The following is a 50,895-nucleotide window of genomic DNA, read 5'->3' as shown; positions in this document are numbered from 1 at the left end:
AGATACATAAATCGAATGTTAACCCTACAGTTTTCTTGAAGTCCTCTTAGTGAAATATATCCTTCACTCATAAAACCGAATAGTACGGTCTTCAACATTTTGACTGGATTATATCTGATTCTGCCAAGCTTATGCTCTGGCACATTTTTCAGATACTTCTCAAGATTCATACCTCCCACGAGTTCGTCAAAAGTAAAAACCGGATCACAGATATCCAAACAATCTGAAATAAAAAATGGTAAAACGCCCTGATTTATAGTATTATAAGAATTGGTTTGATTGTTCATGGTAATATTTTACCATGAAAAAAGAGAAGTAATTGGCTGTTTCCAGCTATTACTTCTCTTTTTTTCATGGACTGATTATTTCACAGCCCCTATTTGTCAATAATCCATTTTTATCATCATTTCAGGATCAACAAGTGCATAGATTTCCCTTAAATTGGCATATTTCTCATATGTTATCGCATAACCGTTGAATGAATATTCTGCTCTGTCAGTACCAAAGTCATCTTCGTTTTCCCAATAGTCTGCATTTAAACTCATAGTAGAATTTACTATATTACCTGAGCCATCATATTCCGTGATGTCCAGATATTGTCTTCCCATATGTGAAAAATCCGAATGTCCTACAAAAGCAGTTCCAGATGCCTTATCCCTGTATATTGAACACACTGAAGCTGTCCCGTCCCCTTCATCAAGCAAGTAAATCTCATCTCCCCGACAATCAATTATTGTAAATCCGTAACTTATAGTATCAATTAATAACTCCATCTCATGATCATTATCTACATCATACAAGTATGCTGCAGGCTTACCAAAATCTTCTATTATCCATTCAAAATATTCAGAAAACAAACTATCAGACCAGTTTTCTTCTGAAGGTCCATATTTTTCAATCTCATATTGCGTTGGCTTCCTAATATACACTCTTGCTTCATCATTTAAAAACCTCTTGAAGGCATCCATTACTACTGCATCCCTTTTCGGTTCCACAAAATCATACTTTATTGACTGTACGCTTAATCCATCAAAGATGCTCTCGTCATTTCGTATCACTATAAAATATGCCTTTCCTATAAGTGGCTCTTCACTTCTGGTTGCATCATAATATGTACGTTCATATCCAAAGAAATTCCCCTCTTCACTGTCTACAAGCTCATATTCCAGCCGCCATTTATCTGTTCCTATATTTTCAGCACTAATGAAATTGCCAAGTCCTGGACCCATATAACCGGCATCCGGTCCATAAATAACGCAATAATCCTCAAATCTAAATGAAGAATATTCTCCTTGAATATCTACAAATTCATCATATGATTCATCATTTGAAAACCTATCATCACCAATTGCTGATTCTACGTATTTTAAATAGCCATTCTTATCCATCCAAAAAAAACCAGAAGGATATTGTTTAATGTAAATGTATTCATCTCCAAGGCTGTTTAGAAACCGTTTTTCTGTTTCAGTATCTATTTTTAATGCCACTTCTGAAAAAAGATAATCTTCAATTCCTCCTGTCCAACCGAATATATCTTTTAGATTTTGAAGCGTAAGTGAACACTCCAAATCATCTTCATTATTAGTAAAAGTTACAATTTGATCAAGAAAACTCTCAAGCTTTTCACACTTTGAAAAGTCTATATTTCTGCTCTCTACTTCTGTTTCCTCCTGTGTTTCCTGCTCAGCAGTATTCTCTTTTACCTCCTGTTTCTGTTCAGCAGTATCCTCTTTCACTTCCTGTTTTTGTTCAGCCTTCTCTATAAGATTCTCAACCGCCTGACTGTTTCCATACTTATCATCACCCTGCACCACTTCACTGGTGCGGGAGTTCTTTATCATGATGACAGCGAAGATTACTGCTGCAACCGCCACAGCTGCCGCAATGATAGCCACTACTGATAACAAGGTAGCAGATGTTTTTTTAGGTCTTATAGCTTTTTTTGATGCGCTTTTTTGTCTTGGCTGAATTTTATTTCCGCATTTCGGACAAAACTTAGCGTCACTACTTATTTCTTTTCCACAGTGGTTGCAAATCATCACTTTTCCTCATTGGGTATCTGCTTGCTATCATGGGTTCTCATACTGACTTGAACGACCCTCCAAATTTGGAGGGTCATATTTGATTAACTAAAGACATGTTATTTCTCCCCTGAGTTCGAATACCTTGCTAAACTTGCTTTAAAGTTTTCATTTTTACCAGGTATTATTATTTGTTCAATTATTCCTTCGTTTATCTCACTATCCTCATCTAATTCGTCATAATGTGCTATATTATAAAAATCTCCTATTTCAATATCGTTAAGAGTATAACCATTTTTATGTATAACACTTATTATCATATCATAAGTATCATCACTAATTAAATCTGGGTCTATTCCTTCTGAAATTAAATTTTTCTTTAATAAGTCAATTTCTTCATTATCAGTTTGATTTTGAGTATTATATATGGATTTTAGTTTTGTAAGCATATACTCTTTGGATACAAGAGGGGCAGCATCAAATAAATCTTTGGGATTACCATAGCCTTCATACTTCTTCATTTCTTCATAGCAATCATCCCGGCTCATATATGTCTTATGTCCATCAACTTCAATGTACCAGTTTAATTTGCTATCAATTTCATCCTCACTTATATTCTCGAATTCCGGATCATCATAGTCAATTCTGCAAACCGTCTGAAATTCATTATCCACCAATCTGGATACCCATTCACATACACCAAATAATCTAAATCCATGCGTTGCCTCACTAATAATTCCTTGCTTCTCATAATAAGAAGCTCCCATAAGTGTTCCACCACTTTGGGCTCCTTCATATATACAGACCGGGCTTCCATGGTCAATCCGATATATCGAATAAAAAGGATAAAGACCTTGATCACTTTTCACAATAAGGTTTGGATATCCTGAATCATCTAAGTAAATTAGTCCGCATTCATCACATTCAAATTCTTCATCGCTAATAATATCTATATAACACTTTGATATTTTCACAAACTCTGTGTCTTGGTTGTGTTCCTCTATAATAGAATCAAGACTTGAATTAATAGACTCTGTCACCTGCTCATTCTCTTTCGGATCAGTATCTGATGCTTCACTTTCTATATCATCAGGTTCCTCAACAGAGATATCAGCAATTGCATTTTCTGGGTTTTCAACAGCATGCTCATCTGCAATGCCAAAAGAAGGCTCTTCTCTCTCGGCAACACTTCCAGTACCATCGGGTGCAACAACTGACACATCACTTTTTTCAGAAGTACATCCACATATAACTCCCATAGCAACAGCAATTACAATAACCGTAGAAAACAATCCTCTCATTATTTAATCCACCATAATTCCAAAAATCCCAGACAAGTAACATTATTACCACTTTGCTCCAGTATCCGTGTTAATACTGCACTCAAAATTGCCTTCCTCACTGATTCCGGATTCATCATTATGCATTCCTAATGTAACGATGAGCTCATTACCATTTAAATGAAAATATAACGGCCAGTAATACTCATCCATAAAGTCATACATCCAGACAATAGATCCATCCTTTGAAAACTTGTAGAGATAATTATCATAATATCCCATCGCGTATAAATTCATGTTATCATCTGCAGCCATTATGGCTCCGCTTATACCGCCTTCTTCCGTAAAAAGATTCTTAGCCTCTGTCTCTCCTGTCTGCTTATTCAGCCTAATATATGTATTCTCATCAATGATATATACATGTTCTCCATTTACACAGACAGACGCACTATTCAGTTCTGCACCGGGGTATTCTTCAGTGATATATTGCCAGGCTGCCTTACCATCCATGCGCACGCCTCTTACTATTGAGTATTGATTTATCTGATCATCGGATTTGTTTTCAACTGATACATACTTCACATAATTTGCAGCATTACCTGAAGATGTGTTATTAGCTGATATCGTCTCAACCTGAGATGATGCAACCCATCCTATTTGCAATAACGAATCTATACACTGATACCAGGTTTTACCGTTAACTTCAGTCAAATCGATAACGTCAAGGATGGTTCCATTATTGTACGGAGTAATAATATAATAATCTGTTCCCGCGCCATCTCTGAAATTTACATACCCATCAGGTGCTGCTACACGCACAGAAAAAAGAATTGCAGGCAGATTTTCCATATATCCGGGAATCGTGTTCTCCTCATCTACAGTGGTATCATGTTCATCCACTTCCAAATTTTCTATTCCATTATCGTTCTTTTCCTTCCCATTACCCTGGGACTCAGCTTCGTTTACTTCAGTTATATCTGATGTACTAACGCCTGCTGTATCTTCTGTATCTTCATCAATATCAGCTTCTTCCTGCCCTAATTCGTCAGATTCATTTTCAATATCTCCAAGATCCTGCTCTTTTTCCCCCACTACAATAGTGGTATCTTCCTGCACGGGTTCAGCATTCCCGGAATTTCTTTTACCCCCACTTACTATCAAAACTGCAATGAGAACGATTACCAGGACCACACCTATTCCTATGGCTATTATCATTTTTGAAGGAATCTGATTCTGAACCTTTTGAGACCCCAACGCAGAATTTAAGTCCGGCATAGGATTTGTTCCCATCCCGGCAGAGTATTGTCCCATTTGAGTGTTAGCCGTTTTTTCATCAGCTGCACCTGGCCATACCCTTGTTTTAGGCTTTAGCTCTTTTCCACACTTGGGACAAAATTTTGAATTGTCACTTATTTCTTTTCCGCAGTAAATACATTGCATATTATTCTATCCTTTCTGAGGATATACCTACTATTTCTGTATCATCTGCACATTCACATCCACCCGTCCTGATACACCGTCAATTTTGGCTTCGCTTGAATATTGCCAGAAATTGAAATTATAGGGTGTCTGCGGAAGTTCTTCATAGTCTGCATACCAGACAGGAATATCTCCTGATTTAGAAAACTCAGCCTGTATCTCTGAAAGATTCAGGTTATGTGCCTCCCAAAGCATATTTGAATAGATTCCGGGAGTATAGTCATAGACTGACTCTTTGATCTTTTTGAAAAAACTGATTGTATTTGCAGTAAACTGAGAACGATTTTCAAAAATTTCATAGGTTCTGGCATCCTTGTCAGGCTCAGCAGTTCCTTTTATGAGAATACTTTCAGGGTCATAGACGACAGGCAGATCCAGCTCCCTGCCATTTAAGATATTAAGGACGAAATCAGCCTCTTCCTCTGCTTCCGCTTCATTGATTGCCTGAGAGAAAATATATACACCTACATCCAGACCTGCGATTTTTGCCTGCTTGTAGTTATCCTCGAATTTGGAGTCCTTATTAAGTTTTCCCTCCTGGCCATAGCCGCGATAAGCAATCCTTATAAATGCAAAATCGATTCCGGCAGCCTTAACCTTATTCCAGTCAATGTCACCGTTGTGATAGGACACATCTATGCCCATTCTTGAAGAATATTTATCATCTGAATACTTCAGATAATCCCCACTATGCTCAAAATAGTCCGGATCATATTCTGTCAACGGAACACCACTGTCAACCTTCGAGGTATATTTATTACCATAAACATCAATAAATTCGAATGTATCTCCGACGGATAATCCTTTAGCAGTAGTTCTTTTTTCATTATCGTAAGCTAGTGTTTCTTCATCGGATGATGGTTCACTATCAGATAAATCACTGGAGTCTGAAGACTTAATTCTTCCGGAAAACTTTACCTTTAGAATCCTCAGTACCGACTCGTCAATCCTCTTCTCTGTGATTCTTCCATCCATAACCGCGTTAAGGACAGCATCGTAAGACGACTTCAGATCTCCTGCCATCAGAAGCATGTCGCAGCCTGCCTCCAAAGCAAGAACAGACGACTCCTCAGCTGTGTAATGCTCACTTATAGCTCCCATTCCTAATGCGTCAGTGATTATGATACCCTCATATCCCATCTTATTTCTGAGAAGATCTGTCACGATTTCAGAACTGAGAGTGGACGGCGTATCGCCACCCAATATTTCAGGAAGAGATATATGCGCAACCATCACAAAATCGGCATAACCGTTTATACCATCAGAGAAAGGAACCAGCTCACACTCTTCAAGTTCCTGCATGGTCTTGTAGGAATAAGCATACCCTTTATGGGAATCCTCCTTGGTATCACCATGTCCCGGAAAATGCTTGTAACATGAAAATATTCCTTCACTGTGCAAACCTTCGGCATAGGTTTTCGCCATAACCGATACCTCTTTCGGGTCTGAACTGAAAGCCCTGTCACCTATTACGGTATTATCCTTATTGGTAAGAATATCCGCATCCGGAGCAAAATCAGTGTTAAATCCCAGATCAGCAAGGTAATTGCCGATGTATGAAGCCGCGTCCTTCACACCATCTACGCCACCGGCAGCAGCAATCTCATACATAGGATCGATTTTTTTTACTCCGAAGGCCGGATTACTTCCGATGCGCAAAACTCTTCCGCCTTCTTCATCGAGCCCTAAGAAAATCGGAATCCCCGTGCTTTCAGTCACATAGTCCTGAGTTCTTTTAAGCATTTCTTTGGTCTGCCCGGGATCCTTAAGACTACTTGCCATATATATAAGTCCGCCAACAGGAATGTCATCGTATTTTCTCTTAGAAGCCTCTCCGAATGCGGTAACCTCCTGATAGCCGGTCAGCCCCTCCGGGGTCACGAAAAAGAGCTGCGCAACCTTCTGTTTTAAGGACATAGATGCCAGCACTTCTTCCGGATCTTTGTTATATGATGTCTCAGATTCGTCAACGCTTTCATCCATTATTTCTATGGATTCATCCTCTTCAAGATTCTCGTAAGACTCGCTAACCTCTTCCTGACCATCATTTTCTTTAATTTCTTCAACAGCAGCACTATCAGTTTCAGGTGATAATACATCTGTATCTATAGCATCATCTGTTTCCACTCCGGTATCAGCATCGTCCACGGTCTCACCAAGTTCACTTCCGACAGGTTCAAACAATGAATCTACACCTGAATCTTCATTATCCGATGCCTTGGCACAGCCGAATAAAAAAAGTGCAGAGATACAAATCATGCAGACACATGTTTGCATGATTCGCAATTTTCTATTTTTCTTTGTGGTATTATTGATTAGCCTCAAGGAATTCCTCCCAAGTCTGTGTGGCTTTTGTCGAACCGGAAAAGCCACAGGTTCTATACTCATTTTCAACGACATATGAATATGTCAGCTTATCGAAATCATCCACCCAGCTACGCTTAACAGAAAGCATTCTATATACATAATCCGCATCTACTTTAATGAGATCATATACAATGGAGGTTCCGGCTGCATCAGCATTGCCTGTTACAACTATCTTGCCCTTATCGGCATCTGTCTTATATAGAATGTCCTGAGATTCATAAAACATATTCGCTTCATTTGAATGGACTATATCCGAAAACTCTTCTACCGATCTTCCATCCGTTCTCCTATACATGGCAAAGCTGAGTTCTCCCCCATTGCTTCCTGAAAACGCAATTGTCTTAATATTTTCGCCGTAAGTACTGTTATAACTATATTCATCGACATAAACAGCATTAAACAGATTAGCCGGATACCAGAAGTAAAACTCTCCCATTCCCGAGTCATATCTTAGGTATTTCTTTGGATCCAGATTTGCCGAGTAATCCTCAACAGTATTTCTGTCTATCTTAAACTCTTCATACAGAGCCTCTTCATAATCTGTTTCCTCAGTCTGAATCTCTGTATCGGCTTCTTCTGCGGTCTCTTCAGTTGCAGCCTCACTTTCTTCAGGCACCGGTTCTTCTGCTTCTGCCGTTTCTTCTACTTCTGCAGAGTTTTCTGTTTCCGCTACATCTTCAGTAACATCAGCGGTGTTATCGGAATTATCTTCATCTGTTGTATTATCCGCATCACTCTGTATATCAACATCCTGTGCGATCACATCCGTGTTACGTTCTGCTACATCTTCGATCTTATTATCCATCACACCACCGGATCCATTTTGTTTTCCCAGTACAAAGCCCACTATAGCTATAACCAATGCACCGACAATTCCCAGTGCAATTACAATGTACTTTTTATTTTCAGATGAACCGCTCTTTTTCTTATTCCCGCTTGCATCTCCAATCGAATTATTGATATTGGAAGAGACATTGTTTAAAGCTACAGTCTCTGTCTGTCCGTTATACAGTTTAGCCTCAAGTTCCCCCATGGTCTTAATACGATTCTCCGCAAAGACCGCAAGTCCCGCCATAATTGCTTCTTCCGCCACGGATTCTATCTGTATTCCATAGGAAGACGGCCGTTTTATGGTATCCTGCCTCATCCTCTCCATGGATTCCGGTGGTTTTTCTCCTGTTATACAGCGGTAAATTGTGGCGCATAGAGCATAGACATCTGTCCAGGGTCCCTGATTTCCCTTTGAGCGGTACTGTTCTTCAGGTGCAAACCCCGGTTTAAGCAGCACAGACAGGCTCTTTTCATCCGTACCGCCAAAATCCCTGGCAGCACCGAAATCAATGAGCTTGATCAGTCCATTCTCCTGAATCATGATATTGTCGGGACTGATATCCCTATGTATTATCTGAGCCTCGTGAACCTTTGCAAGTGATTGGATAACAGGAAGCATCATGGAAAATGTCTCCTGCACACCAATCCTTCCACCATGCTCTTTAAGGTATTCCTTTAAAGTAATACCTTTAACATACTCCATAACAATATACGCAGTATTGTTTTCCTGGAAAAAGTCCCTTACATGAACAATCCCCGGAAGGTCCGAGAATCTCGCAAGGCTTCTGGCCTCCCTGACAAAGCTCTCTTTCCACTTGTCATACTGGGTTTTATCTATATTGGTATAGACCGTGACATTGGAAGTCGTCTCGGATTCCCTGCTGACATAACCGCCGGGATAAAACTCCTTAATGGCAATCTTTATCTCAAGGTTCAGATCAAAGCCTATATAAGTAATTCCAAAACCGCCCTCACCGATAGACTTTCCCACAAGATATTTTCCCTGCAGGATGGTATATGGTTTTAAGGCATGCGACGAAGCAGGCACGGTATCTCCTTTTTTAAACCCGCAATTTGTGCAAAAGTCATCCTCCTGTGGTATCTCATTCATGCAGTTGGGACATATTCTATTAATATCAATCATGCTGTTTGAATGCTCCTTTTTTGAAGAATTGACATTTGTTCATCGCCTCTTAATCATCATATTCACAGATGTATCCAATCCTTCCTGAGTATGAAGGTACGATTTCCAGTACGTCAGAGGGAATGTCATTCAGAAAATAATTGAAGGTATCGTTTTCCTTGTTTTTAATACGAATCAGGTCTATATACTGCTCGATATAAACATTGCCATCGTTGTCTGTTGAGCCAAAGCCGGGTTCACCACTCAGCCACATATTTCGATAGATGGGATTTCCATTATCTCCGTTCAGGATATCCCTGCCCATATTGTTATCCTGTTTTACCCAGTGGTATTCGAGGGCATTCTGACCGTCACTCTCATTGGGATCACGCTTAGCCCCGATATAGTAGAGGAGCTCATCCCGGTTTTCCCGCTTTATCTGATCGATGATATAGTTGTACTCTTCTATGGAATTGATATTAACCAGATAGCCGCCCTTGCTGACGCATTCATAATATGCCTCAATCCATGACATATCCTGACAGACTATCTCATATCTGTGGATTGCAAGCTCCCTTTCTTCTTCCTTTCTCTTTTCCTCTTCTTCCCTCTGCCTTTGCTCTTCCTCTGCTTTTTTCGCTTCTTCCTCTTTCTGCTTCTCAAGCTCTTCCTGAGCGGCAGATTCATCGGTTACACTATCAGCTTCTTCTGTCGAAGCATCTACCTCCCCGGTAGTTCCGTCTTCCGCAACAATATCTCCTTCACCACCCGGACCTGCTCCTTCAAGCTGTCCCGATACACCTCCGGAGCCTTCAGTTCCCATATAGGCCATTTCTTCAGTCTCAGCCGGAGTCCTCGAACCTGACATATTCACCACAAGGATTACCCCAAGAATCACAATAGCTGCAGCCAAAGCACCGATAATTGCTATATAAAGCAGTTTCTTATTTTTGCTATTATCCGTAGCCTGTATAGGAGGCGCTAAATAAGCAGTAGAAGGACCGGCAGTCATCTCAGGAACATATGGTGTAGATTCAGTTACACCGGTATGCGCTGTGTTTAAATTGTATAGTTTAGCCTCAAGCTCACCCATAGTCTTGATGCGCTTTTCAGCAAATACCTCAAGTCCCTGCATAAGGGCAGCTTCTTGCGATGGACTTATCTGTATACCATAAGAGGATGGCTTTTTGATGTCATCCTGCCTCATTCTCTCCATTGATTCCGGTGGTTTTTCACCGGTAATACAGCGATAGATGGTTGCGCATAGCGCATAGACATCTGTCCAAGGTCCCTGATTTCCCTTTGATCTGTACTGCTCCTCCGGGGCAAATCCTGGTTTTAGAAGGACTGACATACTCCGCTCATCACCTGCGCTAAAGTCCCTTGCGGCTCCGAAATCAATAAGTTTAACCGCGCCATCATCCTGAATCATAATATTATCCGGGCTGATATCTCTATGGACTATCTGAGCCTCATGAACACGTGCAAGTGACTGGATTACAGGCAGCATCATAGAGAGGGTCTCCTGCACCTGAATTCTACCACCTCTGTTCTTAAGGTAGTTTTTCAGTGTCTCACCCTCAACATATTCCATTACAATATATGCTGTATTATTTTCCTGGAAAAAGTCCCTGACATGGACTATGCCAGGGAGATTTGAAAACTTTGCAAGGCTTCTGGCCTCTTTTACAAAACTATCCTTCCACTTCTCAAACTGAGCGCTGTCTTTGGATGCGTAATTGGTGACAACACTGGTGACAGCGGATTCTCTGGTAACAAATCCGTTCGGATAGAATTCTTTGATAGCAATACGTATCTCAAGATTCAGATCAAGTCCTATATAAGTTATTCCAAAGCCGCCTTCGCCTATTACATTTCCTACAAGATATTTTCCCTGTAAAATAGTAAAAGGCTTTAGAGCATGTGTGGATTCTTTTTCACCGGATTCACGATTATGGCCGCAATTGCTGCAGAAGGTGTCATCCTTCCCCATTTCGCGCATACAGTTCGGACAGATATTGCTGATATCCATAAAATAACCTACTTTCTCTTATTCTCTACTTCCTTGATCATATCTCTGTTAGCTTTCTCATAATCATTGAAAATGTATTCCTGCATCGCGTCAAATTCTTCAGGTGTGTACTCAGGTCTGTACCAGGATTTTGAATAGAAATATTCCTGCAGATCTTCGCTTGTAAACATCCTGCCATGTCTGGCATAGATCTCATTCCTTGCAAGACGCAGCTCCTCATCCGTCATGGACTCAAATAAAGACCTGGGATAAATCCTCGAATCTGAATCATACAGAATGTACTCATCCTCGATGGAACTGACTTCTTCTGCTGCTTCATCGCTTGCATCATTGAGCTCATCGGATACTTCTTCTGTTTCAGTAGCAGGTTCTACGGTTACTTCCGGCTCCTGCTGCGCTACTTCTTCAGATACAGGATTATCTTCCTGCATCTCATCAGACGTTTCAGTCTTTTCTGCAATAGTATCTTCTGTAGTCTGCTCTTTAACCGGCTCCGTCTGCATATCGGAATAAGCGGGGGCATTATCACGGGTAGCATAATTCATCTCGTCGCTTCCTGTCCCCGAACCGTTTTTCATATTACTGAAAACAATGAATCCGATAAGTGCAGCTATGGCTACGCCAAGTACAGCTATAACGCCTACCAGGACACCCTTACTGCCTTTTGATCCATTCACCGGTTTTGCGGAAGAATCATAGTTCTGCATATTATTACCGGACAAGGGACGCGTAACCGAATCATCACCATACTGCATATATGCAGCACCGCCCCGGGTATCCGGCATGGTTACTGATGCATTGCCTGAGGTTGAATAAGACGTCCTGCCATACAACCTGGCTTCCAGCTCTCCCATGGTCTGTATGCGCTTCTCCGCATAGACTTCAAGTCCAGACATAAGAGCAGCTTCCTGTGAAGCGCTTATCTGAATTCCATAGGAAGAGGGCTTTCTGATCGTATCCGCGCGCATCCTCTCCATGGATTCCGGAGGTTTCTCTCCCGTAATACATCTGTAGATTGTTGCACAGAGAGCATATACATCAGTCCAGGGTCCTTGATTACCCTTGGATCTGTACTGTTCCTCAGGGGCAAATCCAGGTTTTAACAGAACGGACAGACTCTTTTCATCCGCTCCACCAAAGTCTCTTGCAGCTCCGAAATCTATAAGCCTGATATTACCGTGGTCATCAACCATAATATTATCAGGGCTGATATCCCTGTGGATTATATGCGCCTCATGCACTCTGGCAAGCGATTGTATCACCGGCAGCATCATAGACATCGTCTCATCCACAGACATCCTTCCGCCACATTTTTTCAGATGTTCTTTCAGAGTCTCTCCGGAGATGAAATCCATGACGATATATGCAGTATTATTTTCCTGAAAATAATCCCTGACATGTACTATTCCGGGGAGATCAGAAAACTTGGCAAGGCTTCTGGCTTCACGAACAAAGCTGTCTTTCCATTTTTCGTACTGGCTGTGATCAGCTGTAGTATAATTGCTAACGGTGCTCCTGATATCAGCCTCTCTGGAAACAAATCCGTTCGGATAGAATTCTTTAATGGCTATCCTGATCTCAAGGTTTAAGTCAAAACCGATATAACTTATACCAAAACCACCCTCACCCAGTACATTCCCGACAAGGTATTTACCCTGAAGGATAGTAAAAGGCTTTAGAACATGCGGTGATCTTGCTGCTTCAGAGCCTTTCTGATAGCCGCAGAACTGGCAGAATTTATCCCCGGGTTTTAATTCTCTCATGCAGTTGGGACACAGATTTTGTATATCCATATAGCCCCTTATCCGACAAGCATTCCGCTCTCCACTAAACAGGGAAAGCTTACTGTTTATCATTTTAAATAATCAGACTGACTTATTACCAGGTTACTCTATACTCATAGGATCCCAGGATCAGCGTATCTCCACTCTCAAGTGCAAATTCACCCGTGATCGGCACGCCATTTACAAATGTTCCATTTGTCGTTCCTTCATCCTTTATGTATACACGGTTATTCTTCACGAACATTGTGCAATGCAGTCCTGAAAGAGCTGAATCATTTGTGATTGCAAGCTTTGATTTTGAAGCACTTCGTCCTATCGTGTACTTATCGCTCATATCGAATTTCAGGATGCCGTTATCACCAACTTCCTTACCCATTCTGGTAAGAGTGATATGATAGACCTTGCCTGCAGGCTTAGTATCAAAACCTACAGTGGGAGTAGCATGAGACTCCTCAAACGGCATGGTTACACCATTCAAATCCGAAACGTCTCCCGTAACTCCTATATCATCTACTCCGCCCATTGTATTTCCGAGATCATCGACGCCTCCATCGTAGTCGCTCTGATATCCGGTCTCGTTATCCCTCGTCTTAAGATAAATTATTACTCCAATTAAAATGAGCAGAAGAATTATGGCAGCCAGAACAATATAGAAGAGCATGGGCTTCATACCGAATATGAGTTTCTCCTGAGGCTCCTCCACAATCTGTTCAACAGGCTCTGTCACCTGCTCCTCAACTACCTCCGGTTCAGGTTCGGGCTCAGGCTCAGGTTCGGGCTCAGGTTCCAACTCTTCCTGAATCTCCTTGATTCTCTTGACATCACTCTCCGCAACATCAATTACATCTTCTGCATTTCCCTCTGATGTCTTTACGGTAATCTTTAATTCGTGAGCCTTTTCCGTTGTATCAAGCTCTCTTATATCCTCTGTGAAAATAAGTGAATTATCTACTTTATTGACAATCTGATCTCCGATTAACGCAAGATCAGATCCCTCGAAATCCGGGGTATAATAGTGAACTCCGCCTGAAGAAATCCTCGCGAAGCTACCCAGGATCTTAGCCATCTCCTGGTCACTTTTCTTGTCTTTATTTTTAGGCATTGCGACCGTAAATACAGGTATGTGGCTATCGGTAACTGCCTTTGTAGCTTCTTCTCTGGTTATGCCAGTTGCCTGATCATCGGCACCATCTGAGAAAATTACAAGACATCTTTTTGTTCCGACCTCGTCTATTGTTTTGAGTTCCTTAATCTCTTCCACTATGGCGTAGTAAAGATTGGTATCCTCCCTGGTGACACTGATTCCGGATACCTTTTCGGAAATCTCAAGAGCATCTGTCAGATAATCTGACCTTATGATATCGTTGCCCATGGCAGTAATAGTTATATTATCCTCAGGTCTTTTGGCTGATGCGATATGCTTTATGATTTCTTTAGCAGTATCAATTCTGTCCTGGCTCATAGATCCCGAAACATCTATGAGACATTTATATGTGACCTTCACAGGACTGTCAGAAAACTTCTGGATATTGGGCGTGCTGAGTTCCTTGGAACCAAACATCACCTTGGTATTGTCACCGGATACCCAGGAAGAATCGCTCTGGTTCTGATTGACATATATTTTTATCTCCTCATCGCTCACAGTGTATCTGTCGATATGAATTTCAGGTACCGCCTCATTTTCAGCGGCATACGCCTCTGTCCTGGAAAAACCCATAAGCATACACAATACACTCAGCCAGATAATGCTTTTTCTCAAAGTTTTCTTCATCTTACACTCACCACCTTTATTATTTTTGGGTAAAAATCAGGCACTATATATAACAGCAACAGCTGAATTGTTGTCACATCCTTCTTTTGCATTTTGCTCATGTATCAGCAGCATACGTTTAATCCAGTCCTCTGCCGACTCCGCGGCCTTCAAGGTCTTTTGCATATCTTCTTCCAGCACATATTCCCAGAATCCGTCACTGCATAACAGAAATGCATGTTCAGCTCCCGCAAGCTCCACTATTGGTGAGACATCAATACTTATTGTCTCCTCCCTCCCAAGAGCCTTCAGTAGTCTGTTCCTGTCGACATGTCCCCTAATCTCTTCCTGAGTTATTTCTCCGCGAAGAACAGCCATCTGGGATACGCTGTGGTCAAAAGTGCAAAATTCCAATTTCCCGTCTACAAAGTGATACAACCTGGAATCCCCTATATGCGCCCACATAGCTGTCTCATTATCCATGACCATAGCGACGAGAGTAGTTTTCATCTCACATTCCCTCATCTGCATGTCGAGAACTTTCTGATTAGCCTTCTGGAACCAGATATTAAATTCCTCCGGTTCCTTGATGCTGTACCTTTTGAAATCATCACGGATTGAATCAATGGCTGCCTGTGAAGCTGCTTTTCCGCCTCCGTGACCTCCAAGTCCATCTGCCACAGCTACCAGAATGCTACTGGCCCCGTCATCGAAAATACCTGCCGTATCCTCGTTCTCATCTCTTCCGCCTTTACTGGTATAGCCAAAGACAGTCAGCTTTTTCTTTCTTTTCTTTTCAAACATCTGATCCCTCATCTGTCCTCAAACCGGAAACTGTTATCCTGTCCGAAACTGAAAATGCTTCCGTTTTCAAGTCTTTCCGGCACACCTGCCGTAAGTCTCACTCCGTTTAAAAAAGTCCCATACGTTGATCCGCAGTCCAACAGCATGCAATCTGCGCCACCATTCGTGACCATTATCTGGCAGTGTATCCTGCTCACTCCCGCAGAACTCTTGGGGAAAAGAAGGTTGCAGCTCGGATCACGCCCAAATACCAAATCCGAATCTATATTGATTATCTGCCCCGCATAAATCCCCGATGCACAAACAATCCTTTTGGCTCCGTTCTTAAATGATATGGATCTTCCTAAAAATCTGTCTGCAAATCCCGAGAAAAAATTTGCCGGAGAAGTAAAGCCAACCTCATCCGCTGATTCCAGCGCGTTTCTGAATTCATACATCGAAGCGAATCTCTGATACTCAGACAGAGACATAGCCTTCATAATTGCTCTGTTCACATTCATAGGTGCATCAGAGCCCATGTTCTCCGGTGGTATCAGTGTATCGTTTCTTACGCGGTCCAAAGATTCGGGAGGCATTACTCCGGTAAGACATTTGTAAATTGTCGCTCCCATTGCATAGACGTCCGTCCACGGTCCCTGGCCTGATTTAGAGGAATACTGCTCGGGAGGAGCGTATCCCTTTTTGATTATTACCGTGAGTTCACTGCTTCCTGAAAAGAACCTGGCTGTTCCGAAATCTATTAGCCTTGGACTGCCATCAGCACACACGTATATATTGTCAGGGCTGATATCTCTGTGAACAACACCGTCCTGATGGATGACAGCAAGCGCATCCATGACCGGTAAAACTATATTTTTGAGTTCCTGCCAGGAAAGCCTTCCTCCATGCTGCGAAAGCACATGCTTCAGATCACATCCCGTCAGATATTCCATCACATAATATGCGGTATAGTTTTCCTCGAACAGGCTGAAAATGGTCAGTATATAGGGATTCCTGTAATGATAAATAATCCTTGCTTCCTGAAGGAATTTATCAATACCGTTTTTATAGGAATCATGCGAACCCCGCACATCTACAGCAACCGTTCCCGGTACTCTGGTAACAACCCCGTTGGGATAATACTCCTTTATGGCAACACTTCTGTTTTCCTTTAAGTCCATTCCCCTGTAGGTTATGCCAAAACCGCCGAAACCTATAACATTCTGTACAAGATATCTTCCGTGAATTATAGTCTCATAAGGCAGAGCAAAAGGAGGTTCCTGGATTCTGGTTTCGTCCATATATCAAGTTATCTCCATTAAGATACAGGTATAATTATCCTGATTTTGTTTATTCTCTGCACGGATCATTTCATTTATCATTTGTCCACTCTCTTTAAGCGGGACATCCATGGCATGGCAGATATTCTCATCTCCGAGTGTTCCATATACTCCGTCACTCATAAGAAGTATTCTGTCATGCTGCTTAAGTAAAATGGGATTTGAATTCTGATCGACCAGTTCTAAATCTCCCATACCTATATAGCTTGTAAGTGCCGCACGCTTGGGATTGGTCATGGCTTCTTCTATAGACATCTCACCATTTCTGACCATCTCATCAAGCTCAGCCGCATAATTGTGATCGCGATTGAGCTGCTTAAGAGTTCCTGATCTGTATAAATAGATGTGGCTGTCTCCAACCGATATGAAGTAGAGTTTATCTTTTTTTACAAGAACAGATACAAGCGTACTTCCGCACTGCCCCTGTCTCTCTGAACCCAGTTCACGATTAACTGCATCATTGGCACTGTCAAGAAGAGACAAAAGAAGATCTGCCGGATTCTCATCTCCTGTTGCCTGATCAAATCCCTGCAACATCTTGACAACGACGAGCTGACTCACCCTGTCACCGTCCTCAAGGCCTCCCATTCCATCGGCCACAATTGCAAGGATTCCCTTCTTTGTGATGTTCTCCGGATTCTCTACGTCGGATATTCCAAAGGAATCCTGCTGCGCCGGACGGCTTCCGACTCCATGTACGGTAGTTATGATTGCGGGTGAACTCCTTGGTACCTTATTTATTTTCACAGATGCTCTGTCAGGATAATTTTCTGGATATCCTGTTTTTTCGTAAGAGGGGTCCACTTCACCATTACCTGTCTTTCTCTTATTGATCACAACCAGAATTATTCCAAGAAACAGCAGAATCAGCGCTATGATTGCACCAACAATAGGGAACAGATTCCTGTTCCCGAAATTTGTTGTCTCAGATGATTCTGTTTCCGCAGTGGTTTCAGTCTGAAGTTCCTGTCCATCTTCAGGCTTTCCGGTCTGTTCCCTATCCTGCATGATATTCATTAATGTATCGACCGCATTCTGGGCTTCAGAATTAAGCTCCTCTGAAACATCGCTGCTATCTGTTTTCTTACCGGATACATCCTCACCGTTCGATTCACTCTCTTCTGAGTTTTCTTTATTTTCGCTATTTTCTGTCTCTTCCGAAGAATCACTTTTCTTTCTTTCAAGTCCACCGTTTTCTTCACGGTTTGTCTTGTGGGACAACTGTATCATACTGTAGTTATGCGTCTTCACCATACGAAATCCTTTGAGCAGAATGGCATAAATCTGACTGCAGTTTTTCCGATTATGAGCTCATCATAAGGTGCGAGCTCAACTGTCTGGAAAACTGCTTTTCCGTTTACTCTTACTATCGCTCTGCCATCTCCGGGTGAGAAAAAGAATTTGTTCTCCACTGTGTCATAACTGAGGATAGCATGATTTTCTCTCGATATGGTCTCATCTCCGCGGATGCAGATGTCCATTCTGTCGCTTCTGCCTATAAAGTTGTTATCAGCATGAACACGGTAGTCTCTGCCCTTTTCCTTACCCTCAGTGCATACAAGCCATCCAACAACGGGATCAATGCCCTTCTCTTCTTTAATCAGGGCAACTGTTCTTCCATCATCGGAATCAGAGTTATTCATCGCCTGCTGCAGAGCCATAGTTTTGTCCGAACCACCGGAAGGGACTGCACCTGTGAGCGGCATAGTCTCTGAACCACCGTCTCCGCCGCCAAAGCTATCGAGAGGTAATGTTGCTCCGGAATTATTTGCTCCTGAGCAATAAGGGCATGATGCATGTATAGACGCGTCGTAATAATGTCCGTTGGGACACTTTTTCATTTCCATAATCAGTCTCCTTTTTTAGTTATTATCCGGTACCCGTATTCTATTAATGCTCCAATGTAAAGAGTCTGTAACCGTTAACATCCGATATTTTCATGGAATCAGATTTCTTGTAATATTCATATTTCCAGACATAGCCTGCCTGATATGCGTTCTGTACGCTCTCCGCGGAAGACATTCCACCACCTATCATCGAAAACAGTGATGCACTTACATCTGCAGTAATCGTTGTATCTTCAAGAGGAGCTGTATATTTCACACTCACCATATGTTCCCCAACAGCACTGTACGTAAAAGCACCATTAATCTCAAACTCTCCCTGATTGGTGATGATAAGATCTCCATTCTCCGCAAAAGACATTCGAACGCCCGGATACTCTGCCACCTTCCAGGTAGTTCCGACAAGTGTCGGATATGCGTCTTTGTTGCTAATAACCACAGCAGCGATAATACCTATGACAAGAACTGCAGCAACAGCAGCTATAATAGCAATGAGAGTCTTATTCGTTCCCTTCTTCGCAGTATTTCCCGCAGGTGCTGAGCCTGCCACTGCTCCACCACCTACAATAGAGAATGAATTACTCTGATTACCCAGATAGAATGTATCACCTTCCCTAACAGGGGTCGGTACATTAGGCATCAGTTTTCTACCATTTACAAAGGTACCGTATGATGATCCCAGATCCGTTACCATACACCCCTGCGGTGTCTGGTCAACCTTACAATGTACTCTGCTGATTCCCTTCGTGTTGTCTGGATAGACAATCGTACACGACTGCTGATTTCTGCCGATTACCACAGACCCATTGACAGGAATTCTCCTACCCTGATGAATACCAGATAATCCTTGTAACTCCATACTCTTATCTCCTTTATTTTTATTGGGGTAAATGCAAAAAATATCTATACTATATACGTTATTCCATTCATTATTAAATTACAAATTAAAATTTCATAAAACTGAACGCACACTTTCACACAACACTTATATATGAAAACTTCCCACACATGTAGTAGGCGCCGGAGCCGTATACAGGCGTGGGAAGTTTTGGTTATCTCATTAGCGTCTTTCATTTTCATTTTCAAACCGTTCGCAGAACCTTGCAGAGAAAGCCGGTGGTTCGTTTCCCATGGTAAGATGGGTAATAACTCCTATCTTGAGTGTCCTGAAAATAGCGATTCCTTTCTCACGTTCCTCAGTAACAATCTCTGTAAGAGATGTGGCGCCATAGCCAGAAACTGCATGGTGACAAGGGGAGATACTCCCCAAAGGTGTGACAGCAGAACTGAGGTGATTCCAAAATGGTAGAAGAAAGCCAGGACCTTTTCATTATTCTCGCGCACCTTGTAGATGCTACCGCTTCGCTCATATCCATATTTTGAGAGGAGCTTGTCGAATTCTGATACCACATGATCATGGGCTTCAATCATATCGGTGTGTTTCACAAACTCCGAATCGCGCCAGGCATTTACATCGAACAGCTCCGGGTGCCTGCCATAATATGAAGGCATCACATCCCACACAATACGCTTGTGATATTTTCCTGTCTCCGAATCAATTCTAAGCTCATTGGGGAAAGCCCTTCTCGTCTCATCATCAGCCTCATTGGCATCAAACAGTGCCGGAAACTCCCTCAGCCAGTCACAGGTAACAGCCTCTTTTTGCAGCTCTTTGATTGAATACTCCGATGTCGCCTTCGCCCTTCCAAGCGGTGACACATAAATATCATCGATATTCATAGCGCAGATACGCTTAGCCAGAAGCTCAGCCTCGCGCTTTCCTTTATCAGTAAGACCGTCGATCTCATAGTCTGGATCGCCATGTCTGAAAAATAGTAGTCTCATTCTTCTTTTCTCCACTAATAATGAAAGTTAATTAATTTTTTCCAATATAGAATCAAGTAGTGCATTTGCTGCATCATCTTTACTCATGATAGGGAGCTCTTTTTGCTCATCTGCGGTGATCAGGGTGAGTATGTTAGTGTCTGTACCAAAACCTGCACCCTCGACTTTAACGTTATTGGCAGCAATCATATCGAGATTCTTCTTTGCAAGTTTTTCTTTACTATTCTCGATCATATTCTCAGTTTCCATTGAAAAACCGCAGATGAACTGACCGCTTCTCTTCTTTTCTCCGAGAGTTTTGATGATATCAGTGGTACGTTCAAGCGGAATTGACATATCACCGTCACTCTTCTTAATTTTGTTGTCTGCTATTGTGGCAGGTCTGTAGTCCGCCACAGCAGCTGCCTTGATCACGATGTCAGCCTTGTCAAAACTTGCCATGACAGCGTCGTACATCTCCTGAGCAGATGTGATATCGATCACTTCCATATATGGAGGCTTCGGAAGGCTCGTGGGCCCTGAAACAAGAATAACATCAGCGCCTCTCCTGGACGCAGCTTTGGCGATGGCATATCCCATCTTGCCGGTTGAATGATTGGTTAGGTACCTCACCGGATCCAGTGCCTCTCTGGTCGGTCCGGCAGTTACAAGCACAGTCTTACCTGTCATATCTTTATCGTAAGTGCAGGTGTGAAGGCATACCTCAAGAAGGCTTTCGGGTGAAGGGAGCTTGCCCTTTCCCACTGTTCCACAGGCGAGACGACCGCTGTCAGGCTCAATTATCTCCCATCCGTAGTGCCTGAGTTTATCTATATTATCCTGCGTCACCGGATTCTCAAGCATCGCCGTATTCATCGATGGAGCTATAGCTTTGGGGCATCTGCAAGCAAGTACAGTGGTTGTCAGCATATCATCCGCGGTCCCGTTTGCGAGCTTTGCTATTATGTTAGCTGTGGCAGGCGCAATTATCACCATATCCGCTTTGTCAGCAACAGAAATATGCTCCACACTGTGAATAAAGTTCCTGTCGAATGTGTCTGTCAAAGTTTTATTTCCGGTAAGCTGCTCGAAAGTTATGGGCGTTACAAATTTTGTTGCGTTTTCTGTCATTATCACCTGCACGTTCGCGTGCTGTTTTACCAGCAATGAAGTCAGTTCACAGGCTTTGTAACCGGCGATCCCCCCTGTTACTCCAAGTACTATATTTTTACCTTTAAGCAAATTGCGGTCTCCTCTTTTATGTTTTCATTTTGCCATTTTTATAATATCAAAATCTAAATACTCAGATTATTATACGTGTTTTCTCAGATGTCAGCTCACATTAGTGGGCTTTATTTTTATTGTTGAAATGGTTAAAATTTTAGTATTAGTCAATCGTGATTTGATGGATTATAGACATTTACTCGAAATAGATGAAAGGACAACACATCAATAATGACAAGATATGAAGATTTAGAAGAATTTATTCCGGTACACACAACAGTTACTCAGGAAAAGCTAGATGGAGAGAAGGTTTTCAGGGTCATAAAAAAGGAAAAAATCATGCAGTTCGATGAGAATACCTTTGTCAAACTGAGAAATATAGATTTCCATAATGGTATCATCAGGGTAAAAATGTTGAGCAGGCTTCTTCCCGACGCTCCGGATTTCGCCAGAGGATTCATAGGAATCGTTTTTAGGGTAAATCAGGATAATAGCGAGTTCGAATCTTTTTATATAAGGCCAACTAATGGGACGACAAATGATCCTGTGCGTAAGGCACATGGATGTCAGTACTTTTCTTATCCGGGATATACTTTTGCTTATTTTAGAGAATTTGGAATCACTAATTATGAAGCGCCGATTCATAATGGATTAAATGAGTGGGTACAGCTGACAGCCATTATTCATGATGAAAAAGCTCAGTTTTATTTGAATGAAGAAAAAGATCCTGTACTTGTGGTTCATTTTATGAAACACGGTAAAGATGCACACGGATCTATAGGATTCTTTTCTGAAATCGGAACAGAGGCTTTCTTTAAAGATTTTGAAGTAGAATATAATGACTGACAGATTCGAGTTTTTGAAATATCACAATCCTGCGTGATGTTAGTCTGCTTTTTATCGATTCCTATAATCATTCCGGCATCATTTTTTCCAATATTTTATATTTAAAAAATCTCTGCCATAAAACCTTTACTTAAAATCAATACAAATAGGATAGCCATTTTCACTTTGAACAAGGCAGGCATCGATGCCATAGATCGCATGAAGACATGCAAAATCCTCGCGCGTGAGCGGTAAAACGAAAAAATCGCCGCAGCTAAAAGCCGGGCGATCATCGTCAAAAATCAAAATATTAAATTCTAAAGCTCATAGGCTAAAATCGTATCTTCTTACTTCGCAGTTCTTTATTCCAAAGCTTGAAAACTCTTCGTTATCCATTTCCCTGAAATAAGACTCCACAATCCTTGCGATTCCGTTGTGCGCTACAAGTATATAAGTCTTTTCATCATTTTTTATATCATCAAGCAGGTTATATATCCTCTGTGCCATCTGCATCATGGATTCGCCTGTAGAAAAACGACTTGCCATGTGTTTTTTGGCTTCATGGAATTCTGCTCCGTCCCTGGGGGTTGACTCATACTTGCCGAAGTTCTGCTCTATAAGTCTCTGCTCTACCCTCATGGGAATTCCTGTTATCTCCGATATGTGCCTCGCAGTCTCATAAGCCCTGATAAGCGGAGAAGTAAGGATCTCATCAGCATCTATGCCGGTTGAAAGAATTGTTTCTCCGGTCTCGATTGCCTGCTTATGTCCTTTCTCAGTAAGTGCAATGTCCGTTGCACCACAGATCTTATTCTCCACATTCCACACTGTTTCGCCATGTCTTACAAAATAGAAATGATCACTCATTAAATTCCATACTCTCCGTCATTTTTTCATAAAGCATCATTACTGAAGTTGATTAAGCACGCTCAAACACGACGCTTCCGGCCTCAGTGGGATGGTCCACGTAAACTACATCCTTTGCAGCAGGTACGTATGAGGTTATGTTTTTTATTACCATCAGATCCCCACAAGCAGAGACTGCTTCAACTATACCAAACAGCATTACCCAGAAATTACCTCCGGCAATTCCAACTATTATAGGTATTATTCCAAGAATTATCAGCGGCATTACTGCTCCGAAAATGTAAATCCTTTTTCTCTTTATTATCTTTTCCCATACAAAAATCCTCCAAGTAATTGGTCCTAAGGGGGTACCGCTTGCGGTGGATTCCTTAGGACGGTCTACTGTTTTCATAACTTGCTTTACACTACCTAATAAATATAGTCCTTGGATACTATACCATATTTAATACTCCCTCGTCCTGTCCACGAGGTTTTTCAGAGGGCGGCATTCTGTGTAGTTGACAAGGTCCTCAACGCTTAGCTCCCCTCTGTCTCGGAATCAATATTTTCTTTTTTACCTTTTCGCAGATGCTCCTTCATGTTGGTGATAAGGGCCAGCCTGTCGGCATTCTGCTTGGTGGTTTTGTTTTTATCGGATGTGAATCTGGATATGCTCGAAAGAATTCTCTTCTGGTTAAAAGAAAGTGAAGCCACATGGAGTGCTGAAATTCTTTTTCTTGATGCAGCGATTCTTGCTTCCATGGTTTCCTTTTCCATGCTTAGTCTGTTCTCTATGGAACTTACCTCCGAGCGAAGCTTCTCACTTACAGCGCTGGGGACTGCGGCAATCTTTTCGTAGTTCTGCTGAGCCTGGATATTGAATTCCTGATGCATTTTCTCAACATCTTTAAGAAGAGCAGAAAGGCTTGCTTCCGTGAGAGCAAAATCGGCGCCAAATGCTGCTGCAAAAGCGATAGCACAAACCTCATAGACAAAAGCTGGTACCACTGCGTGCATTCCGTTTACAAAGGGAATGAGGTATTTCACCACAAGGATTCCTGCAAGGCCAAAGGCTGTGCTGACAGGTACGCAGATTCTTCCCTGAATGTTCAGTGGAATGTTGCTGTAGTCCCACCACCTGGCGTGGAATCTTTTCTCTAAAACCCAGGAAGTTCCAAACTCCGCAATGGCGCTGCCTATATAGCAAACAATGAATATGGCCCAAATGGGGAAGTTTGGATCGGCAAATGCAGGGATATGGCTAAAGACCATGGATGCCACAACAACGCTGGATCCGTAAATAGGGCACACAGGTCCAAACAGGAATCCTCTGTCAGCCCACTTTTTCTCCTTTGAGGTGCAGTAGATCGATTCCCAAACCCATCCAAGAAAACTGTAAAAAATGAATTCAACGAAGTACTGTGATATGACCATAGCTCCTCCAACTGTTTTTAGAAAACATACGCATCATTAGTTTTCCGGTCAATGCAAAATACTCTTACTGTGCATTTTGATACTCATCTATTATAGCATTCAGCTCATGATAGGGATTATCAATAAGCTTGATCTCATCATTAAGTTCAAGAAGCTTGTCATCTGCAGAATTCCACAAAGGCCACTCTTCAAGGCTGATTTCTGAATCGCTCCCCTTGTTTGGATCTCCTGTTTTTGCAAAGTTAGTCCAATAGGTCTGCATTTTTTCTGAAAGCGCATAATCACTCTCGTCATACATTCCGGGGTGATAATCCAGATTGCCGTAGGCGTAGACCATCTCTCCCGCATGGTTGTTGCTTAGATAATTATTTGTCTTTGTGAAAAAGTACTGATACACAGGTCTGCCCTGCTGCTCCATATATTTGCTCCAGACATTGTGGCTGTAGGAAAACCACGCATCGCTGTATATGAAGTTAAGGCTGCCCTTGGCTTCTCCCTTTGGATCGATGATAAAATATGAATCTCTTTCCACCGCACCGGGAGGAAGAAGCTCAATAGCCTTAGGTGAAAGGTCGCCAAGTATAGGCTCTAAAAGCTCCTCATAATTTTCTTTGGTGGCTTCGGTATCTAATAAAAACGCATCTGCTTCCTTAAGGTTTGAACCGTTAAGAAGAGCCTGCTCATGGTTTTCTCCCTTTTCGTAGGTAAGATAAGGCTGCTCTGCAATCGCATAGCCGTCCACGCACATGTCACTGTTTTGGGATGTGGTGGTGACGAGCTTATCGGCGTCGATTTTTCTAAGGTCAGCTATGTTAGATGCGCCAAACTCAGCTAAGATTTCTCTGCCTGTATCAAGTGCCTCGTCCATTTCCCTAAATGTGTGATAGGGCTTTTTGGCTGCAATTCCGCTGCTTTCTGCTATTGCTCTCACAAAGAGTCCTTCTGTAAGAGGTGATACGCAAAGGGCATTCACAGAGGATGAGCCTGCTGATTCGCCGGCGATTGTGATGTTATCAGGGTCTCCGCCGAAGGCTCCTATGTTTTCATGAACCCACTTAAGAGCCATGATCTGGTCAAGCAGTCCGTAATTGCCGGTGGTGCCGTTTGGCGATTCTGCTGCAAGTTCCTCGTTTGCCATGTATCCGAAGATGCCAAGTCTGTAGGCAAAGTTTACGAAAATGACGCCCTTTTCCGCAAAGCTCTCGCCGCGATACTCAGTGTAATAGGAATAGCCTGTTGTAAGGGAGCCTCCATGCACAAAGAAAACTACCGGCAGGGGTTCACCATCATAATCCGCCGGCCTGTAGACATTAAGATACAGACAGTCCTCGCTGACGTCATCCTTGTACTGGTCATTAAGTGAAAACCTGTAATCATGGGTTCCGAGAATCTTCGATAGGGACGAGTACCAAATAGCTGATGTCTTCTGCATTGCCATAGGTCCGTAGGTGTCGCAGGCTTTTACACCATCCCAGCTTTCTGCCTCCTGAGGCTCCTTCCATCTAAGGTCACCTACAGGTGCTTTCGCATAAGGAACTCCCGCAAAGACCTCCACCTGTCGATCTTCATTTACTACGCCTGTAATGTCGCCCTGGGCCACATGAACCACTTCAGTAGCTTTAGGATTCCTTGCTTCCACCGCTGCCACTCTTTTTACAGGGGGCTGTGTGCAATAGTAATTTACGCCAAACAGGATAAGCAAAATGAGGAATGCGCCTACTCCTTTTATAGCATTCCATTTGCTCTTATTTTTTAGATGTTTTCTCATAAAAAGCAGGCTGACTGCGAGAATTACTGCCACAGCCCAGCCCGGTAATATGTTTTTGGAAAGTTCCAAGAAAAATAGATATAAAGCTGTAATTATGAAAATGAATATTGTATATGCCACTTTTTTTGCCTTTCATGTTTAAATACGACATGAATAATTTTAGTCTTCCCCAGTGACATGAATTATTTTATGTCTTACGTAGTGATGTAGATTTATTTCAAAACATCGTTCATACTGCCCATTTTGTAACCCTGAAGATCCAGGGTAACATACATGAATCCGATTTCTTTGAACTTTGAGAAGATGGCTGTTCTCATTTCGTCGGCTGCGAGTCTTGTTATGTCTTCTGGCGGTACTTCGATTCTGGCAAGGTTGCCGTGAAGGCGTACTCTTTCTTGGATAAAGCCATTCTCAATCAGGAACTGCTCTGCCTGATCAATCATGTGGAGCTTTTCTTCTGTAATCTCCTCGCCATAGACAAACCTTGATGCCAGGCAGGCATATGCGGGCTTACTCCAGGTGGGAAGTCCCATAGCTTTAGATATTTTCCTGATATCGTCCTTGGTAAGTCCTGCTTCTCGTAAAGGGCTTGTGACCTTAAGTTCCTCTACTGCTTTGAGACCCGGTCTGTAATCACCGAGGTCGTCCATGTTGGAGCCTTCCGCCACGTACTCTATACCGTTCTCTTTTGCCACCCTTTTTATCTCGGAGAATATCATCTTCTTGCAGTGATAGCAGCGGTCAGGATGATTGTGTTTGAATGCTTCAAGCGTGAGCGGATTGACCTTGCAGATGACCTGTCTTATCCCCCACCCCTTACAAAACTCCGCAGCTTCCGCCGCTTCTCTCTCCGGCACAAACACCGCAGCACCTGTGATTGCCAGGGCCTTATCTCCAAGAACCTCCTTTGCCACCACCAGCAAAAATGTCGAGTCCACGCCGCCCGAAAAGCCCACAGCAAGCGAGCCCAGGCTTCGAATGTAGTCTTCAAGCTTATTAAGTTTTTCCTGCAAATCAGGGGTAATGGGTTCGTTAGTTTTTATCATAAAGTCCTCTAAGCCGTACTGACACTTATTAAAATCTGTTTTTCACATTTCGCTTGGAAGTGTCTCTGCTCTGTTCACGATGTTCTGCTTGAAGTTGATGATGTCGTGATTGTACTCTTCATCCATGTAGCTTGAATGAATGAGGAAATCCGCTGTTGCTTTGTTGTTTGCAAAGGGAATGTCATAAACCTGGGCAATTCTCATAAGAGCCTTTACGTCGGGATCATGAGGCGCTGCTGTAAGCGGATCTGAGAAGAATATTACAAAGTCAATTTTTCCCTCTACGATCTTGGCACCAATCTGCTGATCTCCACCAAGGGGACCTGAATTGTAGCCCCTTACCGGAAGGTTTGTGGCATCAGTAATCATGCGGGCTGTTGTTCCTGTTCCGCAAAGGAAGTGCTTCTTAAGTGTCTCCGCATTATCCTTGCACCACTGTATAAGCTCAGCCTTCTTGCCATCATGAGCAATAAGCGCAATATTTTTCTGTTTTCCTATAGTAAGAGTAATTGTATCTGTCATACCCTTATCCTCCTTGTTTTTATTGATATTCTTACTTATTTTTCATTATACAAGCTTGCCTCTGCCGAATACAGTCGCTGACAAAAAAAGTATACAAAATATATGTATTTTTCTATCTTATATACCTGTCTCCGAGTATTCATACAACACCACAAATGTAAAATGGAATCTAATATTTATATTTTCCAGCTTCTTGAAGACATAGAAAAAGAGCAGACTTTCATCTGCTCTTTTAATCTCAATCATACTTTTTGCTGTTGCATCTGGGATATGATCTTATGGTAAAGGTATGCTCATGTTTGTTCATATAAGATGTGGACTTAAGGAAATAGGTGTAATAGATTTTGGTATTAACACCTGTTCCGTCTGTGATTGGATCATCCCAGGTCACATCTATGTGATACCATTTGCCGCCGATCTTGACCATATTCCATGCGTGACCACCACCTGTTGTCATACCTCTTACAACAACGCAGGCTACGCCATACTCGTCCATAAGCTTTTTAAAGGCAAGGGCATAGCCCTGACAAACACACTTCTTATCAAGAAGTGCGCCTTCTACCGTGTATACCTTTCGTGGAAGAGTTCCCTTTAAATAGTTCTTATAATCGTAAGAAATATTCCTGATCATCCAATTATGAACTGCCTTTACTTTTTCATAATCGGACATTTTCTTGGATATCGTAAGATTCTTGACCTGCTTCACGCGGTTCTGAACGTTCTTTTTATAAACATTTACCTTATATTTGAAGGATCCGTAGGCGTTGGTAGCTGTGATAACGGCTTTTCCGGGCTTTTTCGCCTTAATTCTGCCGGCAGCATCCACGGTAACTACAGACTTCTTGGAGCTGGTCCATACATAGTCATCATAAATCGTGTTGCAGACAGGCTGATTGAACTTATCTCCCACAAGGAGATAGATGTTCTTTTTTGCAAAGCCTTCTTTAATGGTTCTGGTAACAGCCACTCCTAAGGAATCTGCCATACTCTCGGCACTGCTGTTTTTAAAAGGAGTAACTATGTTCTTAAGATTCGCACAATTGCGAATGGCATACTCCTCCAGCTGAGTATCACCTTCAAAGATGATGTAGCGAAGGTTAGGAAGCTCATAGATAGAAAAACCACCTATATTGGTAACTGTGGCAGGCACATGAATAACCTGTACATAAGGATTATCATATATGGCAAACTGTCCAAGCTCTGTTATCTGAGGCGGAATGGTAATCTCAGCATCTGTGCCATAATAACTGGCACCGCTAAAGCTGCCGTAGCTTCTCCACCCTTCAGGAAGCTCGCCCTCTGACTGTCCTAATTTTGTTGTAGTAATCTTAGCATTTGCTGTAATCGCCGACTGGGAAGGTACCCCTGCAACAAGTACTGCTGTCAGCGCCAGTGCAAAGACTTTTAACATATTTTTCTTCATATACTATCCCTCTATTGCATATTAAAGCAGATTAATTATACTCGCTTTTTACCCCTGTGTGAAGCAAATATGTTTCCCTTAAATATTGGCATATTCGCACTTTTTTTGTATAATTATGCTTGATGTTTATCTTTGGGGAATCTGCATATCTGCATATTTTTCATGGATGCGATACATAAATTTTTAGATAAGAAGATGAGAATACTATGGAAAACAAGCTTAATATCTACAACACACTTACCAAGAAAATCGACAACTTCGTGCCCAATGAAGACGGCAAGGTTGCAATGTATACCTGCGGCCCCACTGTTTATCATTTCGCACATATAGGTAATCTTCGCACATATATCTGTGAGGATGTTCTCGAAAAAACACTTCGCTACATCGGCTATGATGTGAAGAGAGTTATGAATATCACTGACGTAGGCCATCTTTCAAGTGATGCCGACACAGGTGAAGACAAGATGCTTGCAGGTGCAAAGCGTGAGCACAAAACAGTCATGGAGATCGCAAAGTTCTACACAGATGCATTTTTCTCTGACTGCAAAAAGCTCAATATCAAGACTCCTGACGTGGTTGAGCCTGCTACTAACTGCATTCCTGAGTTCATCCACATGGTTGAGTCCCTTATCGAGAAGGGCTTTGCCTATGTTGCAGGCGAGAATGTATACTTTGACACTTCCAAGCTGACTGATTACTACGTTCTTACAGGTCACAACGAAGAGGACCTTTTCGTAGGCGTTAGAGATGACGTAAGTGAAGATACCAATAAGAGAAATAAAAACGACTTCGTTCTCTGGTTCACCAAGTCCAAGTTCGAAGATCAGGCCCTTAAGTGGGACAGCCCCTGGGGCGTTGGATATCCCGGCTGGCATATTGAGTGCTCATGCATTTCCATGAAGCACCTCGGCGAATACATGGACATCCACTGCGGCGGTGTTGATAATATTTTCCCTCACCACACCAATGAGATTGCTCAGAGTGAGTCCTTCCTTGGGCACAAGTGGTGCAACTACTGGTTCCATGTTCATCACTTGAATGACCAGACAGGTAAAATGAGTAAGAGTAAGGGCGAGTTCCTTACTGTATCCCTCCTTGAGGAGAAGGGCTACAACCCTGTTGTTTACAGACTCTTCTGCCTGCAGAGTCACTACCGCAAGCCTCTTCAGTTCTCATACGATGCACTGGATCAGGCTGCTGCCACCTACGACAAGCTCAAAAAGAGAATTCTCTCTCTTACAGATGAGGGCGAAGTTGATGAGAAGGTATTTGCAGAGTACAGAGCTAATTTCGAAGCTGCACTTTGCTCAGATATCAACACTTCAAGTGCAATCACTGTTGTATATGATGTTCTTAAGGCTGATACCAATGACAAGACCAAGAAGGCTCTTATCGAGAGCTTTGATGAAGTCCTCTCACTTGATCTTCTTAAGGCAGAGGAGAGTTCTTCAGAAGTAGATTCAGATCTAGCAGCTTACGTTGAAGAGATGATCGCAAAGCGTAAGGAAGCTAAGAAAGCCAAGGACTTCGCAGCAGCAGATGCTATCCGCGACGAGCTTGCTTCTAAGGGCATCACTATTAAGGATACCCGCGAAGGCACTGTTTGGGAAAAGGCTTAATTCCTTTATTTTCAAAGATTATATAGCGCTCTGTACACTTTGATGTGCAGAGCGTTTTCTTAATTTTCATATAAGAATAATTTACTTTGTTTTAATACTTATAGATAAAGCTAAGGCTTATAATATAAACGTAATATTATTTGTATTTACAACTATATTTAGCCTATGGAACAGTTTAAAGATCCTAAAAAACGGCTTATTGCTTATATATTTATTTCTTATATCTGCCTCGTCATCTCAACCTTTGCCGGGGCTACTCATTTTATTGTCCTTTTTTCACCCCTTGTTACTCTGCTTTCCTTTGTACTTTGCTATAACTGTGCCCAGGGAATTCCTGAGTTTTCATTGAATATCCTGGTCATAGGCTTAGGAATCCTGTGCTGGAGTATGGGTGATATATGTAAACTCTTCACGGTTTATGCCCTTGGAAGCACGTCCTTTGGCGGTTTTATTAAGACGCTGTACCTATTCCCCAACTATCTTTTTGGCATATCCATCTTCATGTACATCAGAAAAAAGATGAATCAGCGCAACAGGTATAAGCTTCTTGCTGATACCTTCATTATGACGATCATCGGTTTTATCCTTCTCAGGAAGCTCCTTAATGTGCTTCTGGCCGGCAGAACCATTCCCTTTGTCACCTATGTTCGAACCCTTGGATATTTCTTCGTGAACTTTTTCATGATAATGCTGGCGATTTATCTTCTTCGCCTGATCAAAGGTCTGTCTATTAAAAAGGGCACCTGTCTTATTCCGTTAGCGATATTTTTATACATAATTATCGATTTCCAGTACACCTACATAGAAGCTCTTGGACTGGATGCTGAGAATATATTCATGGATCTACTGTACATTCTTTTCATGATTATGATGGCTCTCGGCGCCTACACCCAGGAAAAATATCAATTTGAATTCGGCGTTCGCTCATACGAGAGAAATGAAAAATCAAAGGCCCGCCTTGTGATGCAGATACTTTTCCTCTCAGCTGCTGATATTATTTTATTCTTTATAAGGTTCCTTTCTGAAAACGAGTTTTTCTATGTGCTGATTGCGATAATGGGCTACTGGATCATGACCGCAACCTTTGAAAACTCCCAGCTTGACGCTTCTCTCCTTGAAAGTCAGCAGACTCTTAACAAAAAGCTTGAGGAACAGGTCGCACAGAAAACTCAGGATCTGAAAATAGCCAATGATAACCTGAAAAAGCTGTCCTCTACGGATATCCTTACGGGACTCTATAACAGAAGATACAGCAACTCATTTATAAAGAACATGACCGCTGACTATGAAAAATCAGGACAGCGCTACGCAGTATTTGCCATTGATCTGAACCACTTTAAGCCTATAAACGATACCTATGGTCACGATATGGGTGACAGGGTTCTGGCTGAATTCGGTCACAGAATGCTGCGTCTTCCCAAAAATATGGTTGGATTCAGGACAGGCGGCGATGAGTTCATGATCATTCAGTGCGACGTAATAAATGACGCAGAGGTGGAGACCGCAGCCAAGAAGATTCAGGAGTTACTATGCACTCCCGTGGAGCTTGATACCTACAGCTTCAATCTCTCAGGCAGTATCGGAGTATCCTTATACCCCAAGGACTCTTCTAACCCCGATCTTTTGCTCCAATATGCTGACGCTGCCATGTACATGGTAAAAGCAAGCACCAAAAGGGATGACTATAAATATTTTGATAAGGCTCTTGTACCTTCGGTTGCAAGGCACAATAATCTTCAGGATCTTTTATCAAATGCAGTACCTGAGGATGATTTTGTGCTGCACTATCAGCCCCTTGTAAACACGCAGACAGGCAGAATATTTGGTGCTGAGGTATTCCCTCGCCTTAAAAAGGAGGCCAGCTTCGAGTACTCAGCAGATGAGCTGATCCCTGTTGCAGAAGAAGTGGGTCTTATGGGCAAGCTTGGAACATGGATTGTTCAGACAGCTTTGGAGCAGTTCACCAAGTGGAACGAAAAGTACAACACGGAGTTCTATGTCTCCATAAATCTGTCTGCATTGCAGCTCCTTGATTCAGGCTTTATCTCATTCCTAAAGAGCGAATCTTCAAGGGTTAATTACCCTTTAAAAAAGCTAGGCCTTGATATCAGTACCACCGTTATGCTTAATGCTGATGATTCATCAAAAGAGGTGCTTATTGATCTTGGCAACTTTGGCTTTAAAATCTGCCTCAATGATTTTGGCGGCGGTGAGCTTAATCTGTCCAATTTCCTTGACTGCAAATTCTATGTAATTAAGCTCTCCCACTCTCTTATCGAAAAAGCCGACAAGGACGACAATGCCCTTCTCCTTGCCAAATCCATCCAGTCCATGGCAGACACCATGGACATCAAGACCTGCGCAGTCGGTGTCGAAACCGACTCCCAGCTCAAAAAAATGCAGGACATCGGCATCTTCATCGCCCAGGGCTTCTACTTCGGCAAACCCTGTGACGCCGAGACCTTCGAGAACAGTTATCTGAATAACCATAATTAGCATAATTTTGCGGTCTGTGGTATCATGTTATTCGGAGTCTTTAGAAAAAACAGGGAGGATTTGTAATGTCCAAGTATGTTATCAGCTGCTGCTCTACCGCAGATCTGAGCAAGGAACATTTTGAAAAAAGAGATATTAAATATGTATGTTTCCACTTTGAGATAGATGGTAAACAATATCTTGATGATGGTAAATATCCTATTGCTGATTTCTATAAAGCTATGGCAGACGGTGCCATGACCAGAACATCCCAGGTTAATACAGAAGAATACGTTGATCATTTTAAGCCTTTTCTTGAAAAAGGTTATGATATACTTCATCTTACACTTAGTTCCGGAATATCCGGTTCTATCAATTCTGCAAATATAGCTGCAGATATCCTTACAAGCGAGTTCCCCGGCAGAAAGATTTATATCGTGGATTCACTTGCCGCTTCATCTGGATTCGGACTTCTTATGGATGAGATTGCCGACAGAAGAGATGCCGGCATGAATATAGACGAGCTCCGTGATTGGACTCTTGAACACAGACTTGATATCAATCACTGGTTCTTCACAACAGACCTTACATACCTTGTAAGAGGCGGAAGAGTTTCAAAGGCAGCCGGCTTCTTCGGCGGTGCCCTTAAGATCTGCCCTCTTCTCAATGTAGACTTTGAAGGTCACCTCATTGCAAGAGCAAAGCTCCGCGGAAAAACAGCCGTTATAAGAGCAGCTGCCAATAAGATGCTTGAATGTGCTGAGGGTGGCGCCGACTATAACGGCAAATGCTATATTTCCCAGTCAGCCTGCAGAGAAGATGCTGATGCACTCATAGCTGAGATTGAGAAACTTATTCCTGCCATGAAGGGCAAAGTCGAAGTCTATGATATCGGTACTACAATCGGAAGCCACACAGGCCCCGGAACAGTAGCCCTCTTCTTTGTTGGTAAGAAGCGCATTGACTAAATGATTATATAAAAAAATGTGCCGGACACCTTCGTTTTTGAAAGTGTCCGGCATTTTTTATTCCTGAACCTCAGCGATAACGTAAAGTCTGGTATCGTCTGTTCTGAACATTCTGGTATCCTCACCGTAGCCTGTTCCGCCATAGTCAGGTCCAAGACGCACACCACAGCTGTTGGCAACGCCGCCGGTAGTTGTGATCTCTTCTTTTTCACTCTGCATCTTGTAGAATTTATCTATCATTCCATGGATGATTCCATTCTGCTTCACATGAATGGGAGCCATTGTATTTATAAGGCTTCCAAAGGCCTTGATGTTGATCTTAACCTGACGATTGGCAATTCTGTATACCTTGTCAGGATCAAGTCCCATGGTTCTAAGTGCCAGGTAATCATCATTAGGTCTGCATTCCTTCTGGAAAATAAGGGCAACAGCCAGTGACTTATCTTTTGATACAGCCATAAAGCGGTATTTATCAAGTCTGTAGAAATCACCGAACTGGAATACTTTTCTCCATTCCTTGTAAAATGCAACCTGGTCTGCAACCTGCTTTTTCTGCTCATCAGACAGTTCGTTTAAGTTAAGCTCATATCCAAAGCAGCCAAATGCAGCCACTGAGAATCTGGTCTCAAGCGGAACTGTGTGCAGTGTCTGATGATTGGGACATGCAGATACGTGAGCACCATAGCTGTTAACAGGATATCCGTAGCTGTAGCCTCTCTGAATATCCATTCTGCATACTGCATCGGTATCATCGCTTCCCCAAATCTGTGGGAAGTAGCTCAGGATACCAAGGTCAAATCTGTTACCGCCTGATGAACATCCTTCGAAAAGAATCTCAGGGAACTTTTTGGTAAGTTCTCCCATAACTCTGTAAAGGCCAAGGTAATATCTATGGGTGAATTCCTTCATGCGCTCAGCAGGAAGCTCTCTTGAAAATGTATCGGAGAAAACTCTGTTCATATCCCACTTGATATATGAGATATTTGCCGATGAAAATACCTTGCTCATGGCATCTATGATGTAATCCTGAACGTCCTTCCTTGTGAAATCAAGGATCATCTGATTTCTGCCAAGTGAATGGGGACGATTCGGTATTCTCACTGCCCACTCAGGATGAGCTCTGAAAAGATCAGAGTCTTCATTTACCATCTCTGGCTCAACCCAGAGACCAAAGCTCATTCCAAGACCGTTTATCTTATCAGCAAGTCCCTTTAATCCATCCGGAAGCTTTTTGGTATTTACTGTCCAGTCGCCAAGACCTGCCTTATCATCGTTTCTCTTGCCAAACCAGCCATCGTCAAGAACGAATAATTCGATACCTGCCTTAGCTGCATCTTTTGCTATTCTAAGGAGCTTTCCTTCATCAAAATCAAAATATGTTGCTTCCCAGTTGTTAATAAGAATAGGTCTTTCTTTGTCACGCCATACGCCGCGAACGATATGCTTTCTTACGAAATCGTGCATTTTGGTGCTCATTCCGTGGAAGCCCTTGTCAGAGAAAGTCATGACCGCTTCGGGAGCTTCGAATTTCTCACCGGCATCAAGAGTCCATGAAAAGCCTGTGGGCTGAATTCCGCTGACGAAACGTGAAAGGAAGGTTCCGTTTGCAGAAAGAGCACTGTAATGATTGCCACTGTAAATGAGATTAAGGCCGTAAACATCGCCTGCTTCCTCAGTAGCATTCGGATCACTTACCATAGTGAAGGGATTACTTCTGCTTCCTGACTCACCTGCTGAGATTTCTTCGTTAACAACTTTTCCTGCCTTGCAGATGCTGTCAGACATATTCATCTCATCAGCCCAGCGTCCGTGGAAGCTTGTAAGCTTAAGACCCACCTTCTGGAAATCCAGCTGGTTGGACAAAAGTCTGTCCACTACAACCTTTTCCTGGCTGTCATTATATAAAACGGAAGTGCGGGTGATTGTGTCGCACTCGGGATAAACCTTGTAAATAAGATCAAGACGAAGGCCATACTCCTTATCCTTAAGGGTAAGCACAAGCTGTGAAGCCTTATCTAAAGCTCCGCTCTCAAATTTCAGTTCCTGTCCGTCATCATAGGAGCTGGGCAAAGTATCAAGAGCTGAAATCTCATCAAAAATCTCAGCACTATCAAAAAGAAAATCACTTGTAAGGGAGCCGTCTGCGTGAGAAACCTCGATAAGAGGCTCGCGGATATCGCCTTTTCCAAAAGAAGACATCTCAAGAGGCATAACCTCGAGACAAAGTGGATAGTGTTCAGTCGAATACACTATCATGTTACCACCCTCATGGCGATGCTTGATCTCCATGGCCTTAGCCATCTGAAGGACTATTTTGCTGTCCTCCTTATCGCCCTTTAAAAGTTCTTCATACTGTCCACCGGAAAGGATGGATTTTCCATAATGAATATGCTCCACATGACCTGATGGAAGCACCTGAAGAAAATAGCTGCTGTTTTTTGTCTGCAGCAGAAATACGTTCTCATTTCTGATTATCATTTTAAAGTCCCCACTTTAATTTTTATTTGTCTACGCAAATACCCCTCATGATTATATCTATCATAACCTGAAGTGCATCTTCATAGGTAGTATTTCCCTCAAGAAGTACATCTGAGCTTAAAAATCTCTCGATAGAAGCCTCTGTCATAGCCTTGATTACAGGAATAGGAAGGTCCCTTACCTTGCCCTCTGCAATACCTTTCTCAATAAGACCGATGGTATCGCCCCAGTCGTTCTCAAGTCTCTTCTGAACCTTGGCATAAATCTTGGGATACTTATCCTTAAGAGTAAAAACTTTACGGAAATCAACATCCCTGTACTTATCAGGCATGCAGATCATTATTTTCTCAATCTTCTCTACAGTAGAAAGGCTGTCATCAGCAAGAACCTCTGCCTCTTTCTCTTTAATGGAATCAAAGCAGTAATCTACAAGAGCATCAAAAATCTCTTCCTTATCGTCAAACTCCTTGTAGATGGTCTTCTTACTCATATGAAGATCGGATGCTACATCATCCATGGTGAATTTGGATCCTTTTTCCTTGAACTCTGTAAGTACTGCTTCAAGGATTTTTACTCTGGTATCGTTCATAAAAACTCCTTACTTTCTTTTAAACACTGGTTAAGCAACAGATGTCGGGAACTTGTTTTTACTTTTCAGTTTCCATGACTATATACTATCAAATATTAAGTCGATATTCAATCATTTTCGAAAATCGACTTCGTTTCCTTCCGTTAAGCTTATTTTCTATATAAAGCTTTGGATTTTCAGAAGACGTATCTGACATATAAACATTTTATCACGAAACAGTTTCCATGAAATACATGAACTTATGAAATAACTATAAACTTTAAATTCTCTATTACGATTAATGATATTATTATATTAAGAATACATTTTCTGATTCGCAGCTGATGCAAAAGGCATTACCACGAATAGAAAAAACGGAACCTGACTGATCAGATTCCGCCTATTCAACTAATTATGAGGAGGTAAAGCTATGGCTCACAATACAAGAAACATCTGTATGAATTGTGGCAGACTGTTCACTGCCAGAGAAAGCAACCATGCTTTTTGCTCCCTTGAATGTAAGAGAATGTACTCCAATCACTCAGGCTACAGATGCAGGGATTGCAGAAATGCAGGTTGTAAGGTCAGAAATAACTCCCTGGTAAACTCACCTCCGGATTGTGAGAATCTGCAGCTTCATAAGTCATATAAGGCATCCCCGCCCAAGTAATTTTCACGAAGCTTCAGGCTCCAAGCTCTACCGGAACGGAATTGTTGCTCATTCCGTCTTTCATGGATTTTACATATTCACCGATATATTTAGGTGCTTCTTTTCCATACTTTTCAAGAAGCTTTACTATGGCCGATCCAACAATTGCTCCGTCGGAAATATCGGCCATTTTTTTTGCCTGCTGAGGTGTAGAAATTCCAAAGCCTATTGCGCAGGGGATGTCCGTGTTTTCCCTAACAAGCTCAACCATGGATGCAAGGTCGGTATTTATCTCGCTTCTTGCTCCCGTTACTCCAAGACTTGATACGATATATAGGAATCCACTGGCCTCTTTTGCTATCATGGCAATTCTCTGTCTGGATGTCGGCGCAATAAGAGATATAAAATCAATGCAATACTTATCGCATGTTTCAGAGAACTCTTCTTTTTCCTCAAAGGCTATGTCCGGAAGGATCAGTCCGTCCATTCCTATTTCTTTGCAGGTCTTAACGAATCTCTCGATGCCATATGAAAAAACTACATTTGCATAGGTCATGAAAACCATGGGAACGTCTACGTCTTTTCTAAGGTCTTTTACAAATTCAAATATTTTATCTGTAGTTATGCCACCTGCAAGAGCGCGGATATTGGCTCCCTGAATTACGGGGCCTTCCGCAGTTGGATCTGAGAAAGGTATTCCAAGCTCGATGAGATCAGCACCGTTCTTTGCTGCCTCTCTCACTGCTTTTCCTGTGGTCTCGAGGTCGGGATCTCCGCAGGTTATAAATGCTATAAATGCTTTTCCGTTTTCAAATGCTTTCTTTATATTACTCATTGATGTCCTCCCCTCTGTATCTTGCGATTGCAGCACAGTCCTTATCGCCTCTTCCTGAGATGGTTACTATTATTATCTGGTCTTTGCTCATTGTGGGTGCAAGCTTGATTGCATGTGCCACTGCGTGAGCTGATTCAATTGCCGGGATGATTCCCTCTGTTCTTGAAAGGTATTCAAAAGCATCTACTGCTTCATCATCGGTAACAGGCACGTATTCTGCTCTGTGTATGTCGTGAAGATGTGCATGCTCCGGTCCGACACCGGGATAATCAAGTCCTGCCGAGATGGAGTATACAGGAGCGATCTGTCCGTATTCATCCTGACAGAAGTAGGATTTCATTCCGTGGAAAATACCAAGTTTTCCGGTATTTACAGTGGCTGCGGTTTCAAAGGTATCGATGCCTCGTCCTGCTGCCTCACAGCCTATCAGCTTAACGCCTTCATCATTGATATAGTGATAGAAGCTTCCGATTGCATTTGATCCGCCACCAACACAGGCAACGATTGCATCGGGAAGACGTCCTTCTTTTTCAAGTATCTGAGCTCTTGATTCTCTTGAAATCACTGCCTGGAAATCTCTTACGATCGTGGGGAAAGGATGGGGGCCCATTACAGAACCAAGGCAGTAATGTGTGTCATCTATTCTGGTGGTCCACTCACGCATAGCCTCTGATACAGCATCCTTAAGTGTGGCTGTACCTGATGTTACGGGAATAACTTCAGATCCAAGCAGTCTCATTCTGTACACGTTCAGAGCCTGTCTTTTTGTATCCTCTTCTCCCATGAATACAACGCACTCCATTCCCATGAGCGCTGCAGCTGTAGCTGTCGCAACTCCGTGCTGTCCTGCTCCGGTCTCGGCTATAAGTCTTGTCTTACCCATTTTCTTTGCGAGAAGTGCCTGTCCAAGAACATTATTTATTTTGTGTGAACCTGTGTGGTTTAAGTCCTCTCTCTTTAAGTAGATCTTTGCTCCGCCCAGGTCCTTTGTCATTTTCTCTGCATAATAAAGTCTTGAAGGTCTGCCTGCATACTCATCCAAAAGCTCTGTTAGTTCTCTGTTGAATTCAGGATCATTTTTGTAATGCTCATAGGCTTCTTCCAGCTCAATTACTGCATTCATTAGTGTTTCAGGAATGTACTGTCCTCCATGAATTCCAAATCTTCCTTTTTTGTCTGTACTCATAATCTCCTCCTATTAGTGAAGTTCTGTTCCTGATCTTGCGAGTGGCTCTGCTTCTCACGCAAATAAAATAGGATTTCGCTTGCGAAATCTTCGCGCGCGAGTGTCGCATGATGTCCGGGGGACATCAGCTCTGCGACGACCGAAGTGGAACGAAGACATTGCGAAGCAATAAACTTCATTTCCACGAGCTGCGCATCCACACGGAGTGTTTTTATCTTATAGGAAATCCGCAGGAATTTCCTATAAGATAAAAAAAGTCCCTGACAGAAAAATCTATTTTCTGTCAAGGACGAATCATCTAATAATCCGCGGTGCCACCTTGAATTCATGGACTTCCATGCGCCTCACAGGATACCAACATATCCCAGGCAACTAACGTATGCCTTCACGTCGTAGAATACTCAGCTTAAAATCGGCAGCTCTGATATCGCTTCAAAACTCAGAACACATTCGATTCCGGAAATTACATATTTCCTATCTCGCTTTTGATCTACGCCCTCAGTGGTCCATTTGACAATTTGTTTCTCACCCGCTCTCAGCTTCCCGGGCTCTCTGTAAAGGCATCACTGCCGTTATCTCCACTTCAACGGTTTAAAGTATTAAGTTGTACATATTCTACTCTCATGGTCCTGCATCGTCAAGGTACGAATTTAATTTTTTGTAAGATTAATTTTGCTCTCATAGGAGATATGTTTTTATTTTCTTTTCTATAATCCTTACATCCAGCGGATTGGACTCTGATTCCATTGATATAAGTACTCGGTCTCCAACAATATATCCACTTTTTTCATATAGCTGTAGCTTTCCAAAATTCTTTATCGCATAATCCTCTTCAGAGACTAATCCCAAATGTTCCCAGTAGTATGTCTTCCTCTTTCGAACATTTAGAATGATAAAATCAGGATAGACTATTTTCCCACCACGTAATTCAAGGGCAGGCTCATAGCAATATGGAATTTCATACTTGTTGAACAAATCCGCCAGGATTTTTTCAGACTTTGATCTGACATATTCTCCTTTTGCAGTTACATATCTTCCATGTTCCGGATACAAATTTTTTTCGCCTTCATGCTGCTTAAGCCAATTTTTGATATATTCTTCATCCGAAGGAATAATTGGCTCAACTATAGCCTTTCTTGCTTCCCCCATGTGCTCGTAAACATTTTCTATTGCTGATGAATCATACAATTGTAGAAACCTGTTTATCTGGTAATTCAAATTTCTCATGGTTTTAAGAGTTTTCTCTTCATAATCTCTTTGAGCTATTTTCCTGGCCAAGTCCTTGTCCTTATCCTTTACATATTTGGGCTTTGAATCTCCTTCCACAATGTAGTAATGATACCCATTTTTTCGATTTGAGACTCTTAACAATTTGTTTTCTAAGCCAATATAGTTCCTAGCTCTTCTTTCTGTTTTATCTATAAGAGATTCAATTTCTTTCATTTGTTGTTTTAATTGTTTTGAATAACTTTCCAAAAATTTCTCCTTCCGTCAATTGTATCGCTTACGAAAGAAGCGAATACCATTTCATTTTTTAACATTTTTCTTTTGTCATAATTCTTCTAATACCCTGCGGGTAGTGAAAACACGCATACTAAAGTCACATTCTGATTAACGTGTCTTTGCATTGTATAACTAAGGCGCACAAACACGTATATTAGAGCAAGTATTCCTATATACGTGTCTTTGTAATCGCTTTTGTGACGCATTTCTTGTACCTCCTGTTATATTCGTGTCTGGGTACTGAAATACTGTGACGCATTATCTCTATACGAATTCCGCTGCGTGTCCACCGCTCCCCTACTAGCCATAGGCAATCACGCATTTGGGGTAAAGCCAATCATATGCGTGTTGGATTTTCAAATCGTCGACACGTGCGTTAACAAATTAGGCTCAAATGCGTGTCTTTATAGCATATTCCTCTTCTTTTTCCTTTTTAAAAACCGTTTTTAAAAAACAAACTGCACTAATATCCTAAAATGTGTCACTCATCATTAACGTGCATATCTTCGATAAATGTATCCACAATCAGTTTGCTATGCCGGAGTTCGAGCGTAATAGCTCCGCTTTTATCGGTTCTGTAAATGCCTGTGCCAATGTTCTCAAGTCTCTCCACAAGTTCCTTGTGAGGATGACCATAGCGGTTGTCTACGCCGCAGCTGATAAGCGAGATCTGAGGTCTTGTTAGCTCTAAAAATTCTTCATCTGTGGTATAACCGCTGCCGTGGTGTGCAACCTTAAGCAGCGTCAGATTCTTAAATTCATCTGGATTACTGCGGATATAATCCTTTAGATTATCCTGTCCCGTGCCTTCTACATCTCCTGTAAAAAGACCACTGAAGTCTCCGCACTTTAACAGCAATATTGTAGAATAAGCGTTTGGCTCATCCGTCACCATTTTAGGCACGGGGCCGATGCACTTAATACGAAGATCCTTGGAATCAGGCGCCGTTCCGGCTGCACGCCCATTAATACTAAATGGATTAAAGCTCTTTCCTATAGCATCAAGATTAATCTCATCTCCCTGCTTCACATAAGACGTAGGAATTTCAAGCCCTGCTGCCTTCGCTTCAAGCATCCGGTAATTATCTCCTTTTGAAGCTTCGCCAATATCCGGCAGGATCAGATTTCTGATTCTGATATTACTTCTTCTCTCTTCCATCATCCCCATAAGCTCAAGAATACCGCTCATATGATCTTCATCCTCATGGGTAAGAATAACCGCATCAAGAGCACCAATACCCTCGTATGATAGAAATGGCACAAGTTGATATTTAGCCACATCCTTTTTGGAAGTACTTCCTCCATCGATCATCATGTGAATCCCCTTTGACTCAATAACAATTCCGTCTCCCGTCGAGCACTATATCTTGTGCTTTAATGTAGCACTGAAACTATATATAGTTTTATTCTCTTTTTCACCTATCTATTTCGCGAAAGTACATACAAAAAAGCCTTAGCTATATATTCATTCATAGCCAAGGCTTTCCTTATTAGCGATTATTTAAATAATCATCAATACATTGTCTAGCACGAACCGTATCTCTTATTTCTGACCTGCTTGGTTCATACTGATGTTTCCAAGGTTTACATAACCAACATCCGCAGCCCATATGGGCTTTTGAGAATTTCCCATCGGGAATATATTGTTTTTCCTTCCAGATGGATTTCCAAATTCTCTTCTTATGAGCTATTGCTCTGTTTCTGACGCTTCTCCTATAGGCCCTTGTTCTTCCCATAGCATCACCACCTTTGATAATATTTACCTTCCCTGCAGGAAGTATCAAAGGTAAATTACCTTCCTACAGGTTAGGCATGTGGTGATGTCTTAAAAATACTATTTTCATATTACTAATCCCCATATCTTAAATCGAATATGTTTTCAGTATCAATTATACAGCAGTATTTGTCTCATTGCTCATCCTCAATCTCCATATCCATATTCTCAACATTTGCATCTTCCTCAGAGCATAGACCGCCAAATATTATGTCATACTCTACTGCATCAATCTTCCCATCCTTATTAAGATCAAACGGAGTATCTTTTATAAAATCATATGGACCCATATAGCCTTCTTCCTGTAATAATACACACTTATTCCATTTGCCAATAAATGGTATAAACCAATTAGTTACTGAATTTTGATCTTTACTATTGTTTTGTAATTATATTTATATTCAAGCTCGATCGTGCCAGCTGTATCAGGGACCTTCCAATAAGCATCAAATGATGTTTTCCTGCCGGGAGATATCTCACCACATTGTCCAGAATGGAATGAAGCCACATCACAATAAGAATCATCCGCATAACAATTAAATGAGTATGGTGATATATACATGCTTGAAGTTCCAATATTCTCTACAGTAAATGAAACACTTATATATTTCATTCCATGTCCATATACTTGTCCATCATATGTAGGATTATACGTCCAATACTCAAGCTCTGCACCAGTAATAGACATCTTTACCCCACCAATAGTAAAAGTGTCCCCAACCTTCACCATATCATTATTAGTCGCTGACTGCTCTTCCGGTGCCACCGTTTCATTTGTCTCAGCTTTATCCTGTTCACCTGTTGATTCAGCATAATTATTTGCAAGAGCATCAGCTGCGTTGACGCCATTCATAGCACCCTTAAGAATTTTTACATTGTCTTTTTCTGTTTGGGATAATAATCCCTCTATAGATGCCATATCATCTATCATATCCCCTTCATCAAAATACTCCCAATACCAAAATCTATTAAGGAAATAAGAAAGGACATCCTCCTTACCAAATCTATACTTATGTTTAGCGTAAATCTCATTAATAATCATCTGATATACGCTACGTCCAGTAATAGTTCCTTTATTTACTTCTGATATTGATGCAACATCCTCATCTGTCAAAACTTTTTCATATACATCTGGATAAATATAGTCATCTTTTTCATCATTGAATCCGCAAAAACAATCACAAGTATCACTTGTATCATTATAAAAAAGGACATAATCCTCTAATGTATCACCCCTATCAGAATAGTTATCATAAATCTTTGTTATCATATTATTCCATAAATTCTGAAATGGCTCGTCTGTATCAGATACCTTTATAGATGGTGAATAAAGAGTATATACACGGTCAAGTTCAATCCCTTTTGGATTATCTTTTATATAACGAACACCATCCTCTATCCATTCTTCTGGAGTACTACTAAATTCAAGCTTCGATAGTTTTAATAAATACTCATCATTATCCCCTTGCATAAACTCCGTAAATTGCCCCGTAAATGATGATACATATTTCGTTCCATTTGGATAATCTGCTGCCGTATCAGTACTTGTTTTAATTGATATGCCTTTAAAATGTCCATTAGCTTTAATATGAATCGAGGTCTGCCAATTTGTTCCATCGGAATATCGAAATGCATATGGTAAATCATTTGGAAGTTCACTTATTGAACTATATGATATATTGCTTTTTTCTTCAGCTGAGTCACTTGATTCTTCAGTTAAAGTGCTTGATTCTTCCGCAGTATTTGATTCCTCTTCCTCAGCTTGAGGCACATCTTCAACCACCTCTTCTTCCTTTACTTCAGGAGTATCTTTACTAGCTGTACTGTTGTCTGCTTTATTTGGACTCTTACCATAAGTTTCCTCGGCAAGTTGTACTTCATGGCTTTCCCTCATGTTGCTTCTAAAAGTAAAAATCAACACTAGCATAATAACAAGCAATATAAATGCAGAAATAGCTACTCCAGCAATAATAAAAGGCATTTTTCTATCTGGATGAATAATATCATGATGTGAAGAATAACTATTTTCATAGTTCGTGTTCGGACTAGGTGCTGAACCATAATGATTACCTATATTATTAGTGTTAATATCCACTGCATTATAATTCTGCATAGATGAAGCATTTGTATTTCCATCTACTACTTTAGCCCCGCAATTAGTACAAAATGAGCTATCATCAGGTATTTGTTTTCCACATTTTCTGCAATACATACATTACGCCTTTCTAATTAATATGCACTAAAGCCACTTCGCCGCTTAACTAGTCTTAACAGATTCATCAATAATCACAGCTTTTCAAACATCTATATTTGGTACCATAAGTCATCCCATTTTCTTCTTTATTATCACTCTGATAAATTCAAAAGCTTCCTCGATATCCCTTTGCCTGTCGTTTTCTGAAATTTTGAACTTAATATTACTTTCCTTGTAATGTCCTAAACTATCATTCCTAGGGCCTAATGGATGATCCCCTTTAACAGTTACAAGCGATTCCCTTAGAAATTCTTCGCTAGCAATTTCCCTTCCTACCCATACAGATACTACTTCAGGATTTTTGCTGTTCTTATTTTGCAAGTAAACCCTAAGTCTATGCTCAGGTCCTGCAATCTTAGGATCATATCGCATTTCAAATCGCACTTCAGGCTTTCCATGCTCCTTAACTTCTCCAGACATTTCAGAAACAAGGTAATTTCCCATAATGTCTCTGACTCGTTTTTGCCAAAACTTATCTCTAAGAGGCGCAGAACTGTACTCTTTACTACTTATGTCATTTCCTTTTTTAGCCTCAAACATAACAAGACGTTTACACTCAGAAATGCACTCATCAGAAGATTCCATGTAATAGTACCAAGTCCCATCGTCTGCCTGCTCACAATGATAGGACGTGTTCTCTTTCCAATCTTCTGTAGCATTGAAGATTTTGTATGATTCGTCTAAAACTTCTATCCCACAAACCAATAATTCTTGAAAACGAATATTAATGCATTCATCCTCGGCAGAAACAGTAACAGGGATACTTTTAAGTTCTGTTCTAAGCCACTCTAATAAATTGTCGCGTTTGGTTTCAATTATAGTCCCTTTATACTCCATCGTTTCCGACCTCTATACTAATCTTTTCTTTCAACAACTGAAGATTATCTTCTATATGTTCCAGATCAACAAAATGTACATGCACATGAGTCTCCATGCTTGGGTCCATACTCACATACTCAATTGGTTTATGATCTCTCATCTCTTCTGTTTCCGGATACAAGAGCCAAATCTCAGGTGTTTCATACTTCTTAGAATATGCATACATTTGATACATATCAGCTTGTGATATCCCGTAGTTGAGATAATCATTATCCATCAGCCTCTTCCATTTTGTATCCATAACGATGGTCCGATCGCCTCGTTTCATCACAATATCAGGCCGCAGAGCAAATTGGCTGCGTGGTTCATCGAATAAGTAGTATCCATGATCCTGGCTTGATACCAACCAACCATCGGGCATAAACGCTTTCTTCATTTCTCTAGCCACATAACTCTCGTACACCTTTTCCATCGGGAATAAAAGCGCCCTTGATGTAGTATCACCTGAAAAGGTCGTAAAACTCCTGTTAAGCAGAAAAACTTTGGACCATTTCATAAGCATGTCATAATCCTTGGTATTCCTATCAATCACAACTTTTGAGAAGTCCTTTTCATAATTTGACGATGGCTCCACCATCTCAAAATGAGTTAACATCTGCCTTATCTCTTTAGAATTCTCAGCACTGGATGATATTTTTTGCAGTTTGAGCAAGGTCGATTTTATCAATCTATTTTCTGGCCTATTGGGATGGAACTCTTCATATGACACATAGAAACGTTCCCTATGAGCAACATTTGCTTTTATATGCTGATTAACCAGTAGTTTCCCTTTATAAAATCTTAGATTATCCTCCGTTTCTATATATGAAGATCTTATGCCTCTCTTAAGGAGCTGCCTCACTTCCTGTAAGTACATATTTATAAACAGCTCATAGAGGTTCATTTTACTGACTTTTAATGAAGCCTCATTAAAAATCTTTCCTGGAAAATCCTTCATACTTCGGAGCATTTTCAGGAATACCTTCTTTGTACGCTCGTTGCCAGCATCATCACCACTATCGAATGTTATCTTTGGCAGAACCTGAATCTGGAATCCATTCTTAAGCTGAATCAATCCCACATAATTCTTTAGAGTAATAACATCTCCATAAGGTTTCTTATAACCAATGCGCATAAATTCAAGAGCATCAGAGTCACCTTCCTCCATGCTCGTGTATTCCTTAGCAAAATCCATTACCCATGAAAACTCTGTTTCACTAAGGCTTTTGAAGTTATAATCATCCGAATACTCACTTTCCCGAATGATCGAATCAAATTCTTTTACTTCAACTAAGCGCTGCATATAAATTCCTATATGGTATCACTGATCTCTTTATAACTCTGAATATAGTCACATGCACTCATCTGGACTTTATACTTCCTTCCTGAGATATCCAGTGTGTCTATGCTGGTCGGATTCCCCTTAAATACTTTCCTCAAGTCATAATCCTCTTCCTTAACGAATGCATACTCAGAAGATGATTTGCCATTGTCTCCCAACACGAGTTGAATCTTTTCATAGTCTTCATAGAAGTATTCCTGTAAAAGCGGAATAACATTATTCTTGAAGATATCTGATAGGGTCTTTAACGAAGGATTGTCCCTTAACTTCATGAAAAATGCGTGCCCTATAGTATGTTCCCTATCAAAAAGGTATTCTATTCGCTGGTTTATAACTCTAAGCAGCTCCTCGACATTTACACTGGTATTACCATCAGATACAGTAATGCCTCTAAGCAGTCCTGGATCTGGCATTTTTTCCACAAAATCAAATCGTCTTCTTAAAGCAGTGTCCATAAGAGCAATTGATCTATCAGCCGTGTTCATAGTCCCCAATATATATACATTATCTGGAACACTGAACGGAGTTTTTGAATATGGAAGAATAGCTTCCATTGCTTCTTTTTCTCCTGAACGCTTTGTAGTTTCAATAAGTGTGATTAACTCACCAAATATCTTAGATATGTTACCTCTGTTTATTTCATCAATAATGAAAACATATCTTTTATCGTTCTTTAGTTCTTTATATGCCCCAGAATCTATGAGCATTCTTTGTACATTTGATGGAACACAATTCTTCAGTCTTGAAATGACAAATCTAGGAAAAGCGATTCCATTATTGTATTCTTTGAGATCAGCAGACATATCATATGCTAACCACTTTACTTTTCTTGCAAAATGATGACTATCTAACTTATCATCCCAAAAGGCATCGCCCTCCTCGAAAATTCCAACCGCTCTTATTATTCCATGTCCCAAGCTTGCCAATACATAATCACCAGGCTCAATATCATATTTATACCAACGGAGAAACTCATGCTCATCTTTTCCTCCTAGTGCTGAATTCTTTATTTCTTCTTCAGTAAAGTCCATGCGTATAGTACCTTCTTCTATACAGAAATCCAGTATCTCTTGCGCAGTCTTTTTTTCATCTGGATAAATTTTTATATACCATGATGTAGCATCATTGTTTATTTCTATATCCGGAGCATCAATTTTAGATCTAGCTTTATCGCAGAACACCTTAAAAATACCTGGTTCCACAGTATAAGATATGTCATCCTTATCTGAGTCCATCACTGGTCTAATACCCTCTATAAATTCCTCATACCCATACGATTGATGAAAAGTTGTAAAAGCTATCTGGTTTTCTTCTTTATAAGCTTCATACCTTGCTTTTACAGCTTCATAATTATCAGATGCTTCAGCGTATACTTCCTTTGTTTCTTTTCCTTCGATAATAGCTACAGCATAAATCATAGAATTATATGTTTTACCTGTTCCAGGAGGGCCATATAAAATTGTATTTAATCCAATCTCTTTATTCATGCTCTGTGCTTCCTCAGCTTTTACTTCTATTTCAGGTTCTGTTAAACCAATAACATACTCGTAATATGGTATTAGCTCTCCTACAGCTGCAAGGAGCTTTTCATGATAATATTCATTACTTTCATCCGAAGGACGTTCTATATACCTACATAGTTGTACCTTTCTTAACTCGCCATTTCTAAGCTGTTCTCTTATTTCATTCTGCGGCTTTTTGAGTTCCTCTGGATTCCCCCATTCATTACTGCCTGAAACAAATACAAAACCAGCGTCGTTATCTATAGGAATATCAAGATAAGAATGATACCTTTCCATTGTTTTCTTATCTGTTCCATCATTTTTTATTTCAAGACTTATTCGATATCTAGTCCCGAGGGTTCCATTTTTCTCAACAAAAATTGATATACTGATCGGGTCATCTGCATATTGGCTATATTTCATCTGGGCCCATAGATACTTTCTTGTCTTAGTATTTGACCCATCAAGCCAAGATAAAGGTAGGCATTTATCCAGGTTGTATTTTTGCCTGCATGCATCCGCCATCTTCTTCATTTCAGCCACAACCCACTGACCCTTTTCTTTTACTTTCAGAAGGCGATCTTTCTCATTTGCACTAATCCCTGGGTCTTCTGGATTTGAGTATGGGACTTCCATATTATTTTCTAAATAATTCAGAACACCTATGTAATCAATACCTGACACTGCTGCATCTCCTATCATCTGCATTTCATATTTTGTATCAGCTAACTGCGTAAATAAGGCTATAGGATATGATTCCGGATTATTGTATCCAGAAACCATTTCAGCCAGATCACTGTTCCAAAATAGTCTTGTTCTTGCATGCTCATTTTCACGCTGAATAGACGCACTATACTCTTTGCCTTTATAAATAAGCAGGATATTCTTCTTTCCTCCGAGTTCAAGCTTATCCACCCCAAAGAACCATCTGATATCTTTAGGAATTCCTGATCCATTATAATCAAAGAAAGATTTATCTGTTTTCTTAGCACAAACCAGATTGCTTTTTATGGTCCATGAATCAAAGGTGCCCATTCTTGAAGCATTTATTCTATCTGCAATTTCAGTAAGTTGTTCCACACATGAATGCGTATTTATGCTTGAAGGAGTTTGAACCCCGTTATCAGCCAGAAAAGTCCTCAATATACTTTTCTGATCTCCAGTCGGTGTTTGATTAGTTAGAGCATTTTCTATATGCGGATATGGATTATCTTCTTTTTCGTTTCTTGAAATTAGATTGTAGGGAATTCCATTTATCTTGATCTGCTTCATAAAGCACCTCGAATTATGATTTTTCGTCGTAATTCCATTATAGATTTCACTTAAGAAGAACATATA

The 50,895-nt window shown here is 41.2% G+C and carries 39 protein-coding genes and 1 pseudogene; 5 read left to right on the top strand and 35 right to left on the bottom strand.

Annotation, left to right across the window (positions count from 1 at the left end; translation table 11 throughout):
- The 16 genes and pseudogenes from G610_RS23985 to coaBC form a co-directional block, all read right to left on the bottom strand.
- Window positions 1–287, bottom strand: a pseudogene (locus G610_RS23985) (hypothetical protein); the annotation flags it as partial.
- Window positions 288–383: 96 nt separating this feature from the next.
- The gene (locus tag G610_RS0101365) at window positions 384–2,039 is read right to left on the bottom strand and encodes a zinc ribbon domain-containing protein (protein WP_081667116.1); all 1,656 of its coding nucleotides are present in this window, start codon (window positions 2,037–2,039) and stop codon (window positions 384–386) included.
- 101 nt (window positions 2,040–2,140) lie between these two features.
- Complete coding sequence (locus G610_RS0101355) at window positions 2,141–3,322, bottom strand: hypothetical protein (protein ID WP_026523339.1); 1,182 nt, start codon at window positions 3,320–3,322, stop codon at window positions 2,141–2,143.
- A 45-nt stretch (window positions 3,323–3,367) separates the two neighbouring features.
- Window positions 3,368–4,741: a zinc ribbon domain-containing protein gene (locus tag G610_RS0101350; protein WP_026523338.1), complete on the bottom strand. Its 1,374-nt coding sequence runs from the start codon at window positions 4,739–4,741 to the stop codon at window positions 3,368–3,370.
- A gap of 30 nt (window positions 4,742–4,771) precedes the next feature.
- Window positions 4,772–7,105 (bottom strand): glycoside hydrolase family 3 N-terminal domain-containing protein, encoded by a 2,334-nt coding sequence (locus tag G610_RS21875; RefSeq protein WP_051197451.1) that lies wholly within the window; start codon window positions 7,103–7,105, stop codon window positions 4,772–4,774.
- Entirely contained in the window at window positions 7,089–9,122 is a 2,034-nt protein-coding gene (locus G610_RS21870; protein WP_051197449.1) for a protein kinase domain-containing protein, read from the bottom strand. The genes G610_RS21875 and G610_RS21870 overlap by 17 nt, the downstream gene beginning before the upstream one ends.
- 49 nt (window positions 9,123–9,171) lie before the next feature.
- Window positions 9,172–11,133 (bottom strand): protein kinase domain-containing protein, encoded by a 1,962-nt coding sequence (locus G610_RS21865; RefSeq protein ID WP_051197447.1) that lies wholly within the window; start codon window positions 11,131–11,133, stop codon window positions 9,172–9,174.
- 8 nt (window positions 11,134–11,141) lie between these two features.
- On the bottom strand, window positions 11,142–12,926 hold the full coding sequence (locus G610_RS21860) for a protein kinase domain-containing protein (protein WP_051197445.1): 1,785 nt from the start codon (window positions 12,924–12,926) through the stop codon (window positions 11,142–11,144).
- An 85-nt stretch (window positions 12,927–13,011) separates the two neighbouring features.
- A complete protein-coding gene (locus G610_RS21855; protein WP_051197442.1) occupies window positions 13,012–14,688 on the bottom strand; it encodes an FHA domain-containing protein in 1,677 nt (558 codons plus the stop codon).
- Between the two features lie 36 nt (window positions 14,689–14,724).
- Entirely contained in the window at window positions 14,725–15,471 is a 747-nt protein-coding gene (locus tag G610_RS0101315) for a PP2C family protein-serine/threonine phosphatase (protein ID WP_196809789.1), read from the bottom strand.
- Between the two features lie 8 nt (window positions 15,472–15,479).
- Entirely contained in the window at window positions 15,480–16,751 is a 1,272-nt protein-coding gene (locus tag G610_RS21850; RefSeq protein WP_051197437.1) for an FHA domain-containing serine/threonine-protein kinase, read from the bottom strand.
- 3 nt (window positions 16,752–16,754) lie between these two features.
- Window positions 16,755–18,044, bottom strand: coding sequence for a PP2C family protein-serine/threonine phosphatase (locus G610_RS0101305; protein WP_026523336.1), 1,290 nt, complete (start codon window positions 18,042–18,044; stop codon window positions 16,755–16,757).
- Window positions 18,038–18,637 carry an FHA domain-containing protein gene (locus G610_RS0101300; protein WP_026523335.1) on the bottom strand — a complete coding sequence of 200 codons (600 nt, stop codon included), beginning with the start codon at window positions 18,635–18,637 and terminating at the stop codon, window positions 18,038–18,040. The genes G610_RS0101305 and G610_RS0101300 overlap by 7 nt, the downstream gene beginning before the upstream one ends.
- A gap of 43 nt (window positions 18,638–18,680) precedes the next feature.
- Window positions 18,681–19,493, bottom strand: a complete 813-nt coding sequence (locus tag G610_RS21845) for an FHA domain-containing protein (RefSeq protein ID WP_051197435.1) — start codon at window positions 19,491–19,493, stop codon at window positions 18,681–18,683.
- A 293-nt stretch (window positions 19,494–19,786) separates the two neighbouring features.
- The gene (locus G610_RS19230) at window positions 19,787–20,479 is read right to left on the bottom strand and encodes a histidine phosphatase family protein (RefSeq protein WP_242829593.1); all 693 of its coding nucleotides are present in this window, start codon (window positions 20,477–20,479) and stop codon (window positions 19,787–19,789) included.
- A gap of 27 nt (window positions 20,480–20,506) precedes the next feature.
- Window positions 20,507–21,700, bottom strand: coding sequence for a bifunctional phosphopantothenoylcysteine decarboxylase/phosphopantothenate--cysteine ligase CoaBC (gene coaBC / locus G610_RS0101285; protein WP_026523333.1), 1,194 nt, complete (start codon window positions 21,698–21,700; stop codon window positions 20,507–20,509).
- 213 nt (window positions 21,701–21,913) lie between these two features.
- On the opposite strand from coaBC, the gene G610_RS0101280 reads away from it, so the two are divergent.
- Window positions 21,914–22,528: a hypothetical protein gene (locus G610_RS0101280; protein WP_035796544.1), complete on the top strand. Its 615-nt coding sequence runs from the start codon at window positions 21,914–21,916 to the stop codon at window positions 22,526–22,528.
- Between the two features lie 303 nt (window positions 22,529–22,831).
- Here the strand turns inward: G610_RS0101280 and G610_RS0101275 are convergent, their stop codons facing one another.
- The 7 genes from G610_RS0101275 to G610_RS21835 form a co-directional block, all read right to left on the bottom strand.
- Window positions 22,832–23,374, bottom strand: a complete 543-nt coding sequence (locus tag G610_RS0101275) for a histidine phosphatase family protein (RefSeq protein WP_026523331.1) — start codon at window positions 23,372–23,374, stop codon at window positions 22,832–22,834.
- 52 nt (window positions 23,375–23,426) lie between these two features.
- Window positions 23,427–23,765 (bottom strand): metalloprotease family protein, encoded by a 339-nt coding sequence (locus tag G610_RS19225; RefSeq protein WP_026523330.1) that lies wholly within the window; start codon window positions 23,763–23,765, stop codon window positions 23,427–23,429.
- 125 nt (window positions 23,766–23,890) lie between these two features.
- Window positions 23,891–24,787 (bottom strand): putative ABC transporter permease, encoded by an 897-nt coding sequence (locus G610_RS21840; RefSeq protein ID WP_051197433.1) that lies wholly within the window; start codon window positions 24,785–24,787, stop codon window positions 23,891–23,893.
- A 64-nt stretch (window positions 24,788–24,851) separates the two neighbouring features.
- Complete coding sequence (locus G610_RS0101260; protein ID WP_026523329.1) at window positions 24,852–26,675, bottom strand: carboxylesterase/lipase family protein; 1,824 nt, start codon at window positions 26,673–26,675, stop codon at window positions 24,852–24,854.
- 92 nt (window positions 26,676–26,767) lie between these two features.
- Window positions 26,768–27,601 (bottom strand): ATP-dependent sacrificial sulfur transferase LarE, encoded by an 834-nt coding sequence (larE, locus tag G610_RS0101255; protein WP_051197431.1) that lies wholly within the window; start codon window positions 27,599–27,601, stop codon window positions 26,768–26,770.
- A gap of 42 nt (window positions 27,602–27,643) precedes the next feature.
- On the bottom strand, window positions 27,644–28,123 hold the full coding sequence (locus G610_RS0101250) for a methylglyoxal synthase (protein ID WP_026523327.1): 480 nt from the start codon (window positions 28,121–28,123) through the stop codon (window positions 27,644–27,646).
- A 238-nt stretch (window positions 28,124–28,361) separates the two neighbouring features.
- Window positions 28,362–29,546 (bottom strand): transglutaminase domain-containing protein, encoded by a 1,185-nt coding sequence (locus G610_RS21835; protein WP_026523326.1) that lies wholly within the window; start codon window positions 29,544–29,546, stop codon window positions 28,362–28,364.
- A 206-nt stretch (window positions 29,547–29,752) separates the two neighbouring features.
- On the opposite strand from G610_RS21835, the gene cysS reads away from it, so the two are divergent.
- The 3 genes from cysS to G610_RS0101225 all read left to right on the top strand — a co-directional run bounded on the left by cysS (window position 29,753) and on the right by G610_RS0101225 (window position 34,608).
- Window positions 29,753–31,165, top strand: coding sequence for a cysteine--tRNA ligase (gene cysS / locus G610_RS0101235; RefSeq protein WP_026523325.1), 1,413 nt, complete (start codon window positions 29,753–29,755; stop codon window positions 31,163–31,165).
- A gap of 165 nt (window positions 31,166–31,330) precedes the next feature.
- Entirely contained in the window at window positions 31,331–33,661 is a 2,331-nt protein-coding gene (locus G610_RS0101230; protein WP_026523324.1) for a putative bifunctional diguanylate cyclase/phosphodiesterase, read from the top strand.
- Window positions 33,662–33,726: 65 nt separating this feature from the next.
- The gene (locus tag G610_RS0101225; RefSeq protein ID WP_026523323.1) at window positions 33,727–34,608 is read left to right on the top strand and encodes a DegV family protein; all 882 of its coding nucleotides are present in this window, start codon (window positions 33,727–33,729) and stop codon (window positions 34,606–34,608) included.
- Between the two features lie 57 nt (window positions 34,609–34,665).
- On the opposite strand, the gene G610_RS0101220 is transcribed toward G610_RS0101225, so the two are convergent.
- Both G610_RS0101220 and G610_RS0101215 read right to left on the bottom strand, forming a co-directional pair.
- Window positions 34,666–37,086 (bottom strand): alpha-galactosidase, encoded by a 2,421-nt coding sequence (locus G610_RS0101220; protein WP_026523322.1) that lies wholly within the window; start codon window positions 37,084–37,086, stop codon window positions 34,666–34,668.
- Between the two features lie 22 nt (window positions 37,087–37,108).
- Window positions 37,109–37,675: a TetR/AcrR family transcriptional regulator gene (locus G610_RS0101215; protein WP_026523321.1), complete on the bottom strand. Its 567-nt coding sequence runs from the start codon at window positions 37,673–37,675 to the stop codon at window positions 37,109–37,111.
- Window positions 37,676–38,084: 409 nt separating this feature from the next.
- On the opposite strand from G610_RS0101215, the gene G610_RS0101210 reads away from it, so the two are divergent.
- Window positions 38,085–38,324, top strand: coding sequence for a hypothetical protein (locus G610_RS0101210; RefSeq protein WP_026523320.1), 240 nt, complete (start codon window positions 38,085–38,087; stop codon window positions 38,322–38,324).
- Between the two features lie 13 nt (window positions 38,325–38,337).
- Here the strand turns inward: G610_RS0101210 and trpA are convergent, their stop codons facing one another.
- From trpA to G610_RS23410, 10 genes are all read right to left on the bottom strand, one after another.
- Entirely contained in the window at window positions 38,338–39,138 is an 801-nt protein-coding gene (gene trpA, locus G610_RS0101205) for a tryptophan synthase subunit alpha (protein ID WP_026523319.1), read from the bottom strand.
- The gene (gene trpB, locus G610_RS0101200; RefSeq protein ID WP_035796541.1) at window positions 39,131–40,324 is read right to left on the bottom strand and encodes a tryptophan synthase subunit beta; all 1,194 of its coding nucleotides are present in this window, start codon (window positions 40,322–40,324) and stop codon (window positions 39,131–39,133) included. The genes trpA and trpB overlap by 8 nt, the downstream gene beginning before the upstream one ends.
- Before the next feature lie 678 nt (window positions 40,325–41,002).
- Window positions 41,003–41,800: a hypothetical protein gene (locus tag G610_RS21830; protein ID WP_026523316.1), complete on the bottom strand. Its 798-nt coding sequence runs from the start codon at window positions 41,798–41,800 to the stop codon at window positions 41,003–41,005.
- 508 nt (window positions 41,801–42,308) lie between these two features.
- The gene (locus G610_RS0101180; protein ID WP_256379768.1) at window positions 42,309–43,163 is read right to left on the bottom strand and encodes a ComEC/Rec2 family competence protein; all 855 of its coding nucleotides are present in this window, start codon (window positions 43,161–43,163) and stop codon (window positions 42,309–42,311) included.
- Window positions 43,164–43,317: 154 nt separating this feature from the next.
- Complete coding sequence (locus G610_RS0101175) at window positions 43,318–43,611, bottom strand: hypothetical protein (protein WP_026523314.1); 294 nt, start codon at window positions 43,609–43,611, stop codon at window positions 43,318–43,320.
- Between the two features lie 124 nt (window positions 43,612–43,735).
- Window positions 43,736–43,891 (bottom strand): hypothetical protein, encoded by a 156-nt coding sequence (locus G610_RS22900; protein ID WP_155830930.1) that lies wholly within the window; start codon window positions 43,889–43,891, stop codon window positions 43,736–43,738.
- Between the two features lie 65 nt (window positions 43,892–43,956).
- The gene (locus G610_RS0101165; protein WP_026523313.1) at window positions 43,957–45,813 is read right to left on the bottom strand and encodes a zinc-ribbon domain-containing protein; all 1,857 of its coding nucleotides are present in this window, start codon (window positions 45,811–45,813) and stop codon (window positions 43,957–43,959) included.
- A gap of 111 nt (window positions 45,814–45,924) precedes the next feature.
- Window positions 45,925–46,692: a hypothetical protein gene (locus G610_RS0101160; RefSeq protein WP_026523312.1), complete on the bottom strand. Its 768-nt coding sequence runs from the start codon at window positions 46,690–46,692 to the stop codon at window positions 45,925–45,927.
- Entirely contained in the window at window positions 46,682–48,016 is a 1,335-nt protein-coding gene (locus G610_RS0101155) for an McrC family protein (RefSeq protein ID WP_026523311.1), read from the bottom strand. The genes G610_RS0101160 and G610_RS0101155 overlap by 11 nt, the downstream gene beginning before the upstream one ends.
- A gap of 8 nt (window positions 48,017–48,024) precedes the next feature.
- Complete coding sequence (locus G610_RS23410) at window positions 48,025–50,829, bottom strand: McrB family protein (protein WP_051197429.1); 2,805 nt, start codon at window positions 50,827–50,829, stop codon at window positions 48,025–48,027.
- Window positions 50,830–50,895: the final 66 nt, after the last annotated feature.

It is taken from the genome of Butyrivibrio sp. MB2005 (genome assembly GCF_000424285.1).
Classification (GTDB): Bacteria; Bacillota; Clostridia; order Lachnospirales; family Lachnospiraceae; genus Butyrivibrio.
Note: the sequence above shows the minus strand (reverse complement) of the source record. Positions and strands in the feature narration are given on the sequence as shown.

Excerpts from the sequence above, each read along its gene's own strand:
- G610_RS0101365 (WP_081667116.1), bottom strand. The coding sequence starts at position 2,039 with ATGATTTGCAACCACTGTGGAAAAGAAATAAGTAGTGACGCTAAGTTT.
- G610_RS0101355 (WP_026523339.1), bottom strand. The coding sequence starts at position 3,322 with ATGAGAGGATTGTTTTCTACGGTTATTGTAATTGCTGTTGCTATGGGA.
- G610_RS0101350 (WP_026523338.1), bottom strand. The coding sequence starts at position 4,741 with ATGCAATGTATTTACTGCGGAAAAGAAATAAGTGACAATTCAAAATTT.
- G610_RS21870 (WP_051197449.1), bottom strand. The coding sequence starts at position 9,122 with ATGATTGATATTAATAGAATATGTCCCAACTGCATGAATGAGATACCA.
- G610_RS21865 (WP_051197447.1), bottom strand. The coding sequence starts at position 11,133 with ATGGATATCAGCAATATCTGTCCGAACTGTATGCGCGAAATGGGGAAG.
- G610_RS21860 (WP_051197445.1), bottom strand. The coding sequence starts at position 12,926 with ATGGATATACAAAATCTGTGTCCCAACTGCATGAGAGAATTAAAACCC.
- G610_RS21855 (WP_051197442.1), bottom strand. The coding sequence starts at position 14,688 with ATGAAGAAAACTTTGAGAAAAAGCATTATCTGGCTGAGTGTATTGTGT.
- G610_RS0101315 (WP_196809789.1), bottom strand. The coding sequence starts at position 15,471 with ATGTTTGAAAAGAAAAGAAAGAAAAAGCTGACTGTCTTTGGCTATACC.
- G610_RS21850 (WP_051197437.1), bottom strand. The coding sequence starts at position 16,751 with ATGGACGAAACCAGAATCCAGGAACCTCCTTTTGCTCTGCCTTATGAG.
- G610_RS0101305 (WP_026523336.1), bottom strand. The coding sequence starts at position 18,044 with ATGGTGAAGACGCATAACTACAGTATGATACAGTTGTCCCACAAGACA.
- G610_RS0101300 (WP_026523335.1), bottom strand. The coding sequence starts at position 18,637 with ATGGAAATGAAAAAGTGTCCCAACGGACATTATTACGACGCGTCTATA.
- G610_RS21845 (WP_051197435.1), bottom strand. The coding sequence starts at position 19,493 with ATGGAGTTACAAGGATTATCTGGTATTCATCAGGGTAGGAGAATTCCT.
- G610_RS19230 (WP_242829593.1), bottom strand. The coding sequence starts at position 20,479 with ATGAGACTACTATTTTTCAGACATGGCGATCCAGACTATGAGATCGAC.
- G610_RS0101280 (WP_035796544.1), top strand. The coding sequence starts at position 21,914 with ATGACAAGATATGAAGATTTAGAAGAATTTATTCCGGTACACACAACA.
- G610_RS0101275 (WP_026523331.1), bottom strand. The coding sequence starts at position 23,374 with ATGAGTGATCATTTCTATTTTGTAAGACATGGCGAAACAGTGTGGAAT.
- G610_RS19225 (WP_026523330.1), bottom strand. The coding sequence starts at position 23,765 with ATGAAAACAGTAGACCGTCCTAAGGAATCCACCGCAAGCGGTACCCCC.
- G610_RS21840 (WP_051197433.1), bottom strand. The coding sequence starts at position 24,787 with ATGGTCATATCACAGTACTTCGTTGAATTCATTTTTTACAGTTTTCTT.
- larE (WP_051197431.1), bottom strand. The coding sequence starts at position 27,601 with ATGATAAAAACTAACGAACCCATTACCCCTGATTTGCAGGAAAAACTT.
- G610_RS0101250 (WP_026523327.1), bottom strand. The coding sequence starts at position 28,123 with ATGACAGATACAATTACTCTTACTATAGGAAAACAGAAAAATATTGCG.
- G610_RS21835 (WP_026523326.1), bottom strand. The coding sequence starts at position 29,546 with ATGAAGAAAAATATGTTAAAAGTCTTTGCACTGGCGCTGACAGCAGTA.
- cysS (WP_026523325.1), top strand. The coding sequence starts at position 29,753 with ATGGAAAACAAGCTTAATATCTACAACACACTTACCAAGAAAATCGAC.
- G610_RS0101230 (WP_026523324.1), top strand. The coding sequence starts at position 31,331 with ATGGAACAGTTTAAAGATCCTAAAAAACGGCTTATTGCTTATATATTT.
- G610_RS0101225 (WP_026523323.1), top strand. The coding sequence starts at position 33,727 with ATGTCCAAGTATGTTATCAGCTGCTGCTCTACCGCAGATCTGAGCAAG.
- G610_RS0101220 (WP_026523322.1), bottom strand. The coding sequence starts at position 37,086 with ATGATAATCAGAAATGAGAACGTATTTCTGCTGCAGACAAAAAACAGC.
- G610_RS0101215 (WP_026523321.1), bottom strand. The coding sequence starts at position 37,675 with ATGAACGATACCAGAGTAAAAATCCTTGAAGCAGTACTTACAGAGTTC.
- G610_RS0101210 (WP_026523320.1), top strand. The coding sequence starts at position 38,085 with ATGGCTCACAATACAAGAAACATCTGTATGAATTGTGGCAGACTGTTC.
- trpA (WP_026523319.1), bottom strand. The coding sequence starts at position 39,138 with ATGAGTAATATAAAGAAAGCATTTGAAAACGGAAAAGCATTTATAGCA.
- trpB (WP_035796541.1), bottom strand. The coding sequence starts at position 40,324 with ATGAGTACAGACAAAAAAGGAAGATTTGGAATTCATGGAGGACAGTAC.
- G610_RS22900 (WP_155830930.1), bottom strand. The coding sequence starts at position 43,891 with ATGGGTCCATATGATTTTATAAAAGATACTCCGTTTGATCTTAATAAG.
- G610_RS0101165 (WP_026523313.1), bottom strand. The coding sequence starts at position 45,813 with ATGTATTGCAGAAAATGTGGAAAACAAATACCTGATGATAGCTCATTT.
- G610_RS0101160 (WP_026523312.1), bottom strand. The coding sequence starts at position 46,692 with ATGGAGTATAAAGGGACTATAATTGAAACCAAACGCGACAATTTATTA.
- G610_RS0101155 (WP_026523311.1), bottom strand. The coding sequence starts at position 48,016 with ATGCAGCGCTTAGTTGAAGTAAAAGAATTTGATTCGATCATTCGGGAA.
- G610_RS23410 (WP_051197429.1), bottom strand. The coding sequence starts at position 50,829 with ATGAAGCAGATCAAGATAAATGGAATTCCCTACAATCTAATTTCAAGA.